Origin of the sequence: Paraclostridium sordellii (assembly GCF_000953675.1) — a bacterium.
GTDB lineage: Bacteria > Bacillota > Clostridia > Peptostreptococcales > Peptostreptococcaceae > Paraclostridium > Paraclostridium sordellii.
Genome location: NZ_LN679998.1, coordinates 2,588,788 through 2,646,458, shown reverse-complemented (window position 1 = coordinate 2,646,458; position 57,671 = coordinate 2,588,788). Strand labels below are relative to the sequence as shown.

The following is a 57,671-nucleotide window of genomic DNA, read 5'->3' as shown; positions in this document are numbered from 1 at the left end:
TAAATGCTGATGTAAATATTTTTTGCCCAGACTGAACTAAAAATCCAACTAAAAAGTCTGCTCCACTTCCACTTAGTCCTCCAAATAATAAAACTGAAATAGGTGTTCCTATTAAAGGGCAAACCACAGATAATAATAAACCTGTAAGAATAGCTTCTCTATATCCAAAACCTTTTTTACAAGCAACAAAACCAACAATAAGACCAAGGACTATATTAACTAAAGCAAAAGGTATATTAGTAGGTCCTGATATAATTCCTAAAACTAAATTTGTACATCCCCCAATAAGTGCTCCCCAAAATGGACCTAAAACAACTGCTCCAAGAACGGTTCCAACGGTATCTAAGAATAGAAAAGGTATATTTAACATGGTTACAAACATACCAAATACTATATTTACTACTATACACATTGCACTAAAAGTTATTTTTTTAGTATTCATAATTTTTAATCCCCCTGTTTAAATTAGTTCAAGTTTTATATTAATACAAAATTCAAAATAATTAAAATAGAAAATACATATATATAACTTGTTTAAAATAGTAAATATCTATAACAGAAAAATAATCATTATGATACTATATATACATTAATGAGGGAAAGGGGATTAATATGGAGAGAAATAGAAAATTAGTAGTAGTTTGTCATTGTATATTAAATTGTAACTCAAAAGTCGAAGGGCTTTCTACTTTTGAAGGAACTAATAATATAGTAAGTAAGTTAATAGAAGAGGGATATGGCATTATTCAACTACCTTGTCCTGAAATGATAATGTATGGGATAAAAAGATGGGGACATACAAAAGAACAATTTGATAACTTATTTTATAGAAATCAATGTAGATTAATGTTAGAACCATATATAAAACAATTTGAAAATTATATTAAAAACAATTATAAGATAAAAGGGATAATAGCTATAGATGGAAGTCCAAGTTGTGGATACAATAAAACTTGTAGTTCTAATGAATGGTTTGGAGAAATAAGTGGATGTGAAAACTTAAATGAGAAGATAAATGATATTAAAATGATTGATGGGAAAGGAGTATTTATAGAAGAACTAGAAAAATTACTAATAAAAAATGAATTAGAAGTTGAAATATTAGGACTAGATGAAAGCATTAAAGACATTTCTGAATTGATTGAAAAACTAAAATAGATTTAGAATCTAGAAATATAATTGTGAATTTTTCATATAAAATCAGAATATAAAGTTATAATTAATTCTAATTTATAGAGGTTATGATTATGAAATCATAGCCTTTTTTAGTTAAGTAGTTCTTTGATTTTGTATGTAAATCTACTATGTTTTGTATAAAACAATAATATTGAAGTATTGAAATTTAGGCCGATATATAATATTAGAACTATAAAATTTAAAAGGAGGTTTGTCTATATAATATATTTTAAAGAGACAAAGTTTATTAAAAATGAATAAAAAACTTATATCATTAGTTGTATCTTCTCTTCTTGTTTTTACAAATGTATCATATATACACAATGTATATGCTGAAGAGAATACAAAATCAAATCAGGCTAAAAATAGTCAAAGTAAAAATAGCAAGAGTATAGTGTATCTATCTAATGGAGAAGGTAGTTTAAACTTAGGAGATGGAACTCAACAAAGCCCATATCAGAATATACGTACTGCACTAAATAATATATCTGATGGAGGAACATTAAAACTTCTAGGAAGTGTTAAATACACTAAATATGATCCTCATACTGATGGATCGGCTCTACCATTATTTATTAATAAGAATATTACTATTGAAAGTGGAAATAATACATATCCAGTATCTTCTAATGCAGATGAACTTTCACTGAGAACTCCAATACAATTAGGTGCAAACGTAACTTTTAAAAATATTAATTTAAAAATGATTCCAGAAGTTGTTCTAGGAAAAGAATCTAATATACCTAATACTAAAATATTAGGAGTAAAGAACCCTAAATCAGCAACTATTTTTACAGCAGGAAATAAACTAACTTTAGATAATGTTAATACTAAAATAGGATATTCCCAAGATGAAGACAGACCATATATAAGTGGTGGAAGCTTTAAAAATCAAGGTAAAATTGGAGCAAAATCTATAATTAATGTAATAAATCCAAACTCAGAAACAAAATTATCTGGAATATACGCAGGTGATTATTGGGAAGAAAGAAATTTAGATGTGGAAATTAATCTTAGTGGTAATGTTCTTGAAAAAACAATTCATACAGGTGGATTATTAAAGCCATTAAATGGTAGAGTAGACATAAGTCTAGGATCTAAAGGCACTATAAATAGTTTTGATAAAACAAACCATAATGGTAGTATAAATTTAAATTTAGAAAAAGATCGTTATACTGAAAATTTAAATCTTGGTGGAATAAATAATTTATCATTAGAAGATAATGCTAAACTTATATTACAAAAAGGATCAAAGTTTAATGTAAATAATATTACATTAAAAAATAATTCTGTAGTTGATTTTAGATTCATGAGTGAAAACCCAGTGGTAAATGGTAGCTTCCAAGGAGAAGATACTACAACTAGTACTGTTCAAGGTGGATGTATTCTTCTAAAAGATAATCGGACTTTGGATGTTAAAGGAGAGGTACTTGGGACAACTAGATTAAATTATAATGGAACCGCATTATATGTAGAACCATTAAAAGAAAATCATGAATATATTAGAGCAAAAGTAAACTCTAGAGGAGATTTCACAATAAAACAAGATTTATCTAAACGATTTATACTAAAGAAAAATTTAAACAATAATAATAAAACAACTTGGATATACACTATTAATAATGGAGATAGTTCAACTCCTATAAAAAATGAAAAGCCAGTAATAACTGCCAATAATGTAACTATAAAAGCACGTAAACCAATAGATCTATTAGATGATAATAGAATAGGTTTAAAGGCAACAGATAAAGAAGATGGAAATATAAAAGGTAGAGTGATTGTAAAAAATACAGGAGGGTTAAATTCAAGTAACCCATTAAAAGGGGTTTACACAGTAGTTTATACGGTAAAAGACAACCATGGAAATATAGTATATAAATCTATACAAGTAAACGTCTTATCCAATGATGCTCCTGTAATAAATGGACTAAAAGATAAAATTATACATTTAAAAGAAGTAGATGAATTTAATAAAACAGGAAAGTTAGATGGAGTTACAGTTATTGATGATCATGACAAAATTAGTCCATCATCAATAACTGTAAAAGGAGTAGTTGGAAAACCAGGTCCTGGAAATAATCAAACGTATAATATTACTTATACAGTAAACGATAGTGATGGAAATGTTACAACTAAAGTAATAAAATTTACGGTAACAAACCAAATTCCAACAATAGAAGGTATTAGTGAGCTAACAATAAAATTGGGAGATAAATTTAACCCGCTAAGTCTAGTAAGTTCAAATGATAAAGAAGATGGGAATATAACTCCAAAAGTGATAGTGAAAGAAAATACCGTGGATACAAAAAAATCTGGAGTATATAAAGTGGTATATTCTATAACAGATAGTGACAAAAATACAGTTATAAAAGAAATTAAAGTAATAGTAAAAAGTAATATAAATATAATTGATATAAAAGGTCATTGGGCTGAAAGTCAAATAAATAGTTTTGTATCAAGTGGACATATAAATGGATATGGTGATGGAACATTTAAACCTGATAATTCAATAACAAGAGCAGAATTTATAAAAATATTTAATAAGTATTTTGGATTATCTAAAACAAGTGGAAAAGTATTTAATGATACAAAAACACATTGGGCTAAAATAGAAATAGATATAGCCGTAACTAATGGAGTAGCTAATGGGGTTTCATTAACAGAATTCCAACCTGATGAACCAATTACAAGGGAACAAGCTGCTAAGATGATATCTAATTATAAGAAACTAGATGATACTAATCATGATAAAGTAGCAAAATATAAAGATATGAATCAAGTATCTAATTGGGCATTAAACTCTGTAGAAGGAATAATAGAAGTAGGATATATGAATGGATATGAAGATAAAACATTTAGACCTAAAAATAATATAACTAGAGCAGAAGTTGTTGTCACTTTAAGCAGAATTAAGTAATCTATTTATATTAAAATTATTATTTATTGAAATTTTATTTTTGTTTAATATAAAAAGTATTATTATCACTACTTTTGAAAGAATACAAAAACTTATATTATAAAAATAGGTTTAGCCTAAAGGCTAAACCTATTTTTATAATATAAAGTCAGTTATAACTTTGGCAACACCATGATTATTATTAGTCTCAGTAACATGATTTGCAATTTCTTTTATACTATCTCTAGCATTACCCATTGCGACACCAAGGCCTGCAAACTCTATCATATGTCTATCATTTTCTTCATCTCCAACAGCTATAACCTCTGATGGATCAATACCTAATTTATCACATAAAGCTTGAAGCCCTGAACCTTTATTAACTTTCTTATTTAAAAACTCTAAGAAAAATGGAGCAGAACGAACTATTGTATATTTATCATGAAACTCTTTTGGAATTTTTGGTATTATATCTTCTATAACTTCTGGTTCATCAACAAGCATAATTTTACAGAAAGTTATATCAGAGTTTATTTCAGATTCATCCATAGAGATTACTGGTATATTATTAAGTTTAGATTCATGAACACTATACTTAGGGATTTCAGTATAAGGAACAACCAAAGAATCTGGAGTATTTATATGAATTTTTATATTGTGTTTTTTAGCTAATTCATTATATATATAATCAAAATCTTCATGGCTCATTTCTATATTAGAAATAACATCTTGAGAACTAATTTCTTGAACAAGACCTCCATTAAAAGTAACTACATAATTTTCTTCATTATTTAATTTTAATTCTTTTAATAAAGATTGAACTCCAGGAAGAGGTCTCCCTGTAGATAAAACAACCTTAACACCTTTTTCTTTAGCTTTTTGTATTGCATTAAATACTTCATCAGTAACTTTTTTATCACTATTAAGTAAAGTACCGTCTATGTCTAAAGCGATTAGTTTATACATTAAATTCCTCCCAATATACTATTTTGATTTGCTAAATACAGTTTATATTATATAGAAAATTATATCAATAGTTAGAAAAAGGTATATCAATAAATTAAGGCTTATAGCTCAATTGACTTTGAATTACTACTATAGTAAAGTAGGGATTGAAAGATATAATAGAAAAAATCTACAATAATGAAGCTATTATTTTATTAAAAATTACATAAGATAATAATTATTAATATATTCAATTAATTTTAAAGATAGGAGTGATAAAATGAAGTTTAGTGAATTTAAATATGAAAGACCTGATTATAGCAGGATAAGGATACAGTTTGAAGATTTAGTAAAATCAATGGAAGATAGTAAAAGCTATGAAGAATTAAAGAAAAATATTGATGAAATAAATAAATTAAGAAATCATATAGAAAGTATGGCTACTTTAGTATCTATAAGATACAGTATAAATACATCAGATGAATTTTATGAAAAAGAAAAAGAATATTGGGATGAAAATGGTCCTCACTATGAAGAATTAAATTCTTTATTTTATAAACAGATAGTAAATTCTAAATTTAAAGAAGAACTTACTAAAGATTTAGGTAAGCAATTTATGTCAATAGCAGATTATTCTCTACAAGCATTTTCAAAAGAAATAATAAGTGAGTTGCAAGAAGAAAATAAGCTTGCATCTGAATACACTAAACTTTTAGCATCAGCTAAGATTCCTTTTGATGGAGAAGAAAGAAATCTTTCAGGACTTGGACCATATATGACATCTCCATTTAGAGATGAAAGAGAAAAAGCATCTAAAGCATATTATGGATATTTTGAAGAAAATGAAGAAAAGTTTGATGAAATATTTGATAAATTAGTTAAGTTAAGACATAAGATGGCTAAAAAGTTAGGCTTTGATAACTTTGTACAATTAGGTTATATAAGAATGTTAAGAACTGATTATAATTCTGAAATGGTAGCTAAGTTTAGAAAACAAGTAAGTGAGTACATAGTACCTGTTGCATCTAAGTTATATGATAGACAAAAACAAAGGTTAGGACTTCAAAAGCTTAGATATTTTGATGAGAACTTTGAGTTTAACAGTGGAAATGCAAAACCTAAGGGAGATTCTCAGTTTATAATGAATAATGGAAGATTAATGTATTCTGAGTTATCAAAAGAAACTGATGAGTTCTTTAAGTATATGCTTGAACATGAATTAATGGATTTAGAAACTAAAAAAGGTAAGGGTGCTGGAGGATATTGTACTTATATACCAGATTATAAAGCGCCATTTATATTTTCAAACTTTAACTCAACAGCAGATGATATAGATGTTTTAACTCATGAAGCTGGACATGCTTTTCAAGTGTATATGTCTAGATGGATAGAAATACCTGATATAAACTTCCCTACATATGAAAGTTGTGAAATACATTCTATGAGTATGGAATTTATAACTTGGCCTTGGATGGAACTATTCTTTAAAGAAGATACTGATAAATATAAATTTACTCACTTAGGTAGTGCTATTAAATTTATACCTTATGGAGTTTTAGTTGATGAATTCCAACATATAATATATGAAAATCCAAATCTTACTAAAGAAGAAAGAAAACTTGTTTGGAGAGATCTTGAGAAAAAATATCAACCTCACAAAGACTATGAAGGCAATGATTTCTTAGAAAAAGGTGGATGGTGGTTTAAGCAAGGCCACATATTTAAAAATCCTTTCTATTATATAGATTATACTTTAGCTCAAATTTGTGCACTTCAATTTTGGAATAAAATGCAAGTTGATAGAGTTAAAGGGTGGCAAGATTATTTAAATATTTGTAAAATTGGTGGAACTAAGTCTTTCTTAGATATTGTTAGTTGTGCTAATTTAATATCTCCTTTTGAAGAAGGTTGTGTAAGTAGCGTAATTGAAAGTATTAACTCTTACTTACAATCAGTTAATGATAAAAATATGTAATATTTATATAAGATAAAAAAGAGATTAAAAATTCTATTTGGATTTTTAATCTCTTTTTATTTAGTACAAAATCAAAGTCAATTTTAAAAGGCTAATATTTATAAAAATAGAATGAAAATTATTTTTTAAAATATTATTTTGTATAAGGATTATTAGGATAAAAAAGGTCAAAAAAATTTAAAAATAAAAAGAGGAATATTTAAGAAAATTTAGAATAAATATAAAGCGTAGGAATAGTTAGTATTGTATACAAAAGACCTTAGAAAACGATTATTTCAAAGAATATAGCAATAGCAATGGTTTGACAAAAAATAGACAATTATTACAAAAAAACTTAAAAAAATATTAAAAAAACTATTGTATATATTTAACATGGTGGATATAATGTAATTAAGAAATACAAGAAACACAAGCAACAAAAGGGATAGTCAAAACTAAAAATTAAACCGTTTGAAGGTTGAGGGAGACGACTTCTAATGTGGGGACATTAGAAGGGACCGAAGGGACAAACTTAAAACCATCCCAAAAGGATTTAAGTGAAATTCTCAGGTAAAAGGACTTTAGCTGGACGGATCTCTGAAGATGTATTTGACAGGGAACTAAGCGGGGACTTAGTTTCCTGTTTTTTAGTTTAAGAAAAGAAATTTTGAAAGTGAGTGTAGACCTATGTTAATAATCACTAACAATCCTATTGTTGAGGAAAACGTTAAAAATATTGAAATTAAAACGTTAGATACAGACTATATAGGAACACTAAAATATTGTAGAGATTTAGTTCATGAGGGGTATGAACTACTATCACATCCGCTTTATGGGAGCGTAAAACCCAATGAGACACCATATCGTACAGTCATAATTAAAAAGGGGAAATCTTTAGACACAAATTCACTAAATTTAATTGAAGATGCAATAGAAACAGCAGAAAAATTTAAAAACAACAAAGCAACTCCTTTATGGACTGAAAGAGTTTTAGACGATTTCAGAGTAATAGATTTTGATATAATTAGAAATACAATTCAAAGAATGCAGTATGCATAAACTTTGATGTATATATATTAAATTAGAAACAGGGGGTCGTAGGTAATGGAAAATTTATATGACATAGTCATAATAGGTTGTGGACCTGCAGGTCTTGCAGCTGGTCTTTACGGTGCAAGAGCTAAAATGAAGACTTTAATACTTGAAAAAGGAAAAACAGGTGGACAAATAGTTATAACTCATGAAGTTGCAAACTATCCAGGATCTATTGAAAATGCTACTGGACCTAGTCTAATAGCAAGAATGGTAGAACAATGTAAAGAGTTTGGAGCTGAAATAGTTAGAGATGCTATAGTTGATACTGAGTTAGATGGAAAAATAAAAGTATTAAAAGGTGAAAAAGGTGAGTACAGAGCTAAGACTGTTATAATAGCTACTGGAGCTACTCCTAAAAAATTAGGATGCCCTGGAGAAAAAGAATTAACAGGTAAAGGTGTTTCTTACTGTGCTACATGTGATGCAGACTTCTTTGAAGACTTTGAAGTATTCGTAGTTGGAGGAGGAGATAGTGCAATAGAAGAAGCATTATACTTAACTAAGTTTGCTAGAAAAGTTACTATAGTTCATAGAAGACAAGGTCTTAGATGTGCTAGATCTATAGAAGATAAAGCTAGAGCTAATGATAAGATAGAATTCTTATTAGATACAGTAATAGAAGAGATAAAAGGTGATGGATTAGTTGAATCTGTAGTATTTAAAAATACTCAAACAGGTGAAACTAATGAATATTTCGCTGATGAAGAAGATGGAACAATGGGAATATTCATCTTCGTAGGATTTGATTCTCAAACTGAGTTATTTAAGGATAAAGTAGACATGGATGAACGTGGATACATAAAAACTGATGATAATATGCTTACAAATATACCAGGTGTATTTGCAGCAGGGGATTGTAGAGTGAAATCTTTAAGACAAGTTGTTACAGCTACTGCTGATGGAGCTATAGCTGCTGTTACAGCTGAAAAATATGTAGAAGCAAACTTCGAAGAAGAAGCTACTAACTGCTAAGGTACGTTTACTAAGGTTATCGGGGGATGATGTTTAGGCAAAGCCTAGACATTACTTAGAACGGTACTTTAAAAATTATAATAGCTAATAATATATTAAAAATATATTAAATATATAAAAATCCAATAAGGGGGATTTAGAAATGATAGCATTAGAAAAAAACACATTCGATCCAGAAGTATTAGAAGCTGAAGGGATAGTTTTAGTTGATTTCTGGAGTCAAGGTTGTGAACCTTGTAAAGCATTACTTCCTGATATAGAAAGATTTGCAGAAATGTATGGGGAAAATATAAAGTTCTGTAAGTTTGATACTACTAAAGCTAGAAGAGTTGCTATAAGAGAGAAGGTTTTAGGTCTTCCAACTATAGCTATATACAAAGATGGAGCTAAAATAGACGAAGTAACTAAGGATGATGCAACAGTTGCTAACATAGAAGCTATGATAAAGAAGTACTTATAAGAAATTAATGGGGGATAAACTTCCCCGTTAAAATAAATTAAGTTCAAAAAAATAGGGGGTGCCAATATGCGTCTTGAGTTAGGGAAAATCTTTATAAAAGATGTACAATTTGGAGCAGTAACAGAAGTTAAAGATTCAGTATTATACATCAACAAAGAAGAGATGTTAAATGTAATTGGTGGAGATGAGCATATAAAATCAATAGATTTAGATATAGTTCGTCCTGGAGAAAGTGTTAGAATAATACCAGTTAAAGACGTTATAGAACCGAGAGTCAAAGTTGAAGGTAAGGGTGGAATATTCCCAGGTGTTATATCTAAAGTTGATACTGTTGGAGAAGGTAGAACTCATGCACTTAAGAATGTGGGAGTTGTTACAACTGGTAAAATAGTTGGTTTCCAAGAAGGTATAATAGATATGACTGGACCTGGAGCTGAGTACACTCCATTTTCTAAGTTAAACAACGTAGTTGTTATAGCTGAACCAATAGATGGATTAAAGCAACATGAACATGAAAAGGCTGTTAGAATGATAGGATTTAAAGCTGCTACTTATTTAGGACAATTAGCTAAAGATTTAACTCCAGATGAAGTAGTAACTTACGAAACTAAGCCATTACTTGAATCAATAGCTGAATATCCAGAACTTCCAAAAGTAGGATATGTATACATGCTTCAAACTCAAGGATTATTACATGATACATACGTATATGGAGTTGACGCTAAGCAAATAGTACCAACTTTATTATACCCAACTGAATTAATGGATGGAGCTATAGTAAGTGGTAACTGTGTTTCTGCTTGTGACAAAAACCCAAGTTATGTACACATGAACAACTCAGTAGTTGAAGATTTATATGCTCAACATGGAAAAGAAATAAACTTTGTAGGTGTTATCATAACTAATGAAAACGTATACTTAGCAGATAAAGAAAGATCTTCTAACTGGACTGCTAAATTATGTAAGCAATTAGGATTAGATGCTGTTATAGTATCTCAAGAAGGTTTCGGGAACCCAGATACTGACCTTATAATGAACTGCAAGAAAATTGAAGGTCAAGGTGTAAAAACTGTTATAGTTACTGATGAGTATGCTGGTAGAGATGGTGCTTCTCAATCATTAGCTGATGCAGATGCTAAGGCAGATGCTGTTGTAACAGGAGGAAATGCTAACCAAGTTGTTATATTACCTAAGATGGATAGAGTAATAGGACATGTTGAGGTTGCTGATGTAATAGCTGGTGGATCTTCTGGATCTTTAAGAGAAGATGGATCTATAGAAGCTGAGATACAAGTTATAACTGGAGCTACTAATGAAACAGGATTTGGATTCTTAACAGCTAAAGGATATTAATATAGAAACAACTTTAAAATTAAAGTTAAATATAAAATAAAAAATATAAGGGAAAAGGAGAATTATTATGAGCGCATTAAGTAATAAAAAAATCATAATAATAGGTGACCGTGATGGAATTCCGGGACCTGCTATAGAAGAGTGTGTAAACACTGTAGAAAATACTGAAATAGTTTTTGCTTCAACAGAATGTTTTGTCTGAACTGCTGCTGGGGCTATGGACTTAGAAAACCAAAACAGAGTTAAAGAAGCTACTGAAAAATTCGGTGCTGAAAATGTTGTGGTTTTACTAGGTGCTGCTGAAGCCGAAGCTGCAGGTCTTGCAGCTGAAACAGTAACTGCTGGAGATCCAACTTTCGCTGGACCGCTTGCTGGTGTTGAGTTAGGATTAGCTGTTTATCATGTTGTTGAACCAGAAGTAAAAGAATTATTCGATGATTCAGTTTATGAAGATCAAATAAGTATGATGGAAATGGTTCTTGAAGTTGATGAAATAGTTGAAGAAATGAACAGTATAAGAGATCAATTCTGTAAATATAATGCCTAATCAAATCAAAAGGGGTTGAGATAAGATGGAAAAGATAAGAGTAGTTCACTACGTAAACCAATTCTTCGCAGGAATTGGTGGAGAAGAAAAAGCTGATACTAAGCCACATATAGCTGAAAGCTTACCTCCAATAAGTGCACAATTAAACAAGTTATTAGGGGATGAAATCGAAATAGTTGGAACTGTAGTTTGTGGGGATAGCTACTTTGGAGAAAATATGGAGTCTGCTAGCCAAGAAGTTTTAGAAATGGTTAAAAGCTTCAATCCACAATTATTTATAGCTGGTCCAGCGTTCAATGCAGGTAGATACGGGGTTGCTGCAGGAACAATAACTAAGTTTGTAAAAGACGAGTTAGGTATACCAGCTTTAACAGGAATGTACGTTGAAAACCCAGGAGCAGATATGTTCAAAAAAGAACTTTATATAATAGAGACTGCTGACTCTGCTGCTGGTATGAGAAAGGCTCTTCCAAAAATAGCAGCTTTCGCTAAAAAGTTAGCTAAAGGTGAAGAGATAGGATCTCCAGCTGAAGAAGGTTATATAGAAAGAGGAATAAGAGTTAACTACTTCGCTAAAGAAAGAGGTTCTAAGAGAGCTGTAGATATGTTACTAAAGAAAATAAAAGGCGAAGAGTTCAAAACTGAATATCCAATGCCAAACTTTGATAGAGTAGATCCAAACCCAGCTATAAAAGATTTAGCTCACGCTAAGATAGCTTTAGTTACTTCTGGTGGTATAGTTCCTAAAGGAAACCCAGACAGAATAGAGTCATCTTCTGCTTCTAAGTACGGTGAGTACAGTATAGCAGGTGTTATGGACTTAACTGAAGACACTTATGAAACTGCTCATGGTGGATTCGACCCAGTTTATTGTAATCTAGATGCGGATAGAGTTTTACCAGTAGATGTTTTAAGAGACTTAGAAGCTGAAGGAGCTATAGGATCTTTACATGAGTTATTCTACTCAACTACAGGTAACGGAACTGCTGTTGCAAGTTCTAAGAAGTTTGCTGCTGAGTTTGCTCAAAAACTAAAAGATGCAGGCGTAGATGCAGTAATCTTAACTTCTACTTGAGGTACTTGTACTCGTTGCGGTGCAACGATGGTAAAAGAGATAGAAAGAGCAGGACTTCCTGTTGTTCATATCTGTACAGTAGTACCTATATCTTTAACAGTTGGAGCTAATAGAATAGTTCCTGCTATAGCTATACCTCATCCTCTTGGAAATCCTAAGTTAGATCCAGCTGAGGAAAAAGCTTTAAGAAGAAAAATAGTTGAAAAGGCTTTAGTTGCTTTAACTACTGAAGTTGACGGTCAAACAGTATTTGAAGAAGATATAACTTTAAAAGATATATCTGCAAAAGCTTAATTTAAGCTTAGTATATAAGTAAATAAAAAATTAAATAGATGGGTATTTTTACCCATCTATTTTTTAGATATTATAAGTAAAATTAATAATAAAATGAATCTAATATTGTAGGTTTTAGCAACGAGGCTATTATTTGGTCCGTTGAAAAAAATAATACATATATACATTGGGGGTAAATAATATGACATTTCCAGTTTTAAAAGGGGCAAGCTACATCTTAGTTCACACACCAGATATGATAGTTCAAAATGGTACTACTTGTGCTGTTGAAAGAGAAACACATCCAGATTCAGAATTTTTAAAAGAAGTAAAAAACCATATAAGAGGATATGAAGAAGTTGTAAACTACATACCAAACCAAGTTTATATAGGAAACAATAGACCTGAAGAATTAAGAGAGATAGCTCTTCCTTGGTGCGAACATAAAATGGAAGGTACTAGACAAGGAAAACTTGGGGAAATAATGCCTCAAGATGAATTCTTATTAATGATGCAAATATGTGATGCTTTTGACTTAGTTAAGTTAAAAGAAGATTTTGTAAATAATATAAAACCTGATTTTGAAAATAATTACCCAGAACTAGCTCCATTCTTTGGAAAAGTTAAGGGAGATAATATAGATGATGCAAAAGAATTAATAGCTGATCACCATGCTGAAGGATTATACCATGATGGTGAATTAGTTGGATATGTAAAAAGAGCTCATGATGTTGATGTTAACTTAAATGCTCATACAATGTTTGAAAACTTAGTTGTTAAGGCTTCAGGAGTTGTTGCAGCTATACAATTAATTAGAAAAAATAATATAAATCCATTAGATATAGATTATGTTATAGAGTGTTCAGAAGAGGCTTGTGGAGATATGAACCAAAGAGGTGGAGGTAACTTTGCTAAGTCTATAGCTGAAATGGCTGGACTTCAAAATGCTTCTGGTTCTGATACAAGAGGATTCTGTGCTGGACCTACTCATGCTTTAATAAATGCTGCTGCACTTGTTAAATCAGGAGTTTATAAAAATGTTATGGTAGTTGCAGGTGGAGCTAGTGCTAAGCTTGGAATGAATGCTAAAGACCATGTTAAAAAAGGTCTTCCAGTTTTAGAAGATGTTGTTGGAGGATTCGCTATACTAGTTTCTGAAAATGATGGTGTAAATCCAATAATAAGAACTGACTTAACAGGAAAACATACTGTTGGAACAGGATCTTCTCCACAAGCTGTTATGACTGCTTTAATAACTACAGGTCTTGATAGAGCTAACTTAAAAATAACTGATGTTGATGTTTACTCAGTTGAAATGCAAAACCCAGATATAACTAAGCCAGCTGGAGCTGGAGATGTTCCAGAAGCTAACTACAAAATGATAGGTGCTCTTGCTGTTAAACGTGGGGACTTAGAGAAAAAAGAATTAAAGAACTTTGTAAGTGAAAGAGGAATACCAGGATGGGCTCCAACTCAAGGACATATACCATCAGGAGTTCCATATATAGGATTCTGTATAGATGATTTAACTAATGGTGATAAAAATAGAGCTATGATAGTTGGTAAAGGAAGTTTATTCTTAGGTAGAATGACTAACTTATTCGATGGTGTTTCTTTCATAGTAGAAAGAAATCAAGGTGTAGAAGAAGAAGCTGCTGCTGTTTCTAAGGAAGAAATAAAGAAAATAATAGCAGAATCAATGAGAAAATTAGCTCAAGATATGTTAATAGAAGAATAATAAATTTGACTGAGTATAGATAAAAAGTAGAGTATATCGCTTGCAAGGTGTGGGTTTGGTAATATAGACTTAAAATTTAAAGAACTGCAGGCTTTAAAATAAAGTTAATATGACTAAAGCTAATCCTTACAAGCGATAAGGCCCTACGGTGAAAAATTTATTTATGCTATCAGTTAATAATACTTCTTCTTTATTAAATTAGATTTATTGGTAGAGTAGAGAAAAAGAATAAGACGGATATAATTTTAAAAAATTCACTTTGAGAGGGGAATTGTTATGCCTAAGAAGATTATTGCTGATACTTTTCTTGATATAGCTAATGCTATTGAGAGCGGCGAATTTGGTAAAAAAGTAAGAGTTGGTTTGACTACTTTAGGTAGTGAACATGGAACTGAAAACTTAGTAAAAGGTGCTCATCTAGCTAAGTCAAACCTATTTGATATAGTGTTAATAGGGCCTAAGGTTGATACTGATTTAGAGGTTGTTGAAGTTAATGATGAAAGTGAAATGCATTCTAAAATGGAAGAGTTATTAGACTCAGGTTACATTGATGCTTGTGTAACTATGCATTATAACTTCCCAATAGGAGTATCAACTGTTGGTAGAGTTATAACTCCAGGTAGGGGTAAGGAAATGATTCTTGCTACTACTACGGGTACTAGTGCTACTCACAGAATAGAAGCTATGGTTAGAAATGCAGTTTATGGAATATCTACTGCTAAATCTATAGGAATAAAAAATCCTACTGTAGGTATATTAAATGTTGACGGTGCTAGACAAGTTGAAAAGGCTCTAAAAGATTTACAATCTAATGGATATGATATAAGTTTTGCTGAATCAGTTAGAGCTGACGGTGGTTGTGTAATGAGAGGTAACGATTTATTATGTGGCGCTCCGGATGTAATGGTTACTGATACTTTAAGCGGAAATATATTTATGAAAGTATTCTCTTCATTTACTACTGGTGGAGATTATGAAGCTAATGGATTTGGATATGGTCCTGGTGTAGGTGAAGACTACGATAGAAAGATATTAATATTATCAAGAGCATCTGGTTCTCCAGTTGTTGCTAATGCACTTAGATATGCTTATGATGTTGTTAAAGGTGACGTTACTAAAGTATCTAAGGAAGAATTTAAAGCAGCTAAAAATGCAAAATATGATGATATAATAGCTGCTTTAACTAAAAAAGAAGTTAAAAAAGATGATGAGGAAGAAGTGAAAATGCCTGAAAAAGAGGTAGTTACTCATCAAATATCTGGTATAGATATAATGGACTTAGAAGATGCTGTTAAAGTTTTATGGAAAAACGGTATATATGCAGAAAGCGGTATGGGATGTACTGGTCCTATAGTACTTGTTGCTGAAGGTAAAGGTGAAGTGTGCGTTAAGTTACTTTTAGATTCAGGATATACTGCAAAATAATTTGAAATAAAAAATTAATCCTTGCCATGGTGATATAAAGACTAAATTGATATGAGGTTTTGCCTCTTATTGATTTAGTCTTTTTTTATGTTAACAAAATAGCAAATAATACTAAAGTAGTAGACTTATTACACTAATATATGACAAAAAGACTAGACTTATGGCGAATACTTTATTTTTGTGTATTCATATAAAATTAAATGTGAAAATAGATTTTTAGTATTTTAAGGGGGATATTATTATGCCTAAGTCGGTTAAGAAATTTAGACAAACTAAGAAAGTTGCAGCAGCAGCTATAGTAACTGGAATTATATTAAGTGGATCAAATGTTTATGCAAATGAAGTTGAAACAGAATTAAACAATGATGTAGTAGATAAAATAGAAGAACCTGCTTCAAAAGAAGAGGTTAAAGAGGAAGTACAAGAAGAAACAAAGGAAGAAGTTAAAGAAGATCAAAAGGAAAATAAGAAAGAAGAAAATGATAAAGCTCAAAAGGTTGAAAAAGAAGAAGCTCCTACTGTAAACGAGGAAAAAGAAGAAGTAAAAGAGGAGTCTAAAGAAGAAAAAAAGGAAGAGAATAAAAAAGAAGCTTCACAAAAAGATAGAGAGCAATTAGCTTATGCTATAGAAGAAATGAGAATAGCTATAAATTTATTAGATACAGCAGATCTTACTAACGATAGTAACTATGAAAGATTAAATGTATTTTATAAAACAGCAGTTGAAAGAATACAAGGGATAGAGGTATCTAAAGATGAGCAAGCTCATATAGATTGGATAAAAGAAGCTGCTAATGAAATAGAAAGCAAAATGTATTACATAAATAGGGTTAGACATGAAGTTAATAGAGTTAATACAGTATTTGAAACTTCTAGGAAAGATACTTTAAAAAACAAGCAAATAGTATTAGATGCTTTAGGTGATTCAGTAGAAGTTGGAAGAAATTATGTAAACTCTACTACTTTAAATAAAGCTATGAATATGTATCATGAACTATATGCAAATTGGGATAATGAGCTAGAAAAAGCTCTAGAGCAATTAAATTATGCAATAGAAGAAACAAGAGAAGCTGTTAATGTAATGGAAAACAAAGATTTAACAGTAAAAGAAAACTACGATAGAATGGTTGCTTTTATGCAAGCAGCGCTAGATAGATTAGAAGGACTATATGTACTTGAAGGATTAGAAAACTACAGTGAGCATATGAATAACTTAAAAGCTAACTTAGAAAATGTTAAAGAAACAGCTAAATTAGCTAAAGAAATAAGAGAAGCTATGGACAAGGTTATAAATGCTTTTGATAATAACTTAAGTAGAGATGAAAAGATAGAAGCTTTAGATGCTTTAGGAACATTAGTAGATGAAAATAAATACAAGATAAATACGTGGACTTCATATACAGCTATGGAATTATATCATAAGTATTATGCATTATTAGAAAATGATCCAGTAGAGCCAGAAGAACCAAATAAACCAGAGGGACCAGGAGAGCCAGATGATGACAATACAGTAGAGCCAGAAGAACCGAATGAGCCAGCGCTACCAGGGGAACCAGATGATGACAATACAGAAGAACCAGAATTACCAGATGATGATACGGTAAATCCAGAAAATCCGAATGAGCCAGTATTACCAGGGAAGCCAGATGACAACAATACAGAAAATCCGGAAAACCCAAATAAACCACCAGTACCAGTAAGTCCAAATAAACCAGCAACACCAGGAAACTCAAATGTTAATAATACAGCAAAACCAGGATTTAATAAACCAAGTAACAATACAACGACAAATAATACTACAAACAATAAATCAAGTAATGGTAATAATCCTAAAACGGGAGATATGTCTATGTTAGGATACATAGGGCTTGGATTATCTTCAATAGTAGGACTTACAATAAATAGAAAAAGAAAATAATAGGGGGAACCAGGGATGATAAAAAATAAAATGGCTAAATTAGTTGGAACAGCAATGGCAGCTACACTAATGTTATCAGTAACTACTCCAGTTGTTGCAAACGCAAATGAGAAAGAAGAAGCTCCAAAATCTACACAAAGTCAGGAGTACAATGAACAATTATCAATAGCTATAGAAGAAATAAGAACAGTTGCGGACTACTTAGATAATAAGGACTTAACTAATAGAGATAACAGAGAATATGCACTAGCATTTGCATCAGCAGCAGTTGAAAGAGTAAGAGGAATGGAAAGTTCAGAGAATGTAGATTTTATAAATGGAACGGCTAACCAATTACGTAAAGCTATAGATATAGCAGATAGATTATATACAGAAATGAATAATATAAAATCAGCTTTTGATGAAGATTTATCAAGAGAACACAAAGAAACAGTACTTGGATATTTAAACGAATCATTAAGTGAAATAGTACATTCTTCATTAAAAAATAATATAAATAAAGCAAGCTTAAATGCAGCTAACAGCTTTTTACATGAATATGCAAATAAATTAACTGGAGAAACAGTTAAATCTGAAGAAACTAACAAAGAAAATAATGAGCAACTAGCAATAGCTATAGAAGAAATAAGAATAGTTGCAGATTACTTAGATAATAAAGATTTAACTAACAGAGATAACAGAGAATATGCATTAGCATTTGCATCAGCAGCAGTTGAAAGAGTAAGAGGAATGGAAAGTTCAGAAAATGTAGACTTTATAAATGGGACAGCTAACCAATTACGTAAAGCTATAGATATAGCAGATAGATTAAATGTAGAAATGAATAATATAAAATCAGCTTTTGATGAAGATTTATCAAGAGAGCATAAAGAAACAGTACTTGGGTACTTAAACGGATCATTAAGTGAAATAGTACACTCTTCATTAAAAAATGATATAAATAAATCAAGTTTAAATGCAGCTAATAACTTTTTACATGAATATGCAAATAAATTAGCTAGCGAAATGTAATAAAAACTGGGGAACTTTAAATGTTCCTCAGTTTTTTTATGCAAAAAATCTATAAATGGAATTATGAATAGATTTTATACTCAATACATATAATGACATATATTGGAAATACAGTAAAACGATTATATTTTACAAGCTCAAAAATATAAACTGAAAATAAAGAACATTTTAAAATGAAATAAATTTTATATATTAAATTAAAAAAACGTAGTATAATTAAATCGGCATTTAAAATTAATAATGGAGGAGAATTATGAGTACATTTAAAAAGATAGTTATTGGATTAATTATTTTTGTAATAGCAGTACCTATGATAGCTTTTGGGTATTTTTACTTTAAACTAAACTCAATGTATGATAAAGATACTGCTAAAGATATAAAATCAAAAATCCAAAAAGTAGAAGATAAAAACGGAATAACTAATATTTTATTAGCAGGAGTAGATGGAAATAATTTAGATAAAGGAAATAGATCTGACTCTATGATGATTCTTACTATAGATGATAAAAATAACGATATAAGAATAACATCATTAGCTAGAGATACATATGTAGATATTCCAGGGTATGGAGAACAAAAATTAACTCATGCATATGCCTATGGAGGGCCTGCGCTTTTACTTGAAACTATAGATAAAAACTTTGGAATAAAAATTGACAAATATGCAGCTGTTAGTTTCGATTCTTTTGAAAAGATAATAGATACTATAGGTGGAGTAGAAATAGATGTATTACCTAAAGAGGTAAGTCATATACCTGGAGTTGATGGACCAGGAAAACAGAATTTAGATGGGAAAGAAGCCCTAGCTTATAGTAGAATAAGATATGCAGATGATGCTTATCACAGAGATAATAGACAAAGAACTGTACTTCAGGCAGCTTATAATAAATTATCTAATACTTCTAGTGGAGATTTAATAGAATTAGGAAATACTATAATTGGATATACTAAAACTAATATCCCACCAATGGAGATATTTAACTTAGCAACTAAAGTATTAAAAATGCATACAAGTAATTTTGCACAACTTGAATTCCCACTTGATGGGCATAGAGATGGAAAAATCTTAAATCAAGAAAAAGGTTGGGTAATTCTTTGGGATAAAGAGTATAACAATAAACAATTACATAAATATATTTACGATTATAAAAATTTTAAAGAATAATAAGATGGTATAAAATGGAATGTCAAAAACATTCCATTTTTTTGTTTTTTTGCTAAATATCTAAGACTTTTATCCGTATAATAAAATGATAATCAAAAGTATAAAAAGTTTGAGATTAAAAAACTAAGATTCAAAAGTAAAAATAAAAATAATCGGTATTTTTTGATTATTTTCGACAAAATTATATAAAAAATGTTATATTATAGATAATAAGTAAAAATGTGGGAGGAGCTTTAGGTGAAAATTAAAAATAAAAGAGAAAGTAAAGTTATAATAATAGCTTGCATTTGTACAGTTATTATTGTACTAGGATTTTCATTAATGCAAGGTAGTATTAAATCTAAAAAAAGTGAATATGTAGAAGTAAAGTCAGAAATTAAGAATATAGAGCTAACTAAGGATGACTATGAATTAATAAGAATAGATGAAAAAGACAATGAAAATATATTTATTGTATTAGAAAAAAGAAACTTAACTCCTAAAGAATTAGCATACTTAGTAAATGAATTAGGGAAAAAATCATCTGGAAAGTTTAAAGTTTATTTATTTACTGATAAAGAAAAATCTAATGATTTTGAATATAGAATAGATCAAATTCAAACTGTTGCAAAGCCTATTGATTCTAACAAAATTGAAATAAGAAAATATTATAAAGTAGACAAAGAAGTTAAAGATAAACCTAAACACTATACTATAAAAGATATAAAAGAAAAGGATGGAAATACGTTTATTGAAATTAATTTAAACAGTATTACAAATCCAGAAAAAGCAATAGGGCAGATTAAATTTCTAGGAGATAACATAAGAAGTTTAAATCATAATAAGGATTTAGGTACTCTTTATATAAAAGCTTATTTTGATGAAAAAGCTAGTCTAAGTTGGAATTACACATCTGAAAATAAAAATCTAATAATACATAATCAAATTATAGATGCATAAGAAATTAAAAAAGTAAGAGTGGGGGGATTTCATTGAAAAGTAGTATGATTTTAGGATTAGCCATAATAGGTATAGTTTGTACAAGTATTATATCTTTTGCAAGTGATATTAAAATTTTGAGCAAAAATAAAGTTGATTATATACCAGTTAAAAATATAATACAAAAACTTGGTGGAAAAGTTGATATATCGGGAAATAATGCAAAAATAATTATTGATGGTAAAAGTATTGTTATAGATAAAAATTTATCTTTTGCAAAAGTTGATGATGAGTACTATCCTCTTAATACTAAAAAAATTAATGGTATTGAAGTTCCAGTAGATACAGATCCGATATTTGAAAAAGATGAAGTATACATAGAAAAAGATTTTTTAAAAAACTATAAAATAATAAATTACACAATAAAAGAGGGCAATATAAAAGTTGTTTTAGATAAAGAGAAAAGTAATGAACAAAATTTAGAAAAAGATAGAAATGAGAAAAAAGAAAAAAATGAAGCAAAAGATGTAGTAAATGTTGATAAAAAAAATGATGATTCAAAACAATTAAATGAAGTAGCTGAGTCAAAATCAGTGACAAAAGTGCAACGACCATCAAGACAAACAAATCTTGAAAAAATACAGGTACAAAGTAAACCTGATATAAATAGTAGTAGTAATACCAACAATAAGTTAGAAAATGACAAAAAAGATATAGTAAAAACAACAGAAGATATGAAGCCTGAAGATACAAAAGAAGAAAATCAACAAACTGATACATCAAAACCAGAAGCCTCTAATGATCAACAAATACAAGGTCAAGGAGAGGAAAAAATTAATTAGATAACAATTTTATATTGTGAAATAAATTTAGATAGAATTAATAAAAGTGGAGGATAGAAATGGAAGAGACTATTGACTTAAGAGAATATTTTCACATCATAAAAAAGAGGGCTTGGATAATAGCACTTATAACAATATTGGCAATGGTAACTAGTGGAATTATAAGTTTTTTCGTATTAAGTCCAGTATATGAAGCAAACACAACATTAATAGTAAACACAGAACAAAACAAATCAACAAATAATATGATAACAGGAGATCAACTTGCGGTTACTCAAAAATTAACACTAACTTATGGAGAAATAATAAAATCTAGATCTGTATTAAATTCAGTAATAAAAAAACTTGACTTAAATATGGACTATGAAGATTTAGAGAAAAGTATTAAAGTATCTCAAGTTAAAGATACTCAAATAATGTCTATAACTGTTCAAAGCACAAATCCAAAGATAGCCAGAGATATAGCAAATTCGATACCAACTGTATTTTCTAAAGAGGTTAAAAGAATAACAAAGGCAAATAGTGTTGAGGTAATAGATAAAGCTATAACTCCTGAAAATCCAGTTAAACCAAATAAGACTATAAATATTGCTATTTCAGCAATATTAGGGTTTATAGTAGGAGTATTTATAGTATTTGTTCTTGAATATATGGATAACAAGATAAAATCACCACAAGATATAGAAAAATATATAGACTTACCAATTTTAGGAGTAATTCCTAATGAAAATATGGATAAGAAAGGTGGTAGAAAGTAATGTTAGGAAGACTAATAACAAGGAGAGACCCTAAGTCACCTATATCAGAAGCATATAGAACTATTAGAACAAACATAGAATTTTCTAATTTAGATAAAGAAATAAAGACTATAGTAGTTACAAGTTCTCAACAAAATGAAGGTAAGAGTACTGTAATAGCAAACTTAGCAGTAAGTTTTGCGGGAATGGAAGATAAAAAGGTTTTAGTTGTAGAAGGCGACTTAAGAAATCCTACAGTACATAGGATGTTTAATGTAAGTAATACTCACGGTATTACAGAAATACTAACAGGGCAAAGATCTTTTCAAGAATGTGTTTATAGAACGGAAGTTCAAGGGTTAGATGTTATAACTTGCGGGAAAATACCGCCAAATCCATCTGAGATGTTAGCATCTAAAAAAATGAAAGCTTTCATAGAATCTTTAAAAGATTACTATGATTATATATTTATAGATGCACCGCCAATTGGAATTATAACAGATGCTGGAATAGTTTCAACATATACTGATGGAACTATGCTTGTAGTTGGGTCTAAAGAAGTTGATATAGATATGGTTAAAATAGCTAAGTCAAGATTAGAAAAAGTTAATGCTAACATATTAGGTTTAGTACTTAATAAGTTTGAGGAATCTAATGGTTCTTATGGTTATTACAACTATTACTATGAAGAATCTTCAAGCGATAAGAGATCTAAAAAGAAAAAGAGAAAATAATAATTATATACAAAAACAATGTGGAGGGAAATGGTTTTAATGGAAATTAAAATGAACACTCCTAAAGATAAAAATGCATTAGAAAATATTTTAGGTAAGTATAGAACTAGACAGTTAATTCTAGTAGCGATTGATATTATATGTATACTAGTTTCATTTTTAGCATCTGCATGGCTAGTACATAAAATGAATTTCGAAATCCAAAATAATAAATTTATACTGCTTATACTAGTTTATATAGTTATGAATATAATATTTTTAAATATATTTAAATGCTATAGAAGTTTATGGAGGTATGCAGGAGAAGAGGAATTAATATCAATTGTTTCAGCATGTTTATTAACTGTTATACCTGCATTTATAATACATAAGGCTTTAGGTGGAAATTTATCAATAATTTTTTATTTATTAAATGGAGTTTTAGTGATTTCATTAACAGGAGGAACTAGACTTTTATATAGAATAGGACGTAGAGTAATTTCAAGATGTAGGATAAAAGACAAAATGAAAAAAGTTTTAATCGTAGGTGCTGGTGATGCAGGAGATATGGTTATACAAGAACTGAAAAATAACCCTCAACTTCACAAAAAACCAGTAGGGATTGTTGATGATGATATAAATAAAAAAGGCAGACGAATACATAATGTACCTATAATTGGAACTATTAAAGATATAGAAAATATAGTGATAATCAATGATATAGATGAAATTATAATCGCTATCGCTAATATAAGTAAATCTGAAAAAAGAGAAATTATAAATATATGCAAAAATACTAAATGCAAGCTAAAAACAATTCCAGGTATTTATGAAATTATAGATGGAAAAGTAGATATAAAAAAAATTAGAGATGTACAAATTGAAGATCTATTAGGAAGAGAAACTATAAAAGTAAATCTAAATGAAATGAGTGAGTATATACATAATAAAATTATCTTAGTAACTGGAGGAGGCGGAAGTATAGGAAGTGAGCTATGTAGACAAATAGCAACTTTTGAGCCAAATCAACTTATAATACTTGATAACTATGAAAATAATGCATACTCAATTCAACAAGAACTAATAAGAAAATATGGAGATAAGCTAAACTTAGAAACAGTTATAGCTTCTATTAGAGAAATAAAGAGATTGGATGAAATTTTTAGTGAATACAGACCAGATGTAGTATTTCATGCAGCAGCACACAAACATGTTCCACTTATGGAAAACAGCCCAAGTGAGGCTATAAAAAATAATATATTTGGAACAAAAAACGTAGCTATTATGGCAGATAAATATAAGGTTAAAAAGTTTGTGCTTATATCTACAGATAAAGCAGTAAATCCAACTAATATAATGGGAGCTACAAAAAGAGCGGCAGAAATGATTATACAAACTATGAATGAAGAAAGTGAAACAGAGTTTGTAGCTGTAAGATTTGGAAACGTACTTGGAAGTAACGGAAGTGTTATTCCTTTATTTAAAAGGCAAATTGAAGAAGGTGGACCAGTAACTATAACTCATCCTGAGATTATTAGATACTTTATGACAATACCTGAAGCTGTCCAACTTGTTATACAGGCAGGGGCTATGGCAAGAGGTGGAGAGATATTTGTGCTTGATATGGGAGATCCAGTAAAAATTGTTGATTTAGCATATAACCTTATAACATTAAGTGGATTTGAACCTAATGTGGATATTGAAGTTAAATTTACAGGGTTAAGACCAGGTGAAAAGTTATACGAAGAGCTTTTAATGAGTGAAGAAGGTCTAACCAACACAGATCATAAAAAAATATTTATTGGGAAACCAATGGAATTTGATATGAAAAAAAATACAAAGTTACTTAGCGAGTTAAAAGAAATAGTAATGAATGAAAAGGTAGAACTAATAGATTCTAAAATGAGGGAGTTAGTTTCTACTTATATTAGGCCAGAAGAAGCAAATAAGAAAACTAGCAAGGGAGCGTAAGAGAATGAATATACCTTTTTCACCACCGGATATAACTGAAGTTGAAATAAACAATGTTGTAGAAGTTTTAAAATCAGGATGGATTACAACAGGACCTAAAACTAAAGAGTTTGAAAAGAAAATAGCCAATTATTGTAATACAAATAAAGCTATATGTTTAAACTCAGCTACAGCTGGAATGGAAATGACTTTAAGATTTTTAGGAATAGGACCTGGAGATGAAGTTATAACAAGTGCCTATACATATACTGCATCAGCAAGTGTTATACATCATGTTGGAGCAAAGATTGTATTAGTTGATACAGCTAAAGATTCATATCAAATGGATTATGACAAACTAGCAGAGGCTATAACAGAAAAAACTAAAGCTGTTATATGTGTTGATTTAGCTGGAGTACCATGTGATTATGACAAAATATTTGAAATAGTCAACAGTAAAAAAGAATTATTTAACCCAAATAATGAGATACAAAAGTCTATAGGAAGAGTTACTGTAGTTGCTGATGGTGCGCACTCATTTGGAGCTAGCTATAAGGGTAAAATGAGTGGAAGCATAGCAGACTTTACAAGTTTTTCTTTCCATGCTGTTAAAAATCTTACTACAGCTGAAGGTGGAGCAGTTACTTGGAAAAGTATAGATGGAATTGATGATGAAGATATATACAAAAGATATAACTGTTTATCACTTCATGGACAAACAAAAGACGCACTTGCTAAAACTAAGATAGGTTCTTGGGAATACGACATAATAGAGCCTGCCTATAAGTGTAATATGACTGATATAATGGCAGCTATAGGATTAGGACAATTAAGCAGATACGAAGACTTACTAAACTATAGAAAAGAAATTATAAATAGATATGATGAACTTTTAAAAGAAATTGAAGGTGTGGATACACTTAAGCATTTTACTGAAGAGTATACATCTAGCGGACATTTATATTTAATTAGGTTAATAGGGAAAGACTCTGAATTTAGAAATAAAGTTATAGTTAAAATGGCAGAAAAAGGGATAGCTACGAATGTTCATTATAAGCCATTACCATTATTAACAGCATATAAAAATTTAGGATTTGATATAAACGATTACCCTAATGCATTTAATATGTATAAAAATGAGATTACACTTCCTTTAAATACATGTATAGACAAAAATGATGTAGAGTATATAGTTGGAAATTTAAGTGAAATATTATGTAAATAAATTTTTTATTAGGGAGGAAAAATGCAATCAAGTAGAGAGCTTATAGATATAAAAAAAGAATTAGAAAAAAGAAAATTAAGTTTAATCATAAAAAGAATATTTGATATAGCAGTTTCTTCTATAGGTTTAATAGTTTTACTACCTATATTAATAGTAATTGCAATACTTATAAAGTTAGATTCAAAAGGGCCTGTATTCTTTAAACAAAAAAGAGTTGGCAAAAATAAAAAGATATTTGAAATTTATAAATTTAGAACTATGGTTACAGATGCAGAAAAGTTAGGAAAACAGATAACTGTAGGAGCAGATAATCGTATAACTAAAGTAGGGAGATTTATAAGAAAATATAAGTTAGATGAGTTTCCGCAGCTTATAAACGTTTTAAAAGGGGAGATGAGTTTAGTAGGGCCTAGACCTGAAGTTCCTAAGTATGTTGAACTATATGATATATATCAAGAACAAATTTTATTAGTACAACCAGGTATTACTGACTATGCATCTATAAAATTTAAAAATGAAAGTGAATTATTAGGATGCAGCAACAACCCTGAGAAAAGTTATGTAGAAGATATTATGCCTCAAAAAATAAATTTAAATATGAAATATATAAAAAATATATCTTTATTTGAAGATATAAAACTAGTTTTAAGTACAATATTAGAAATTTTGAAATAATCAAATTGAAGTGAGGTGAACGGATGTTAGTTTCATTTATTGTAGTTGCATATAATGAAGAAAATACACTACCAAAAGTATTTGAAGATTTAAAAAACCAAGATTATCCACATGAATTAATAGAGGTAATTCTAGTTGATGGACAATCAACGGACAATACAGTTAATATTATGAAACAATTTTCAGATGAGCAAAATGATTTTCATAGAATATGTATAAAAAACAATCTAAATAAGACATTACCTTGCGGATGGAATATAGCTCTAAAAGAATCTACGGGAGATATAATATTAAGAATTGATGCACATGCAACGATTCCAGATAATTTTATATCAAAAAATGTAGAGTGTATTAAAAGTGGAGAAAAGATATGTGGAGGACATAGACCTAACATAATTGATGATGAAACTAATTGGAAAAAGACTCTGCTATTAGCTGAAACATCGATGTTTGGTAGTAGTATTGCTCCATATAGAAGAAATGGGGGCAAAAGATATGTAAGTTCTGTTTTTCACGGTGCATACTCAAAAGAAGTATTTGAAAAAGTAGGATACTATAATGAGTTACTTGCTAGAACGGAAGATAATGAGATGCACTATCGAATCAGAAAAGCAGGGTATAATATATGCTTTGATCCGGATATTAAATCATATCAACATACGAGAAATACCTTATCAAAAATGTTAAAGCAAAAATATTTAAATGGATTTTGGATAGGACAAACATTAAGTATATGTCCAGGTTGTTTTTCTATATATCACTTTGTACCACTTGGATTTGTTTTAGGTATAATTGTAACAACAATACTAGCTATATTTAAATTCCCAATATTAGCTATAGTTATGTGGAGTGCATATATATTATGTAACTTAATAGTAACAATAGTATCTATTAAAAATGAGAAATTTAGTTGGACAAACTTATTATTACCTATTTTATTTTTACTATTACATATTAGTTATGGGATTGGTACATTAAAGGGAATTTTAAATATTCCATTTTTTTATAAATACATTAAGGATATGAGTAAAAAGATAGAAAAGGAGAATATTTAATGAAGCCAATAAGAATATTACACTTTGTTTCTGATGTAAATATAACAGGTGGTGTAATGGGAATTATTATGAACTTATATAGAAATATTGATAAAGAAAAAGTTCAATTTGATTTTATGTATTTTGATAAAGATGAAAATAACAGAACATATGAAGAAGAAATTAAAGATTTGGGAGGTAATATTTTTTATATTACTAGCCCTGTAAATGTATTTAAATTTTCTGGCGAGTTCGACCATTTTCTAAAGAAGAATGGTCATAAATATAGTGCAATACATTTACACGAGGTATATTTAAATTCTGTAATTGGAATTATTGCGAAAAAAAATAAAATAAAAAATGTTATTTCACATAGTCATGCAACAAAATATTCAGATAAAAAAATAAATTCTATAAGAAATAAAATTTTATGTTTACCACTGAAGAGTTTTGCAAATATATACTTTGCATGTTCAAAAGCAGCGGGTTCATTTCTATATGGGGAAAAATTTGTGAAAGATGGTAAGGTAAAGATTATAAACAATGCCGTTGACTGTAAAAAGTTTAGATATAATAAAGAAATTAGAAAATCTATAAGAACAGAATTAAATATAGAAGATAAATTGGTTGTAGGACATGTTGGTAGATTTTCAAACCAAAAAAATCATGATTTTCTAATTGACATATTTAAGTCAATAAACCAATTGGATAAAAAAAGTGTACTACTACTAGTAGGACAAGGTGAACTTTACAATAAAATACAAAGTAAAGTGAAAACTTTGGGATTAGAAAAAAATGTTATATTTTTAGGACAAAGAAACGATGTAGAAAAAATTCTTCAAGGAATGGATATATTTTTACTACCTTCACTTTACGAGGGACTACCTGTTATAGGCGTAGAAGCTCAAGCGTCAGGACTGCCTTGTTTTATGGCAAATACAGTAACAGATGAAGTTGATATAACGGATGTTCAATATTTCGCACTAGATGATAATCCTAAAATTATAGCTAAAGATATTATTAAATATTATGAAAATTTTTCTAGGGAAGACACAATTGAAGATATTAGAAGATTAGGTTTTGATATATCTACAGAGGCTAAAAAATTAGAAAAGTTCTATCTGGAACTGTAGTTATATTAAAGAAAGTTTAAACTAAAAATATATCAATTACATTAATAAATTGAGGATGAATTAAATATGAGTAACTATGAAGAAAATACAAATATTGTTATAGGAAAAGAGCGTATATCTATTACAACTTTAATTTTAGGTATATTTATATGCTCAGTATTTTTATGTAACGATAGATATTTAGGTATAACAGAGTATTATTATATACCTATTATTTTAATAATGTTTTTATCTCTTTATTACTTAAGACATAAAATAGTTGTTAGAATAGAGCACGTATTTTGTATATTATTGATATTTTATATGTGTATAAATTTAATTAGATATAACTATTCACTAGACAAAGGTGTTTATATATCTTATATAGCATATTTAATAATGTTTTTATTATTAACAATGAAAAATATAAATGCAAGAGAAATTAAGTTTTTATTAAACTGTTATATATTTGCATCTTGTATATTTTCACTATATATAATTATATTTAGACGAGAATTAGATGGATGGATAGGTACTTATAGATATACAGTACAACTACTTAATGGAGTTTATATAGATCCAAATTTTGTAGGAGCATTTATAAATATATCAGCTGTAATTACATTTAATAGAATTTTAGCTCAGAAAAAAAAGGGGTTAAATGCTGTACTAACAGCAATAACTGCTTATGCTACATTTTTAACGGGATCTAGAGGAGCTATGATAGCATTATTAATGGGCTGTGGAATAGCTTTTGCAAGCTACAATAAACTTAAGATAAAGCGTATTATGATAGGAATTTTATTCATTTTAATAATAGGATTTCTTCTATACATGGTTATGCCAGAAGGAACGTTTGAAAGAATGTTTATAGATTCATATTATGATGGTAGTAATATTACCAGATTTACTAACTGGGCATTAGGTATTAAAAGTTTTTTTATGAAACCTATTTTCGGTTATGGTTTTGTAAACTCCGTAGATATACTTATAAATAGTTTTGGTTATGGACATGCAATTCATAATACATATATTGTTACACTAAGCCAGTTTGGGATAATAGGATCTATTCCTATTGTATTAATTTTAGTAAATTTAATTATACAAATAAAAAAATTAAATATATGTGTTCTATATAGTATTTTAGTACCTAGTTTATTTACAGCTATAATTATAGAACAAAATTTAGCTATTAATTTTTGGTTTATATTAACAATTTTATACTTGATAAAAATATTTATAGAAAGAAATAAAAATGTAGATATAAATCAAATAATTTAAAATCATATAATATAGAGTTGAGAGGAAATGGTATGGTTAAGATTAGTATTATAGTTCCTGTATACAATGTTGAAGAATATGTTAGAAAATGCATTGAAAGTATTTTGAATCAAGAATATAGAAGGTTAGAATTAGTAATTGTAGATGATGGGTCAAAAGATAAATCTGGGGAGATTTGTGATTCTTATAAAGAAAAAGATAATAGAGTTAAAGTAGTACACACAATAAATAGAGGGTTATCTGCAGCTAGAAATGAAGGTATTAGACATGCTACAGGAGATTATATCATGTTTTTAGATGGAGATGACTTTATAGCAAAAGATTGTATAGATGAGATAGCAAACTTAATTGAGACTAAAGGAGAAGCCGATATTATTACTGGTAGATTAGTTGAATATTATGATGAATCTAGAAGTAATTCATATGGATTTGAACTTGATGAAAGTAGTTTTGAAGATAAGTCTGGGGCATATGTTCTTGACTACCTTTTTAAAAATGCTCCATATAGTCCATGGTCTGCATGCGTAACTATATATAATAAAAATTATATTGTAGAAAATGAATTTTATTTTACAGAAGGAGTTACATCTGAAGACTTAGATTTACTTCCAAGGATTTATATGAAAGCTAATAAGGTAATACCATATAATAGAGCATTTTATTATTATAGACAGTTAAGACCAAATTCAATTATAAATACTGTAAATAGTAAAAGGTTTTATGATATTGTAAATATTTTAAAAAGATATATAAGTTTATTTGAAAAAATAGACTATAATAATGAATTTAAAGAAGTTTTTTTAAGTCAACTAGCTAATGTATACGCTAGTTATGTAGCGATTTTAGGATATATACCTAAAAGTGAAAGACAAGATGTTGTTAAAAATATGAAAGAAATTAAGTGGATACTTAAATATACAAATAGTGCAAAGTGGAATTGTGTATCATGGTCAATTAAATTATTTGGATTTGGTATTACTTATTCAATGTATAAAGCATTAAAAGAAATAAATTTATTTATAAAAAATATTTAAGAAAAGGAACGAATTTATGAAAAATTTATTTATAGTTCATACACCATACCACTTAATTTTAGCTACGGGAATTCAATGCAAAGATAAAAGTTGTGAGTCAGATATAATAATATATAAAGATTTTGACTTAAGTAATACTAACTTAGAATCATTAGCGGGTATATTTAAAAATATATACATATATGATAAAGAAGATTATAAAAAATTTAATATTCCAGTGGTTAAAAGTATCATAATGTTTAAATCTAAAATAGAAAATATAAAAAGATTATTGGGAAATAAAAGATATGATAAAATATTTGTTTTTAATGAAGCATTTGTAGAAACACAATATATTATAAATAAAAATAAAATTTCGGATGATTCAAAAGTAATATACGTAGAAGATGGAGCTAATGCATATATGAGCTTAGGCTTTAAGGAAAAAGAAAGTCAATTAATAGTAAAAATAAAAAGCCTGATTACAGGAATTAAATATGAAGATATATCGTTTGAATGTGGAACACATAGTAAAATAAAACAGAGAATGGTTACATGGCCTCAAATTCTAAAAAAAGAGTTAGTTGAAGATGGAAAAGAAATAATTGAAATAGAGTCAGAAATAATACATAATGGACTGACCGTTTTATATAAAAAATTTATTGATAATATAGATGAAAAAGAGGATAAAATCTTAATATTATTAGAGCATAAAGAATTCTTTGATATGTATAAAGAAGCAGATTTAAAAGTATACATAGATACAATTCAATTGATACTATCAAATTTAGAATCTGCAAATGTATATGTAAAATATCATCCAAGAGATGAGTCAGATTATTTAAATGATATATTTAAAAATTTTAAAAATATAACTTTCATGAATAAAAATGTACCAGCAGAAGCATATTGCCTAAGTGAACAATCATATGTAATATCAGTTTTCTCAACTACATTACTTACTGTAGCAAAGTTAATATCTCCTAAAAATGCTATTTCAATATCAGATATAATGAATATGGAATTAAACACTTTGAGAGAAAATTTTGTCAAACTAGGGATAACTATTCCTGCTGATAAAGAAGACTTAAGAAATATTTTAAATAAAAGTTTAAAATTATAAAAAATAGAGAGAGCAAAATAAATTAATATAGAACAAATAATAATAAATATTAGGAGTTTAAAAAATGAACTGTAAAAATATATTAGCTATAGTACCTGCAAGAGCAGGAAGCAAGGGAATAAAAGATAAGAACATCACAGATTTAAACGGAAAACCTCTTATAGCCTATTCTATAGAAGCTGGGTTAAAATCAAAATACATAAACAAAGTTGTTGTGACTACTGATGGAGAGGAAATAGCTAAAGTTGCTAAAGAATATGGTGCAGACGTTCCATTTTTAAGACCAAAACACTTAGCAACAGACACTTCTAAAACCATAGATGCTGTAACTCATTGTATAGATGAATTAAAAAATCAAGGGCAGAAATATGACTATGTAGTACTATTACAACCTACACAACCATTAAGACAAGCATGGCATATAGATGAAGCTATTGAACTTATAATTGAAAAGGATGAAGATGCGTTAGTTAGTGTTTCAAAAGTAAAAGACCATCCAATTTTAATGAGAACAATAGATGAAAGTGGACATGCTGTAAATTTACTAGAGGGATCTAGTACAAAGAGAAGACAAGACTTTCCGGACTTTTATAAGGTAAATGGAGCTATATATATAAATAAAATAAATGATAACCTAAACAATGATACAAGTTTAAATGATAATAAGTTAGTTTATATAATGGATGAAAAGTATGATGTAGATATAGATGAAATGTTAGATTTGCAAATAGCGAGGTTAATAATAGATAAGCTATAAACTTTTATTTTTATAAGCATTATAGAACTAAATGTTATACATTTTAGGGTTTGTATAACAAAGGAGAACAATACATAATGAGATGTTTCACGACAATAGATATGATAGTATTAGTTGCATATTTAGTAATAGTACTATTTGCAGGATTAGCTTTTTCTAAAAAAGATATGAAAGAAAAAGAATATTTTAAAGGTGATGGAACCATACCTTGGTGGGTTACATCAGTTTCGATATTTGCGACTTTATTAAGTCCTATATCTTTTTTATCAATAGTAGGTAATTCCTATAAAGGCACTTGGATACTATGGTTTGCACAGCTAGGTATATTTATAGCGGTTCCAATTACAATAAAATTCTTTTTACCTATATATAGCCGATTAGAAATAGATACGGCATATCACTACCTAGAAGTTAGATATAATGATAAAGGACTTAGAGTTTTAGGAGCTGTTATGTTTATAATATATCAAATAGGAAGAATGTCTATAATAATGTATTTACCTTCCATGGTATTAGCACAACTTACAGGAATAAATGTAAATATCTTAATCGCTGTTATGGGAGTTATAGCTATTATATATTCATATAGTGGAGGAATAAAATCAGTATTATGGACTGATTTTATACAAGGACTAGTATTAATATCAGGATTAGTATTTGCTTTAATATTTTTAATATTTTCAATAGATGGAAGTACTGGAGAAGTATTTAAAGCTTTAGCAAATGAAAAGTTTTTGTCGAAAAATGAAGTCGTATTTGATATGAATATACTAAATAATAGCGTATTTATAATATTAGTAGGAGCGGGTATAAATACTTTTTCATCTTATATATCAAGTCAAGATATAGTACAAAGATTTTCAACTACAACAGATATAAAACAATTAAAGAAAATGACATACGGAAATGGAATATTATCAATAGTAACGGCAACAATTTTATATTTACTAGGAACAGCATTGTTTGTATTTTATGAACAAAATCCACATTTATTACAAATAGTAAAACAAGACCAAATATTTGCTTCATATATTGGATATCAATTACCAGTAGGAATATCAGGACTTGTTTTAGCAGCTATATATGCAGCAGCACAATCTACTTTATCTACTGGACTTAACTCAGTTGCAACAAGTTGGGCACTAGATATACAAAGTGTTATACACAAAGGAATATCTATAGAAAAGCAAACTAAAAATGCAAAAATTATATCAGTAGTTGTAGGAATAGTTGGAATAATAGTTTCAATGATAATGGCTAATGGAGAAATAAAATCTGCATATGAATGGTTTAATGGATTTATAGGACTAGTATTAGGAGTTTTAGCTGGTATATTTGTACTAGGTGCATTTACAAAAAAAGCAACAAATTTTGGTGCATATGTAGGATTTATAGTATCAGCAATAGTTGTTATAAGTTTAAAATACTATCATCCTGGAGTAAGTCCTTGGTCGTATTCTATAGTAACCATAACTACTTCATGTATAGTTGGATATATAGTTAGTTTAATTCATACAAAACTAGGAAGAGGTTTAAAAGATAATAATATAACTGAAGCTACTATTTATCATACTGATATAGCTTAAATTCATCTAAGTAAAAGAGGAGGAAATATAATGAATAAAAATTATATGGAAATTGGAAATAGAAAAATAGGAGAAGATTATGCTCCATTAGTTATAGTTGAAATAGGAATAAACCATGAAGGATCTTTAAAAACTGCTTTTGAAATGGTGGATGCAGCTTATGAAGCTGGAGCAGAAGTTATAAAACATCAAACTCACGTTGTAGAAGATGAGATGTCAAAAGCAGCTAAAAAAGTAATACCAGGAAATACAGATGTATCTATATATGATGTAATGGAAAGATGTGCTTTAAATGAAGAAGATGAAACTAAATTAAAAGAATATGTAGAGTCTAAAGGAATGATATTTATAAGTACACCTTTCTCAAGAGCAGCAGCAGATAGATTAGAAAGAATGGGTGTTAAAGCATATAAAATAGGATCAGGAGAATGTAATAACTATCCTCTAATAGATCATATAGCATCTTTTGGAAAACCTATAATATTATCTACAGGTATGAATGATATAGAAAGTATAAGAAAATCAGTTGAAATAATGGAAAAACACGGGGTTAAATATTCATTACTTCACTGTACAAATCTATATCCAACTCCAGCTAATTTAGTTAGATTAGGTGGTATGGCAGAATTACAAAAAGAATTTCCAAATGCAATAGTAGGATTATCTGATCACACAGTAAACAATAATGCTTGTTTAGCAGCAGCGGCACTAGGAGCTTCAGTACTTGAAAGACACTTTACAGATAGTAAAGACAGACCAGGACCAGATATAGTTTGTTCTATGGACCCAAAAGAATTAAATGAATTAATTGAAGGTAGTAAAGAAATACAACAAATGAGAGGTGGAAAAAAAGTAGCAGCTAAAGAAGAACAAGTTACTATAGATTTTGCATTTGCCACAGTTGTAACTACTAAAAATTTAAAAAAAGGGGACATATTAACTAAAGAAAATATATGGGTTAAAAGACCTGGAACTGGAGAAATCAAAGCAGAGCATTATGACTCTTTAATAGGAAAAGTAGTTAATAAAGATATTGAAAATGATGAACATTTATCTTGGGCAGATATAGAGGAGTAATAGATATGAAAAAAATTGTTTTTTTAACAGGCACACGCGCTGATTATGGAAAACTAAAATCTTTAATGAAAAAAGTTGAAGAAAGCAAAGACTTTGAACTGCATGTATTTGTAACAGGAATGCATATGCTTAAAAAATATGGATCTACATATCATGAAGTAGAAAAAGATGGATTTAAAAATATATATAAATATATAAATCAAAAATCTAGCTCAAGTCATCAAATGGATATGGCTTTAAGTAATACAATTGTAGGATTAAGTAATTACTGTGATGAAATAAATCCTGATATGATAGTAGTTCATGGAGATAGATTAGAAGCATTAGCAGGAGCAATAGTAGGAGCTTTTAACAATATAAAAGTGATGCACATAGAAGGTGGAGAAGTTTCAGGAACAATTGATGAATCTATAAGACACTCAATAACAAAAATGTCACATTTTCACCTTGTTGCAAATGAAGAAGCGAAAAAAAGAATTATTCAATTAGGTGAAAAAGAAGAATCTATATTTGTATTTGGATCACCGGATATAGATATAATGTATTCAAGTTTACTACCAAGTATAGAAGAAGTTAAAGAAAAGTATGAAATAAAATTTGAAAATTATTCAATACTTATGTATCATCCAGTAACAACAGAAGTTGATAAACTAGAAGCCAACATAAAACAAGTAGTAGATGCTGTTATTAATTCAGGAAAAAATTATGTAGTAATATATCCTAACAATGACAGTGGAAGTGATGTAATTTTAAAAGAGTATGAAAGATTTAGAGAAAATGACAGATTTGAAATATATCCATCAATGAGATTTGAATATTTCTTAACACTTTTAAAAGAATGTGAATTCATCATTGGAAACTCTAGTTCTGGAATAAGAGAAGCTTGTGTATATGGAAAAATATCAATTGATATAGGAAACAGACAAAAAGGAAGATATGATGAAAATATAGAGAACATAATTAATACTTATGAAAATATAGATGAAATAACAAATGCTATAAAGAAAGTAGAAACTATTAAAGTAGAGCCTATGTCTCACTTTGGAAGTGGAAATAGTGATGAGCAATTTTTAAAAATTATATCTTCAGATGAAATTTGGAAAGAAAATATACAAAAGAAATTCATTGATGTAGATTTTTAAATAAATAATTTATCAAGAGGTGTAAAATTGAAAAAGGCAGTAAGAAAAGCAATAATACCAGCAGCTGGACTGGGAACAAGATTTTTACCAGCAACAAAATCTCAACCAAAGGAAATGTTACCTATAGTTGATAAACCAACATTACAATATATAATAGAAGAAGCTGTAAACTCAGGTATAGAAGAAATACTAATAGTAACAGGAAGAAACAAAAAATCTATAGAAGACCACTTTGATCGTAGTGTAGAACTTGAACTTGAACTTGAGCAAAAAAATAAAAAGGAAATGTTAGAACTAGTAAGAAAAATATCTAACATGGTTGATATATATTTTATACGTCAAAAAGAACCAAAAGGATTAGGACATGCAATACACTGTGCTAAAAGTTTTGTTGGGGATGAACCTTTTGCAGTACTTTTAGGTGATGATATAGTGGACAATAATGAACCTTGCTTAAAGCAATTACTAGGAGCATATAACGAATACAACACATCTATACTAGGTGTTCAAGAAGTAGCAAAAGAAGACACTAGTAAATATGGAATACTAGATGTTAAACCTATAGAAGATAGAGTATACAAAGTAAAAGACATGGTTGAAAAACCAAAAGTTGAAGAAGCTCCATCAAACATGGCTATACTTGGAAGATATATAATAACTCCAGCTATATTTGATATACTTGAAAATCAAGAACCTGGTAAAGGTGGAGAAATCCAACTAACAGATGCACTTAAAACACTAGGGCAACAAGAAGCAATATATGCATATAATTTTGAAGGTAGAAGATACGATGTAGGTGATAAACTAGGATTTTTAGAGGCTACAGTAGATTTTGCCCTAAAAAGAGACGAATTAAAAGATGAATTTATGAAGTTTTTAGAACAAAAAGTTAAAAATAATAAATAATACCAAAATTTTTATTCAAAATAAAATAAATTATATAAAATTTTGTAAACTATAAACGATAAAAATATGTTTTAAAAATTATATATAAAATAATTTCATACATAAAAATTTTATTAGAAACAGTAAAAATATTAATTACTATATATCAAAAAAAATTGTTCACAGATGAAAATCTGTGAATTTTTTTTGAAAAATATTAAGAAAAAAATAACTAATATTGAAAAAATTTCGACAAATTAATTTAATTTCGACAAGGTATTTTGTCGAAAAAGAATAAAAAATAAAACAAAAAGAAATAAAATGAAAAAATATAGAGAACGAATTATTTTGAAGATATTAAAACTTTTTACTATAATAGTCATGGATAAAACAGGAAACTACAAAAAAACAAAGTAATAGCTAGTAAATCACTATGAATTAAGTTGAAAATAGCTATGAAATTCTAAAAAAGGACAAAATCAAAGAAAATGGAGGAAAAAATGGAGGAAACTATTGACTTAAAAGAATATTTTCTAATCATCAAGAAAAAAGCCTGGATAATAGCATTAATAACATCCATGGCAATGCTTGCAAGTGGGATAATAAGCTTTTTTGTACTAAGCCCAGTTTATCAAACAAAAACGACTTTAATAGTTAACAGCGACAAAGCCCCAGGGACTGATGTAATAACAGGAGATCAGATAAGTGTATCCCAAAAACTTGCAGTAACTTATGGTGAAATAATCAAATCAAAAACCGTACTTGATGAAGTAGCAAATCAGCTAAAAATAAAAGGTGGATACTCAAATATTGAAAAAAAACTAACCGTATCACCAGTAGCAGATACCCAAATACTAGAAATTTCTGTTGAGGATACTAACCCACAAAGGGCAGCAGACATAGCAAATACAATCCCAGCAGCATTTACAAAAGAAGTAAAAAGAATAACAAAAGCCAATAACGTAGAAGTAATAGATAAAGCAATAGTACCAAAGAGCCCTATAAAGCCCAATAAAATTATGAACATAATGATATCAGCCGTTTTAGGAATTATGGCTTCACTATTTGTAATATTTTTACTTGAATATATGGACAATAAAATCAAATCGCCACAAGACATAGAAAAACACTTAGGTCTTCCACTACTTGGAGTAATTCCAAATGAAAGAAAAGTAAGGAAAGGTGGAAAGAGAAGATGAACATAGTAGCATTTAAAGAACCAAAATCACCTATTTCAGAAGCTTATAGAAGTATAAGAACTAATATACAATTTTCAAACATAGACAAAAACATACAAACAATACTTTTTACAAGCAGTAAGCAAGATGAAGGAAAAACAACTGTTGTAGCAAATATGGGAGTAAGTTTTGCAGCATTAGAAGGAAAAAAAGTACTAATAATTGATGCAGATCTTCGAAATCCTAGTATTCACAGAAAGTTTAATTTAACTAATACTTATGGACTAACAGAGGTACTAAGTGGACAAAAGGATTTAAAAAAAGCAATACAAAACACAGAAGTAAACAACTTACAGATACTAACAACTGGTAAGATGCCGCCAAATCCATCAGAAATGTTAGAATCTAAAAAAATGAAAGAATTTGCAAGAGAATTAGAAGAAAGTTATGACTATATATTTATAGACTCGCCACCTATAGGAGTTATAACTGATGCAGGATCTATAGCCAATTATTCAGATGCAACAGTATTGGTTGTTGGAAGTGGAGAAACGGATATAGAGATGGCAAAAATAACAAAGTTAAGACTAGAAAAAGTAAAAGCTAATATCATAGGAGTTGTATTAAATAAATACGTAGGAGAAGATGGTGCTTATGGATATTATAGTTACTGCTATGAACAAAATGATGGAAGCAGAAGAGCTAGACATAAAAAGAAAAATAAAAAATAAAAAGCCTATGTACTAAAAACCGCCAAATCCTTAGTACATAAGCTGAGTTCATATATATACAGACATCGCCAAACACCATGTATATATATCCTTGAGATTAATGGAAATTATTCTCGTTTCTATTATACGAGAAAATCCATTAAAACTTAAGAGAAAAAACGAAATTTTAACAAACTTTACAAAATTGTGATTTTTTAAGGGGAGAGTTTTTAATGGATACACAAATTAGAGCCCCAAAACAAACAAATAAATTTAAATCAAGGACTAAAAAGTACAGAATAAAAAGACACGGGAAAATTAACTGTATTTAAATACTATTGAATTAAATTTGTATGTGTATGGGGGGAAAGATATGGAAAACAACGGCTCTGTTCTTCAAATGGATGAGCAAAGCATAAAAGAGAACTTGACAGAGTTAAGTAATAACGTAAGTATAATTTACCTAGTATTAAAAAGATTACTTGATATAGGTGGAGCTTTAGCTGGAATTATATTATTATCGCCATTATTTGTAATAGTAGCAATACTTATAAAGCTAGAAGATCCAAAGGGAAATGTGTTTTTTAGGCAAGAAAGATGTGGACAATATCCTAGAAAATTTAAAATGTTAAAATTTAGATCTATGGTTCACAATGCAGAAGACTTATTAGAAGAATTGCAACACTTAAATGAGCAAACAGGACCAGTATTTAAAATAAAAGAAGATCCAAGAATAACTAGGGTTGGTAAATTTATAAGAAAAACAAGTATAGATGAACTGCCACAGTTATTTAACATACTAAAAGGAGATATGAGTTTAGTTGGACCAAGACCTCCAATTCCAAGAGAAGTAGAAGAATATGATGAATATCAAATGCAAAGATTAGCTGTAAAACCAGGACTAACATGTTATTGGCAAGTGGGTGGAAGAAACAGTATTGACTTTGATGAATGGGTAGAATTAGATGTTAATTATATAAAAGATAGAAGTATTTTGCTAGATATTAAACTTATATTTAAAACATTTTTTGTACTATTTGGAGACGATAATGCATCTTAGGGGGAGATAAAAATGAAATATATAAATCTTTACCAAGAATGGTTAAAAGATTCTTATTTTGATGAAGAAACGAAACAAGAACTTATAAATATAAAGGAAAATGAAAAAGAAATTGAAGATAGATTCTATAAAAATTTAGAATTTGGAACAGGTGGACTAAGAGGGGTTATAGGAGCTGGGACTAATAGAATAAACAAATATACTGTAAGAAGAGCTACATTTGGACTTGCGAATTACATAATTCAAAAAAGCAATGAAGAAGGAAAACAAAAAGGCGTAGTTATAGCATATGATAGCAGATATAAAAGTGAAGAGTTTTGCATAGAAGCTGCAAAAACACTAGCTGCTTGTGGAATAAAAGCATATATATTTGATAGTCTAAGACCAACACCACAGCTTTCATTTGCAGTAAGACACTTAGGTTGTATAGCAGGTATAGTCATAACAGCTAGTCACAATCCACCAGAATATAACGGATACAAAGTATATTGGTCTGATGGTGGTCAAATTTGTCCTAAAATAGGAGAAGAAATAATAACTGAAATTAATAAAATAGAAGAATATAGCAAAATGCCTATAACTAATGAAGATAATGAATTAATAGTAACATTAGATGAAAGTATAGATATAGCATTCATAGATGCAGTAAAAGAACAAGTTATAAACCAAAAGTTAATAGATAAAGTTGGAAAAGACATAAAAATAATATTCACACCAATACATGGAACAGGAAATAAACCTATAAGAAATGTATTAGATGAAGTGGGATTTAAGAATGTTCAAGTTGTAAAAGAACAAGAAATGCCTGATCCAAACTTTTCAACAGTTAAATATCCTAATCCAGAAGAAAAAGCTGTATTTGATATAGCTATAGAAATGGCAAAAAAGGATGGAGCAGACTTAATAATAGGAACTGACCCAGATTGTGATAGAGTTGGAGTTGTTGTAAAAAACAATGAAGGTGAATATGTAGTTTTAAATGGAAATCAAGTTGGATCATTACTTGTAGATTATGTATTAACTAATAAAGAAGAATTAAAAAATATGAAAAACCCTATGATAATTAAAACAATAGTAACTTCAGAACTAGGAGCTAAAATTGCGAAATCATATGGAGTAGGATGTATAGATACTTTAACAGGATTTAAGTTTATAGGTGAGAAAATACATGAATATGAAGAAAATAAAGAAGCTGCATTTATAATGGGATACGAAGAAAGCTATGGATATTTAATAGGAACACATGCTAGGGACAAAGATGGGGTTGTATCATCATTATTAATATCTGAAATGGCAGCTTATTACTATGATAAAGGAATGACTTTATACCAAGGACTTTGTGAAATATACAAAAAATATGGATACTTTAAAGAAGAACTAAAGTCAATCACACTAAAAGGTATAGATGGAATGGAACAAATAAAGTCTATAATGAATCATTTTAGAAATTCTGATATAGCCGAGATAGCAGGTATAAAAGTAGAATGCTTAAACGATTATGAAGATGGAATAGATAACCTACCAAAATCAGATGTACTTAAATTTATATTAGAAGATGAAAGTTGGATAGCTGTTAGACCATCTGGAACAGAGCCTAAGATAAAGTTTTATTTTGGGGTTAGTGGAGATAACAAAGTTAATGTAGATAATAAATTAGAAAAAATCATGGAAGATATAACAACTATGATAGAAAGTACAAACACATAAAGGGGTGTAGGATTATGCTATGTGCTTTAATAATGGCTGGGGGAAAAGGTACTAGATTCTGGCCTCTTTCAACAGAAGAAAAACCAAAACAGTTTTTAAATTTAATAGGTGAAGAGACTATGATACAAATGACTATTAATAGAATTAAACCTATTATACCAATCGAGCAAATATTTGTATGTACTGGAGAAAGGTATATTGATTTAGTAAGAGAGCAACTACCAGAACTACCAGATAGAAACATAATAGTTGAACCTGAAGGAAGAAATACAGCTCCGTGTATAGCATTATCAGCTTTTGTTATAAAAAAATACTATTATAATGCAAATATGGTAGTACTTCCATCAGACCATTTAATAAAAAATGAAGATGAATTTAGAAAAGTTATACAAAGTGCTAATAAGTTTGTCAATGAAAATGAAAATTCAATAATTACATTAGGGATGGAACCTACAAGACCTGAAGTAGGATATGGATATATAAGATATAGTTTAGATGAAAGAGTTATAAATGAGAATGAAGTTATAAAAGTAGAGGCTTTTGTTGAAAAACCTAATAAAGAAAATGCTAAAGAATATCTAATGAATGGGAATTATCTATGGAACGGTGGAATGTTTTTATGGAGTGTAGATAATGTATTAAATCAAATAAAAGTACACTCAAGTGAAACTTACAGAGCATTAGAAAAAATAGAAGAGATACCAAATGAGCATTTGCAAAGCTTTATAAACGAAAACTATGAATACACTGAAGCTATATCAATAGATTATGCATTACTTGAAAAATCAGATGATGTATATGTAATACCAAGTAGTTTTGGATGGGATGACGTAGGAAGTTGGGAAGCATTAGACAGATATAGGGAGAAAGATTCGTCAGGAAATGTCTTAGTAGGAAGTGCAAAGGTAGTCAATAGTGGAAGTAATTTAGTTATATCATCAAATCACAATATAGTTGTAGAAGGATTAGATGATATATATGTAATTGAAAGTGATGGGAAAATATTGATAGGACCTAAGTCAAATGTAGCAAATGTAAAAGAACTGAAAGAGATTATATAAACATAGCTTGAAATGGAGGATTTAATATGAAAAAAAGAAAGGTAGCATTAATAACAGGAATAACAGGACAAGACGGCTCTTATTTAGCAGAACTATTATTAGAAAAGGGATATGAAGTACACGGAATAATAAGAAGAGCCAGTACTTTTAATACAAAAAGAATAGATCATTTATATCAAGATCCACATGAAGGAGATGTAAGTCTATTTTTACATTATGGAGATATAACAGATTCGAGTAACTTAAATAGATTAATAGAAAAAATACAGCCAGATGAAATATATAATTTAGCAGCACAATCTCATGTTGGAGTATCTTTTAACTCTCCAGAGTATACTGCTGAAGCAACAGGAGTAAGTACACTTAGAATATTAGATGCAATAAGAGAAACTGGTGTTAAGACTAAGTTTTATCAAGCCTCAACAAGTGAATTATTTGGAGGATTACCAGATACTGCACCACAAAGTGAAAAAACTCCATTTTATCCTAAAAGTCCATATGGAGTTGCAAAACTTTACTCTTACTGGATAACTGTAAACTATAGAGAGTCTTATGATATATTTGCTTGTAATGGAATTTTATTTAATCACGAATCTCCAAGAAGAGGGGAAACGTTTGTTACTAGAAAGATAACTAGAGCAGTAGCTGCTATACACTTGGGAAAACAAGACAAGTTGTATTTAGGAAATTTAGATGCAAAAAGAGACTGGGGTCATGCCAAGGACTATGTAGAAGGTATGTGGAGGATTTTACAACAGGATAAGCCACAAGATTATGTACTAGCAATGAATGAAACTCATACTGTTAGAGAGTTCGTTGAGCTGGCTTTCTCTGAATTAGGATATCAAATAGAGTGGCAAGGAAGCGGTGTTGATGAAAAAGGTATAGATAAGAATAGTGGAAGAGTTTTAGTTAAGGTAGACCCAAGATATTTTAGACCAGCTGAGGTTGAATTATTATGGGGAGATAGTACTAAGGCTAGAACAGAACTTGGTTGGGAGCCTAAGTATTCTTTTATAGATTTAGTTAAAGAAATGGTTGCTTCTGATTTAGAAGAGTTAAAAAGCGGTGGTGGATATAAGTCTAGGTTTGAGAATTAGTATATTAAAACTTAGAGGAAAAGAAGGACAGAAACTACTTTAAACGAGGTGGAGAAATTGAATAAAGATTCAAAAATATATGTTGCTGGTCATAGAGGATTAGTTGGTTCAGCTATAGTTAGAAATTTACAAGATAAAGGGTTTACAAATATTATACATAGAACTCATGAAGAATTAGATTTAACTAATCAAAAATCTGTTAGAACTTTCTTTGAAACTGAAAGACCAGATTATGTATTTTTAGCTGCTGCTAAGGTGGGTGGGATACATGCTAATAATACTTATCCAGCAGATTTTATATATGATAATTTAATGATACAAAACAATATAATAAAAGCTTCTCATGATTTTGGAGTTAAAAAATTATTATTCTTAGGAAGTACTTGTATATATCCTAAGATGGCTCCTCAACCAATAAAGGAAGAGTACCTTTTAACTGGAGCTTTAGAAGAAACAAATGAAGCTTATGCTGTGGCAAAAATTGCTGGACTAGAGATGTGTAAGTTTTTTAAAAAACAATATGGAGACAACTTTATAAGTTGTATGCCTACAAACTTATATGGACCTAATGATAATTTTGATTTGAAAAACTCTCATGTATTACCAGCACTTATAAGAAAGTTTCATGAAGCTAAGATGAACAATGGTGATGTTGTTGAGGTTTGGGGAACAGGTACTCCACTTAGAGAGTTTTTATATGTTGATGATATGGCAGATGCTTGTGTGTTCTTAATGGAAAATTATGATGGAGAACAACATGTAAATATAGGTACTGGAGAAGAAGTATCTATAAGACAGTTAGCTGAGACTGTTAAGGAAGTAGTAGGATTTGAAGGTGAGTTAGTATTTAATACTGATATGCCAGATGGTACTCCAAGAAAGTTAACTACTGTAGATAAGCTAAATGGATTAGGATGGAAACACAAGGTGAGTTTAAATGAAGGAATTAAGTTAGCTTACCATTGGTTCTTAGAAAATTATAAATAAGATAATTTGGATAAATAGTTTATAAATTAACATTAATTATCCAACTACAATTAGGGAGATTCAAGTAAACATGAAGAAGAAAAGAATATTAATGATATTAAATTATTTTTATCCTGATGTAGCTTCAACTGGGCAGTTAATGACAGAATTATGTGAAGAACTACAAGATGATTTTGATATAACTGTTATAGCTGGATTTCCAAACTATACAGGTAATATACCACAACAATATAACGGGAAAAGAATAGTAAAAGAAAAGTATAAAGATATAGATATCTTAAGAGTTAGAGTCCCAGAGTTTGATAAAACAAATAAATCAAGTAGGATTAAATACATATTGGCTTATTTCTTTAACTCAATATTAGCAATAATGAAATCAGGAAAACAAGATATAGTTTATAGTATATCTCAACCTCCTATATTAGGTGGGATACTAGGTGTAATAGGCAAAGCCTCTAAAAGAGCTAAATTAATATATAATATACAAGATTTTAACCCTGAACAAATTGAAGCGGTGGGATATTCAAAAAATAAATTTATAATTGAAGCTGCACGAAGCTTAGATAAATTTAGTTGTAGATTATCTAATAAGGTATTGGTTGTTGGTAGAGATATGCAAAAAACTCTTAAAAATAGATTTAATGATAAGAATGTACCAGATAGTATGGTTATAAATAACTGGACTAATGAAAAATCAATATATCCTTTAGAAAAAGATCATCCTAGAGTACAAGAATTTATGAAAAAATATAATTTACAGGATAAATTTGTATTTATGTATTCTGGAAATATAGGATTATACTATGATCTTGAAAATATTATCAAAGTTATAGGTCAATTTAAAGATAACAAAGATGTTGTATTTGCATTTGTTGGTGAAGGAGCAGTTAAACAACAGTTAGTTGATTACAGCAATGATAATAAGGTAAGAAACATTAGATTTATACCATATCAAGATAAAGAGGATCTTATATATTCTTTAAATGCAGCAGATGCTCACATAGTAACCAATGCAAAAGGAATAAAAGGAGTATCCGTTCCAAGCAAAGTATATGGAGTAATGGCTACAGGTAAGTCTATATGGGCTGTACTTGAAGAAGAAAGTGAGGCAAGAACTCTTATAGAGGAGTGTGGTTGTGGAGTTACCTGTGCACCAGAAGAATATGATGAAATGAAAAAAATGATAGATAAACTTATATCGCTAGATAAAGATGAATTAAAAGCTATGGGTATGAGAGGGAGAAAACATATAGAGCAAGGCTATACGAAAGAAGCATCAACAAATAAGTATAAAGAATTATTAAAATCAATTTAATAAATAAGAAAAATAAGAGGTTATTATGTTTAAGAGCAATTACTTTAAATTATTTATGAAGTTTAATAAAGTAAACTTTGGCAAAAACTTAAATCTTTATGGAACTCCAATAATATTTAAGAAAAAAAGATCTAAATTAAATATAGGTGAAAACTGCACAATAAGAAGTAGTTTTCTTTCTAATTTAGTTGGATTAAGTCAAAGAACAATAATAGTTACGAGAACAGAGGAAGCTAATATTAATATAGGTAATAACGTAGGAATTTCAGGAGCTACTATATACGCTAGAAAAGGAATAACTATAGGTGATAATACATTAGTAGGTGGAAATACAAAGATACTAGATAATGACTTTCATCCAATTGAAGTAGAAGCTAGAAATAGAGATGATAAATATGCAATTAGAAGTAAAGAAGTAACTATAGGGAAAAATTGTTTTATAGGGTGTAACTCATTAATATTAAAAGGAACCAAAATTGGAGAGGGATGTGTAGTAGGTGCAGGAAGTGTTGTTAGTGGAGAATTTTCTAGTAATGTAGTTATAGCTGGAAATCCGGCTAAGGTTATAAAAATGCTATAGGAGGAAGTAATGATGGTAGATTTAACTGTAGTTATACTAACAAAAAATGAAGAGAATAACTTACGAAAATGTATAGAATCATTTAAAGGTATAGTAAAGAGATTTGTCATAGTTGATAGTTATAGTGATGATGGGACAAGAGCTTTATGTGAAGAGTTAAGTAAAACTGTAAATATTGATTTTTATGAGAATAAATTTATAGATTATGCAACACAACTTAACTGGGCATTGGCTAATACAAATATCGTTACGAAATGGTCTATGAGAATGGATGCAGATGAAGAATTAACTCCTGAATTAGTAGAGGAAATAAAAGTAAAACTACCATCTATAGAAGAAAATATAAAAGGAATAGTTTTAAAAAGACGAGTATATTTCATGGGAAGATGGATAAAGCATGGGGGAAAATATCCAGAATTATTACTAAGAATATTTAGAACAGGTTATGGAACTTGTGAGCAAAAACTTATGGATGAGCATATGATTTTGACAGAAGGAGATACCAGTACATTTAAATATGATATTATCGATAATAATAATAAATGCTTAGAGTGGTGGACTCATAAACATAACTGGTATTCTAATCGAGAAGTATTAGACTATCAACAAAAAGTTCTAAATGAAAACGAAAGTGATGATTTAATAAATAATAATTCTAATAAGGGACAAGCTGCAAGAAAGAGATTTATAAAAAATAATGGATATTATAAGTTACCTTTATTTTTTAGATCACATTTATATTTTATATATAGATATTATTTTAGATTTGGATTTTTAGATGGAAAAGAAGGAAAAGTATATCACTTTTTACAAGCATATTGGTATAGATTCTTAGTTGATGCTAAGATTTATGAGTGTGAAAAATTTAATATAAGAATAGAATGTCAGGGTGACTTGAAATAAAAATAAAGTTGTATAAATCTATACTGAAGGAGTGGTTGAATATGGCGAATGGTAAAAAAAACATATTGATTATAATGGGTCGTTATTTGCCTGGCTATAAAGATGGCGGACCTGTGCGATCAATTAAGAATTTAGTTGATTACCTTGGAGACGAGTATAATTTCATGATTCTTACTTGCGATAGAGATCATGGAGATATAGAACCATATCCTAATATTAAGGTTAATGATTGGAATGAAATTGGCAAAGCAAAAGTTTATTATGTTCCACCAAAGGGATTTAAATTTTCTATAATTAAGAAATTATCAAAACAGGTAGATATCATATATTGTTGTGGTTGTTTTAACGATTATGCAATTAACACACTACTACTTAATAGGATAGGACTAATAAAGCCTCCTTTAGTAGTAGCATCAATGGGACTATTTTCACCATTAGAATTTAGTCTTAAATATAAAAAGAAAAAAATATTTACTACAATATTTAATAAACTAGGTATGTTCAAAGACATATATTGGTCAGCTACATCAGAAATAGAGATTAATCATATCAAACAACAAATTAAAACAAATAATAACTTTTTTATCGCTGAAGATTTACCAAGAAAAATATATTCTGCAAATATATTTAAGAAGAAAGAAAGTGGGGAGTTAAAAGTTGTTTGGATATCTAGGATAGCTCATAAAAAAAATTTAAAGGGTGCAATAAAAATTATTAAAAAATTAAAATGTAATGTTGAATTCAGTATATATGGTCCCAAACATATTCAAGAATACTGGAATGAGTGTGAGTCCGAACTAAGAACTCTTCCAAACAATATAAGATGGAGTTGGAAAGGCAGTGTTGAAACAGAAGAGGTTGTAAATGTACTTAAACAGCACCATGTATTTTTATTCCCTACATTTGGAGAAAACTATGGGCATGTAATTCAAGAAGCTTTATCTGCTGGATGTCCTGTCATTTTATCAGATCAAACTCCATGGCAAGATTTAGAGAAAAATGGAGCTGGATATGTATTTCCTATAGATGATGATGAGAAGTTTGTATTGGCTTTAGAAAAATATGCATATATGGGTGATATAGAATTTAAGTCTCATGTAGATAAAGCATTAAATTATATTATCACGAACAATAAAGATAAGGTAAAAAATACTGGATATAGAGATATATTCAAATAAGTTAACATAAAGACGTAAAGAACGGAAAATTAAGGGAGAAGGATAATGAAAATTATGAAAGTGTTAAAAAAGATTAAAAAAGTAATCTCAAGATTTTGTATTAAACAAATAGCTCATTTAGACTCTAATTTGTATACAAAGAAATATACACAACATTTAAAAAAATATGGAATGAATATACAAGGTATACCTAGATATATAGCAACTACAGCTACGTTTGATGGAAATGATTACTCAATTATACACCTAGGAAATGACTGTGTTATATCGAGTGAAGTACAATTTTTAACTCATGACTATTCTATTGCACGAGGTCTTCAGGCTATAGGTAAAAATAATCCGATACCAAATAAAGATGAATTGTTTTTGAAAGGAATTTATGTAGGAGAAAATAGTTTTATTGGAACTAGAAGTACCTTACTTCCAGGAACACATATTGGCAAAAATGTTATAGTTGGAGCATGTTCAGTAGTTAAAGGTACTATTCCTGACAATAGTATTGTAATTGGAAATCCATCTAAAATAATACTGAATACAAAAGAATGGGCAGAAAAAAAGTATATTGAAAATGAATATTTTATAGAGAAATAAAACTTAGGATATAGTGATGGCAAAGATCAAAAAAATAAAATTATTAACTTTTTTAATCTGCAGTTTACCAATGTGTTTTCAATTAACCTCAATAACAGGCAATTCAAATTTATATAGAATTGTATATGTGAGCACTGTTATTTTATATTTTATAGGAAGAAAAAAAATATTAATAAATGAAAAAGTTTTTAAATTTATATTAGTAGTTTCCATTGTTTACTTTTTTTGTCCAATATCAAGCTTTAATATTGAAACAGATACTGTACTATACTATGTATTTACTATATGCTTCATAATCGTTTCATATATTGGTGGAACTATTTTAAATGAAGATAAAAACAAGACAATTAATTATATGATTATCTCCAATAGTATTCCGCTATTATATCAAATAGTTGTAAATATAGATCAAATTAATATTAATACGGTTATGAGTGTTTTTACGGGAGATAGAATTAACAGAGCTACATTTGGATATAGCCATGCTAATTTTACAGCTATGTTTATTGTACTAGAAATATTATTAATGTATTTTAGAATAAAAAAAGTAAAAAAATCTAAATTAATGAACTTACTTATGATTTTTTTATTAGGTCCATTACTTTCAACAGGATCTAGATCAGGGGTGTATGCATTAATTGTATTTTTGATATCTGAAGCATTTTTTATCTTTTCAAGTAAATTTAATAAGTATAAAAATTTAGTATACAGTACATTAATTATAAGTTTAAGTATTTTTTTTGTTCTTAACTTTGGCGAAAGTCTTGTTTTGAATAGTAGCGGAAGAGATGAAATATTAGTTAACAACTTTCGAGTATTGAAAGATAATGGGTATTTAATATTTGGAGCAGGAGGAGGAAGTACTTCTAATATCAATAGTATTGAAGGGATAAGATTTTCTGATAACTGGTATATGACAAATATAATTAATAGTGGGATAATAGGCTTAACTTTAATGCTTTTGTTTATTACATTTATTTTTATTAGGATATTTAAAAATAAAATTAATGATACTATTGGAATTTCTTTCTTTATAATGATGTATGTATACAGTTTAAGTGAAAATATGTTATTTGTTCCTGGAGTTGCACTATCATGGTTTCTATGGACATATGTAATGTATGCTTTTCAAACAATAGAAGTTAATCGGTTATCAAAAATATGTTTAAGAGGTAATTAAGTATGAATAAAAAAATATGTTATTTTACAATATGGAGAGAAGATTCAGAAACAGTTGGAATCAATATGAAAATAAAGAATCAAGTAAAAGCTTTTGCTAAGTTAGGTTTAGAAAGTTACTTTTGCACATCGTCAAATAATTACGTTAGACTATATAGATTTGATAATATTAGTAATGAACTTAAATTGGTAAGAGAGAAAGTGTTAAGTGAAAAGGCTAAGTATTGTACAGAAAAATCAACAATAAACAGAAAGATATCAAGTTCATATAGGTTAAATGAGTGTTTAAACTTTCTTGAGGAAATGACGGAAAATTATGGATTTAATATGATTTATATAAGAAGAATAATGCCTATTACAAGAAAATTAGCATATTTAATTAAAGAGTTTTCAAATAAAGAAATTAAAGTGGTATGGGAAATACCAACCTGGGGTTCGAATCCTAAAACACCTTACTGGATGCTGTTACATTTACAAGAAGAATATATGTATAAAAGACTTAGGAGAAGTATATCCAAGATAGTTGCCATATGTTCAGATAATATAGAAAAAGATAATATCTTATTTATTAATAATGGAGTTGATAATGAATCAATACCTAAGCGTAAACCTGCAACACATGAATCTATAAATTTAGTTTGTTTAGCTACATTCTCTTATTGGCATGGATATGATAGATTACTTAAAGGTTTAAAAGAATATTATGATCGTAATAAAAAATTTTTTACAACGGTTAACATATATATGGTCGGAAATGGAAATACACAAGAATTAATAGATTTAGCAAAAGAATATAATATTGAAAAATACGTATTTTTTAAAGGTGTAGTAGTAGGCAATGAATTAAATGAATTATTTAATAATATGGACATTGCAATTGGGAATTTAGGTTTTTTTAGACAAGGTGTTTATTCAGATACTTCTATAAAAATAAGAGAATATTGTTCAAGAGGTATACCATTTGTAACAGCTTTAAATGTAAATGATTTCCCGAAAGATTTCCCATATATATTAAAAGTACCAATGGATGAATCTTCAATTGATATCACTAAAATTATAGAATTTTACAAGAATTTATCTAATGAAAGTGTATTAAAAGATATGAGGGAATATGCATTACAAAATTTAAGTTGGGAAACTCAATTAAAGAAAGTTTTAGATAGTATTTCAATGTAAATAAAATAAAAATTTAGATAGATTACTTTTGTTAAAGACAAATAGATAGATTTAAGTTAAATAGCTACATCATAAAGGATAAATGTAAATTTCTAATAGAGTTAGGAGTAAATTAAAAAAATATATAAAAAATTATACTTATTAGAATGAATATCGACTATTTTTATACTAAATATTTGAATCTAAATTTAATATATATCTATTAGACTAATGAATATATTACTATAAAAACAATAAGTAGTATATTCATATGGAAAGTAAAATATTAAAAATTTACTTATGTAAATAGAAGTATTATAAAAACTGAAAGTAATATTAGGAGGACTATAATTGTGAAAATTGCAATAGCTGGGACTGGTTATGTTGGCTTATCTAATGCGATACTACTATCTCAAAATAATGAAGTAGTAGCAGTAGACATAATACAAGAAAAAGTTGACTTTATAAATAATAAAAAATCTCCAATAGTAGATAAGGAGATTGAAGAATATCTATATACTAAAGAACTGAACTTAATGGCTACTACTGATATTTATAAAGCATATCAAGGAGCAGATTATGTAGTAATATCTACGCCTACAGATTATGATCCAGAAAAAAACTATTTTAACACTAGAAGTGTTGAAGCTGTCATAGCTAATGTCTTAGCTATAAACCCGGATGCGACAATGATAATAAAATCAACTGTGCCAGTGGGATATACAGAAAAAGTAAAAGCGATGTTTGATACTGATAATATAATATTTTCCCCCGAGTTCTTAAGAGAGGGAAAAGCATTACATGATAATTTATATCCTTCAAGAATAATAGTAGGAGAACAATCAGAAAGAGCACAAAAATTTGCAGACCTTTTATTAGAAGGTGCAATCAAAAAAGATGTACCAGTTTTATTAACTAATTCCACTGAAGCAGAAGCTGTAAAGCTATTTTCTAACACATATCTTGCATTAAGAGTAGCATATTTTAATGAACTAGATACATATGCAGAGCTTAGGGGATTAAATACAAAACAAATAATAGAAGGTGTTGGATTAGATCCAAGAATTGGGACTCACTATAATAATCCTTCATTTGGGTATGGGGGGTATTGTTTACCAAAGGATACAAAACAATTAAGAGCAAATTATGAAGATGTTCCTAATAATATAATAGGTGCAATAGTAGATGCTAATAGAACAAGAAAAGATCATGTTGCAGATATGATAGTAAAGAAAAATCCAAAAGTAGTAGGAATATATAGATTAACTATGAAAACCGATTCAGATAACTTTAGAGCATCTTCTGTTCAGGGAATAATGAAAAGAATCAAATCTAGAGGGATTGAAGTTGTTGTATACGAACCTGTTTTAAAAGAGGATAATTTCTTCAACTCTAAAGTAATAAGAGATTTAGATGAATTTAAGTTAATGTGTGATGTTGTAGTATCTAATAGATTATCAAAAGAGTTATTTGATATTGAGGAAAAAGTTTATACAAGGGACTTATTTAATAGAGACTAGTATATTAATTTAAAGGGAGATGTAGAAGTGAAAAAGAGTGTAAAAAAAGCAATTATACCTGCTGCTGGGCTTGGAACAAGATTTTTACCAGCAACAAAGTCTCAACCAAAAGAGATGTTACCTATAGTGGACAAACCAACTTTACAATACATAATAGAAGAAGCTGTTAATTCAGGGATAGAAGAAATATTAATAGTTACTGGAAGAAATAAAAAATCAATAGAAGATCATTTTGACCGTAGTATTGAACTTGAGCTTGAGCTGGAACAAAAAGGAAAAGTTGAAATGTTGGAAATGGTTAAAGATATATCTAACATGGTAGATATTCATTTCATAAGACAAAAAGAGCCTAAAGGACTTGGACATGCTATAAATTGTGCCAAAAGTTTTGTGGGAAATGAACCATTTGCAGTATTATTAGGTGATGATATAGTTGACAACGACACTCCTTGTTTAGCTCAACTTATAAATACATACAATGAATACAAAACATCAATAATAGGGGTACAAGAAGTTAAAAAAGAAAATACTGATAAGTATGGTATATTAGATGTTAAATGTATAGAAGATAGAGTATATAAAGTAAAGGATATGGTTGAAAAACCAAAGGTAGAAGATGCTCCATCAAATATTGCGATACTAGGAAGATATATAATAACGCCTACTATATTTGAGATACTTGAAAATCAAAAGCCAGGTAAAGGTGGAGAAATACAACTAACAGATGCTTTGAAAACGTTATCAGGACAAGAAGCAATATATGCATATAACTTTGAGGGAAAAAGATACGATGTAGGAGATAAACTAGGTTTCTTACAAGCAACTGTAGATTTTGCATTAAAAAAAGAATGCATTGGAAAAGAGTTTATGGATTTTTTAAAAATGACAGTTGATCAGAATAAAGAGTATAATAGTGAAATATTTGATGAATTTGAAATTGTAAATAAAGTAGCTACAACAATAGATTAAATTTATATTATTTGTTGGGGGAAGTATGAATAAGTCTAAAAAAATGATATGGGGGATATTTATATCTATATTAGTTTTGGTATTGGGTATATTTGGATATATATATACAAAATTAGATTCGATATATGTTAAAGATGAAGTAAAAGGTTCACAATCTAAAAAAGAAGAACGTGACGGGAAAATGGTAGAGGGTATAACTAATATACTTTTAGTAGGGATAGATGGAACCAATATAGACAAAGGGAATCGATCAGACTCAGTTATGTTATGCACTATAGATGGAATAAATAAAAAATTAAAGATAACTTCTATTGCAAGAGATACATATGTAGAGATACCGAATTATGGATACGAAAAATTAACTCATGCATATGCTTATGGAGGAATTGATTTATTAAAAGAAGTATTTAAAATAAACTTTGACTTAGAGATAGATAGATATGTAGCTGTAAACTTTGTTTCATTTATAGATATTATAGATGAGATAGGTGGAGTAGAAGTTGATGTAAAAGAAAAAGATAAAAACGAGGTTAATAAATACATAGATGCATGTTATGAATATTATGGTAATCGAGAAGATAAAGATCCTAAAGAATATATAAATGAATCGGGGGTCCAAAGATTGAACGGATATCAAGCATTAGCATTTAGTAGAATTAGATATACTGATAGTGCATATGCAAGAGATAATAGACACAGGGAGATAGCTCAAAGTGTTTATAATGAGTTTTTAAAACAAGGTCCTATGACTTATAAAAGAGCTTCTGATATTTTATTACAAAATACTAAAACAAATATAAGCCCAGTAGAAATGATGGATTTAGGATATACAGTATATAATATAAAAGACAAGAATCTAGATCAATTAGAATTTCCATTAAAAGAACATAGGACTGGACGTATAGTAAGCCAGGAAAAAGGTTGGGTAATAGAGTGGGATAAAAGCGAAAATTTAAATGTATTACATGAATTTATATTTGGAAAAAATTATGAAGGATGATTCAAGGTTTATTAAGGGTGAGTAATTTATGAAGAATATATTAAAGCTGGAACCTTTTTATAACAAAAAAATATGGGGGTATGAAAAGTGGAATTTATCTACTCATAATAATGGACATAGTACTATAACTAATAGTAAAAATACTTTGCTAAAAAAGTTAGGGAAAGAACTACCTATAATGATTAAAGTAATTAAAGCAGAGGATACTTTATCTGTTCAAGTACATCCAGATGATGAGTATGCAAAAATAAATGAAAATGATAGTGGAAAAACAGAATGTTGGTATATATTAGAGGCGAAAGAAGGAGCAACACTTATATGTGGACTAAAGGAAGGTTTAAATAAGTCAGAATTTTCGAAAATAATTGATTCAGGAGATGTTGAAAATTATTTAGAAAGAATAAATGTAAGAAAAGGTGATATGATATATATACCATCAGGAACAGTGCATGCTATAGAGGACGGAGTAAAATTAATAGAAGTCCAACAAAGTAGTGATATAACTTATAGGATGTATGATTGGGGAAGGGATAGAGAATTACATATAAACAAATCATTAGATGTAATAGACTTTAATGGTAAAAATAACGGGGGAAAAATAGAAAATTTCACTAAATTAGAAACACCATATTTCAATATTGAAAAGGTATCTGTAGATAGTATTTATGAAGATGTTGTAGAGTCTGACTTTCACTCATATACTGTAATAGGGGGAAGCGGATTTATATATAGTAATGGAGAAAAAATAGATTTAAAAAATGAAGAAACTATATATATACCTAATAGAATAAGTTACAAGATACATGGAGATATAGAATTAATAAAGGCATATATATAAATAGAAAACAAAAAGCTCATAGATTAAACTCTATGAGTTTTTTGTTTTCTATTTATATAATTTACAAATTTTATAGCTAATAAAACTCCTATATATCCTCTTAAAAAGTTTAGAATTATATCATCTATATCAGTTAAACGACCAGGTAATATTAGTTGAATTATTTCTACAAATATAGTTGAGTATAGATACAATATTATTGATTTTAATTTTGTACCTTTAAATTAAATATATTAAAAAATCCTAATAGTTATAAACACGTGTTACAATTATGATATAATGAAAAGCATTGATAAAAAACAAAATTAAGAGGGTATTTTATGAAAAAATTTAAAAATATATGGGTAGGATTAACAATAATATGGATGGGACTTATCTACTATATGTCAAACCAACCAGCATCAATATCATCATCTCAATCTGGTGGTTTTATAAATATGTTAAGCAACCTTCCTATTATAGGTAATACAATAAAAGAACTAATGAAAATAGGAATAGCAGAATTTTTAATTCGTAAATCTGCACACATGTTTCTATACTTTATGCTAGCAATATTAATATATATGG

53 protein-coding genes and 1 riboswitch (2 of these 54 only partly in view) are annotated in these 57,671 nt (G+C 28.6%); of the genes, 50 read left to right on the top strand and 3 right to left on the bottom strand.

The genetic code is table 11. The annotated features are described in order from the left end of the window. On the bottom strand, window positions 1-442 hold the 5' portion of the coding sequence (locus ATCC9714_RS12770) for a CD3073 family putative ECF transporter S component (protein ID WP_055330268.1). The gene continues 125 nt to the left of window position 1, outside the view; only the first 442 of its 567 coding nucleotides appear in the window; the start codon lies at window positions 440-442; its stop codon lies off the left edge, out of view. 170 nt (window positions 443-612) lie between these two features. Between ATCC9714_RS12770 and ATCC9714_RS12765 the strand changes: the two genes are divergently transcribed. Together ATCC9714_RS12765 and ATCC9714_RS12760 are read left to right on the top strand one after the other, a co-directional pair. Next, entirely contained in the window at window positions 613-1,158 is a 546-nt protein-coding gene (locus tag ATCC9714_RS12765; RefSeq protein WP_021122748.1) for a CD3072 family TudS-related putative desulfidase, read from the top strand. A 271-nt stretch (window positions 1,159-1,429) separates the two neighbouring features. Further along, window positions 1,430-4,093, top strand: a complete 2,664-nt coding sequence (locus tag ATCC9714_RS12760) for an S-layer homology domain-containing protein (RefSeq protein ID WP_057545486.1) — start codon at window positions 1,430-1,432, stop codon at window positions 4,091-4,093. A 135-nt stretch (window positions 4,094-4,228) separates the two neighbouring features. Here the strand turns inward: ATCC9714_RS12760 and yidA are convergent, their stop codons facing one another. Further along, entirely contained in the window at window positions 4,229-5,038 is an 810-nt protein-coding gene (yidA, locus tag ATCC9714_RS12755) for a sugar-phosphatase (RefSeq protein ID WP_057545487.1), read from the bottom strand. Window positions 5,039-5,297: 259 nt separating this feature from the next. On the opposite strand from yidA, the gene ATCC9714_RS12750 reads away from it, so the two are divergent. The 47 genes from ATCC9714_RS12750 (at window position 5,298) to ATCC9714_RS12520 (ending at window position 57,104) form a co-directional block, all read left to right on the top strand. Then, window positions 5,298-6,992, top strand: coding sequence for a M3 family oligoendopeptidase (locus ATCC9714_RS12750; protein ID WP_057545488.1), 1,695 nt, complete (start codon window positions 5,298-5,300; stop codon window positions 6,990-6,992). 450 nt (window positions 6,993-7,442) lie between these two features. Next, window positions 7,443-7,563, top strand: a riboswitch (glycine riboswitch). 95 nt (window positions 7,564-7,658) lie between these two features. Continuing rightward, window positions 7,659-8,030 (top strand): GrdX family protein, encoded by a 372-nt coding sequence (locus tag ATCC9714_RS12745; RefSeq protein ID WP_021122738.1) that lies wholly within the window; start codon window positions 7,659-7,661, stop codon window positions 8,028-8,030. A 45-nt stretch (window positions 8,031-8,075) separates the two neighbouring features. Further along, window positions 8,076-9,038, top strand: coding sequence for a thioredoxin-disulfide reductase (gene trxB, locus ATCC9714_RS12740; RefSeq protein ID WP_021127860.1), 963 nt, complete (start codon window positions 8,076-8,078; stop codon window positions 9,036-9,038). A 142-nt stretch (window positions 9,039-9,180) separates the two neighbouring features. After that, entirely contained in the window at window positions 9,181-9,498 is a 318-nt protein-coding gene (gene trxA / locus ATCC9714_RS12735) for a thioredoxin TrxA (RefSeq protein WP_021127861.1), read from the top strand. Between the two features lie 66 nt (window positions 9,499-9,564). Next, on the top strand, window positions 9,565-10,851 hold the full coding sequence (locus ATCC9714_RS12730) for a glycine/sarcosine/betaine reductase component B subunit (RefSeq protein ID WP_021127862.1): 1,287 nt from the start codon (window positions 9,565-9,567) through the stop codon (window positions 10,849-10,851). A 67-nt stretch (window positions 10,852-10,918) separates the two neighbouring features. After that, window positions 10,919-11,398, top strand: coding sequence for a glycine/sarcosine/betaine reductase complex selenoprotein A (gene grdA / locus ATCC9714_RS12725; protein ID WP_080653438.1), 480 nt, complete (start codon window positions 10,919-10,921; stop codon window positions 11,396-11,398). 25 nt (window positions 11,399-11,423) lie between these two features. Then, window positions 11,424-12,767: a glycine reductase complex selenoprotein B gene (gene grdB / locus ATCC9714_RS12720; protein WP_080653439.1), complete on the top strand. Its 1,344-nt coding sequence runs from the start codon at window positions 11,424-11,426 to the stop codon at window positions 12,765-12,767. A 181-nt stretch (window positions 12,768-12,948) separates the two neighbouring features. After that, complete coding sequence (grdC, locus tag ATCC9714_RS12715) at window positions 12,949-14,484, top strand: glycine/sarcosine/betaine reductase complex component C subunit beta (RefSeq protein WP_055340367.1); 1,536 nt, start codon at window positions 12,949-12,951, stop codon at window positions 14,482-14,484. Between the two features lie 276 nt (window positions 14,485-14,760). Further along, window positions 14,761-15,909 (top strand): glycine/sarcosine/betaine reductase complex component C subunit alpha, encoded by a 1,149-nt coding sequence (gene grdD, locus ATCC9714_RS12710; protein ID WP_021127866.1) that lies wholly within the window; start codon window positions 14,761-14,763, stop codon window positions 15,907-15,909. Window positions 15,910-16,150: 241 nt separating this feature from the next. Then, window positions 16,151-17,827, top strand: a complete 1,677-nt coding sequence (locus tag ATCC9714_RS12705) for a hypothetical protein (protein ID WP_057545489.1) — start codon at window positions 16,151-16,153, stop codon at window positions 17,825-17,827. 15 nt (window positions 17,828-17,842) lie between these two features. Continuing rightward, window positions 17,843-18,838, top strand: a complete 996-nt coding sequence (locus ATCC9714_RS12700; RefSeq protein WP_057545490.1) for a hypothetical protein — start codon at window positions 17,843-17,845, stop codon at window positions 18,836-18,838. 253 nt (window positions 18,839-19,091) lie between these two features. After that, complete coding sequence (locus ATCC9714_RS12695; RefSeq protein ID WP_057545491.1) at window positions 19,092-20,003, top strand: LCP family protein; 912 nt, start codon at window positions 19,092-19,094, stop codon at window positions 20,001-20,003. Window positions 20,004-20,240: 237 nt separating this feature from the next. Beyond that, window positions 20,241-20,942 carry a hypothetical protein gene (locus ATCC9714_RS12690; RefSeq protein ID WP_054630195.1) on the top strand — a complete coding sequence of 234 codons (702 nt, stop codon included), beginning with the start codon at window positions 20,241-20,243 and terminating at the stop codon, window positions 20,940-20,942. Window positions 20,943-20,974: 32 nt separating this feature from the next. Further along, entirely contained in the window at window positions 20,975-21,763 is a 789-nt protein-coding gene (locus ATCC9714_RS12685; protein WP_054630196.1) for a stalk domain-containing protein, read from the top strand. A gap of 59 nt (window positions 21,764-21,822) precedes the next feature. Continuing rightward, window positions 21,823-22,521: a YveK family protein gene (locus ATCC9714_RS12680; RefSeq protein ID WP_054630197.1), complete on the top strand. Its 699-nt coding sequence runs from the start codon at window positions 21,823-21,825 to the stop codon at window positions 22,519-22,521. Further along, on the top strand, window positions 22,521-23,234 hold the full coding sequence (locus ATCC9714_RS12675; protein ID WP_054630198.1) for a CpsD/CapB family tyrosine-protein kinase: 714 nt from the start codon (window positions 22,521-22,523) through the stop codon (window positions 23,232-23,234). The genes ATCC9714_RS12680 and ATCC9714_RS12675 overlap by 1 nt, the downstream gene beginning before the upstream one ends. Before the next feature lie 39 nt (window positions 23,235-23,273). Continuing rightward, the gene (locus ATCC9714_RS12670) at window positions 23,274-25,184 is read left to right on the top strand and encodes a polysaccharide biosynthesis protein (RefSeq protein ID WP_057545544.1); all 1,911 of its coding nucleotides are present in this window, start codon (window positions 23,274-23,276) and stop codon (window positions 25,182-25,184) included. A 4-nt stretch (window positions 25,185-25,188) separates the two neighbouring features. After that, a complete protein-coding gene (locus tag ATCC9714_RS12665; RefSeq protein ID WP_057545492.1) occupies window positions 25,189-26,388 on the top strand; it encodes a DegT/DnrJ/EryC1/StrS family aminotransferase in 1,200 nt (399 codons plus the stop codon). Window positions 26,389-26,409: 21 nt separating this feature from the next. Further along, entirely contained in the window at window positions 26,410-27,063 is a 654-nt protein-coding gene (locus tag ATCC9714_RS12660; protein ID WP_054630200.1) for a sugar transferase, read from the top strand. Between the two features lie 23 nt (window positions 27,064-27,086). Then, window positions 27,087-28,118, top strand: coding sequence for a glycosyltransferase family 2 protein (locus ATCC9714_RS12655; RefSeq protein WP_057545493.1), 1,032 nt, complete (start codon window positions 27,087-27,089; stop codon window positions 28,116-28,118). Beyond that, a complete protein-coding gene (locus ATCC9714_RS12650) occupies window positions 28,118-29,230 on the top strand; it encodes a glycosyltransferase family 1 protein (protein ID WP_057574338.1) in 1,113 nt (370 codons plus the stop codon). Before ATCC9714_RS12655 ends, ATCC9714_RS12650 begins: the two co-directional genes overlap by 1 nt. 66 nt (window positions 29,231-29,296) lie before the next feature. Continuing rightward, window positions 29,297-30,490, top strand: coding sequence for an O-antigen ligase family protein (locus tag ATCC9714_RS12645; RefSeq protein WP_057545495.1), 1,194 nt, complete (start codon window positions 29,297-29,299; stop codon window positions 30,488-30,490). Between the two features lie 32 nt (window positions 30,491-30,522). Continuing rightward, window positions 30,523-31,524, top strand: a complete 1,002-nt coding sequence (locus ATCC9714_RS12640) for a glycosyltransferase family 2 protein (RefSeq protein WP_057545496.1) — start codon at window positions 30,523-30,525, stop codon at window positions 31,522-31,524. Between the two features lie 16 nt (window positions 31,525-31,540). Continuing rightward, window positions 31,541-32,626: a hypothetical protein gene (locus ATCC9714_RS12635; protein ID WP_054630205.1), complete on the top strand. Its 1,086-nt coding sequence runs from the start codon at window positions 31,541-31,543 to the stop codon at window positions 32,624-32,626. Window positions 32,627-32,690: 64 nt separating this feature from the next. Continuing rightward, window positions 32,691-33,383 carry an acylneuraminate cytidylyltransferase family protein gene (locus tag ATCC9714_RS12630; RefSeq protein WP_054630206.1) on the top strand — a complete coding sequence of 231 codons (693 nt, stop codon included), beginning with the start codon at window positions 32,691-32,693 and terminating at the stop codon, window positions 33,381-33,383. A gap of 77 nt (window positions 33,384-33,460) precedes the next feature. Continuing rightward, window positions 33,461-34,969: a sodium:solute symporter family protein gene (locus ATCC9714_RS12625; RefSeq protein ID WP_054630207.1), complete on the top strand. Its 1,509-nt coding sequence runs from the start codon at window positions 33,461-33,463 to the stop codon at window positions 34,967-34,969. A gap of 30 nt (window positions 34,970-34,999) precedes the next feature. Next, entirely contained in the window at window positions 35,000-36,046 is a 1,047-nt protein-coding gene (neuB, locus tag ATCC9714_RS12620; RefSeq protein WP_081012093.1) for an N-acetylneuraminate synthase, read from the top strand. A 5-nt stretch (window positions 36,047-36,051) separates the two neighbouring features. Next, entirely contained in the window at window positions 36,052-37,188 is a 1,137-nt protein-coding gene (neuC, locus tag ATCC9714_RS12615) for a UDP-N-acetylglucosamine 2-epimerase (RefSeq protein ID WP_054630208.1), read from the top strand. A 27-nt stretch (window positions 37,189-37,215) separates the two neighbouring features. Beyond that, a complete protein-coding gene (gene galU, locus ATCC9714_RS12610) occupies window positions 37,216-38,094 on the top strand; it encodes a UTP--glucose-1-phosphate uridylyltransferase GalU (RefSeq protein ID WP_054630209.1) in 879 nt (292 codons plus the stop codon). A 479-nt stretch (window positions 38,095-38,573) separates the two neighbouring features. Continuing rightward, window positions 38,574-39,272, top strand: a complete 699-nt coding sequence (locus ATCC9714_RS12605; RefSeq protein ID WP_057545497.1) for a YveK family protein — start codon at window positions 38,574-38,576, stop codon at window positions 39,270-39,272. After that, on the top strand, window positions 39,269-39,982 hold the full coding sequence (locus ATCC9714_RS12600; RefSeq protein WP_057545498.1) for a CpsD/CapB family tyrosine-protein kinase: 714 nt from the start codon (window positions 39,269-39,271) through the stop codon (window positions 39,980-39,982). The genes ATCC9714_RS12605 and ATCC9714_RS12600 overlap by 4 nt, the downstream gene beginning before the upstream one ends. Window positions 39,983-40,334: 352 nt before the next feature. Then, window positions 40,335-41,021, top strand: coding sequence for a sugar transferase (locus tag ATCC9714_RS12595; protein WP_021122681.1), 687 nt, complete (start codon window positions 40,335-40,337; stop codon window positions 41,019-41,021). Between the two features lie 12 nt (window positions 41,022-41,033). Continuing rightward, window positions 41,034-42,728 carry a phospho-sugar mutase gene (locus ATCC9714_RS12590; RefSeq protein ID WP_057545499.1) on the top strand — a complete coding sequence of 565 codons (1,695 nt, stop codon included), beginning with the start codon at window positions 41,034-41,036 and terminating at the stop codon, window positions 42,726-42,728. Between the two features lie 14 nt (window positions 42,729-42,742). After that, window positions 42,743-43,789 carry a mannose-1-phosphate guanylyltransferase gene (locus tag ATCC9714_RS12585; protein ID WP_057545500.1) on the top strand — a complete coding sequence of 349 codons (1,047 nt, stop codon included), beginning with the start codon at window positions 42,743-42,745 and terminating at the stop codon, window positions 43,787-43,789. 26 nt (window positions 43,790-43,815) lie between these two features. Then, a complete protein-coding gene (gene gmd, locus ATCC9714_RS12580; protein ID WP_057545501.1) occupies window positions 43,816-44,889 on the top strand; it encodes a GDP-mannose 4,6-dehydratase in 1,074 nt (357 codons plus the stop codon). A gap of 57 nt (window positions 44,890-44,946) precedes the next feature. Next, complete coding sequence (gene fcl / locus ATCC9714_RS12575) at window positions 44,947-45,876, top strand: GDP-L-fucose synthase (RefSeq protein WP_057545502.1); 930 nt, start codon at window positions 44,947-44,949, stop codon at window positions 45,874-45,876. Between the two features lie 70 nt (window positions 45,877-45,946). Beyond that, a complete protein-coding gene (locus ATCC9714_RS12570) occupies window positions 45,947-47,191 on the top strand; it encodes a glycosyltransferase family 4 protein (RefSeq protein WP_057545503.1) in 1,245 nt (414 codons plus the stop codon). Window positions 47,192-47,216: 25 nt separating this feature from the next. Next, the gene (locus tag ATCC9714_RS12565) at window positions 47,217-47,771 is read left to right on the top strand and encodes an acyltransferase (RefSeq protein WP_057545504.1); all 555 of its coding nucleotides are present in this window, start codon (window positions 47,217-47,219) and stop codon (window positions 47,769-47,771) included. 9 nt (window positions 47,772-47,780) lie between these two features. After that, window positions 47,781-48,674, top strand: coding sequence for a glycosyltransferase family 2 protein (locus ATCC9714_RS12560; protein ID WP_243273357.1), 894 nt, complete (start codon window positions 47,781-47,783; stop codon window positions 48,672-48,674). Window positions 48,675-48,715: 41 nt separating this feature from the next. Next, entirely contained in the window at window positions 48,716-49,852 is a 1,137-nt protein-coding gene (locus ATCC9714_RS12555; RefSeq protein WP_057545506.1) for a glycosyltransferase family 4 protein, read from the top strand. 45 nt (window positions 49,853-49,897) lie between these two features. Then, window positions 49,898-50,443, top strand: coding sequence for an acyltransferase (locus tag ATCC9714_RS12550; RefSeq protein WP_021122664.1), 546 nt, complete (start codon window positions 49,898-49,900; stop codon window positions 50,441-50,443). A gap of 16 nt (window positions 50,444-50,459) precedes the next feature. Next, window positions 50,460-51,623, top strand: coding sequence for an O-antigen ligase family protein (locus tag ATCC9714_RS12545; protein WP_057545507.1), 1,164 nt, complete (start codon window positions 50,460-50,462; stop codon window positions 51,621-51,623). Window positions 51,624-51,625: 2 nt separating this feature from the next. Continuing rightward, window positions 51,626-52,798, top strand: coding sequence for a glycosyltransferase family protein (locus ATCC9714_RS12540; RefSeq protein WP_057545508.1), 1,173 nt, complete (start codon window positions 51,626-51,628; stop codon window positions 52,796-52,798). Between the two features lie 332 nt (window positions 52,799-53,130). Next, window positions 53,131-54,297 (top strand): nucleotide sugar dehydrogenase, encoded by a 1,167-nt coding sequence (locus tag ATCC9714_RS12535; RefSeq protein ID WP_057545509.1) that lies wholly within the window; start codon window positions 53,131-53,133, stop codon window positions 54,295-54,297. Window positions 54,298-54,324: 27 nt separating this feature from the next. Continuing rightward, window positions 54,325-55,266 carry a UTP--glucose-1-phosphate uridylyltransferase GalU gene (galU, locus tag ATCC9714_RS12530; RefSeq protein ID WP_081013646.1) on the top strand — a complete coding sequence of 314 codons (942 nt, stop codon included), beginning with the start codon at window positions 54,325-54,327 and terminating at the stop codon, window positions 55,264-55,266. A gap of 25 nt (window positions 55,267-55,291) precedes the next feature. Beyond that, on the top strand, window positions 55,292-56,266 hold the full coding sequence (locus tag ATCC9714_RS12525) for an LCP family protein (RefSeq protein WP_057574339.1): 975 nt from the start codon (window positions 55,292-55,294) through the stop codon (window positions 56,264-56,266). A 28-nt stretch (window positions 56,267-56,294) separates the two neighbouring features. Then, window positions 56,295-57,104: a type I phosphomannose isomerase catalytic subunit gene (locus tag ATCC9714_RS12520; RefSeq protein WP_057574340.1), complete on the top strand. Its 810-nt coding sequence runs from the start codon at window positions 56,295-56,297 to the stop codon at window positions 57,102-57,104. A gap of 23 nt (window positions 57,105-57,127) precedes the next feature. Here ATCC9714_RS12520 and ATCC9714_RS17955 read toward each other — a convergent pair whose 3' ends face one another. Further along, window positions 57,128-57,298, bottom strand: coding sequence for a VanZ family protein (locus ATCC9714_RS17955; protein ID WP_021122650.1), 171 nt, complete (start codon window positions 57,296-57,298; stop codon window positions 57,128-57,130). A 126-nt stretch (window positions 57,299-57,424) separates the two neighbouring features. On the opposite strand from ATCC9714_RS17955, the gene ATCC9714_RS12510 reads away from it, so the two are divergent. Beyond that, window positions 57,425-57,671, top strand: partial view of a VanZ family protein gene (locus tag ATCC9714_RS12510; RefSeq protein ID WP_057545512.1) — the 5' portion only. Its footprint extends 218 nt past the window's final position; 247 of the gene's 465 nt are visible here — the first part of the coding sequence; the start codon lies at window positions 57,425-57,427; the stop codon falls past the right edge of the window.

Bases quoted from the DNA above. Each gene is read 5' to 3' on its own strand.
- ATCC9714_RS12765 (WP_021122748.1), top strand. From the start codon at position 613: ATGGAGAGAAATAGAAAATTAGTAGTAGTTTGTCATTGTATATTAAAT.
- ATCC9714_RS12760 (WP_057545486.1), top strand. From the start codon at position 1,430: ATGAATAAAAAACTTATATCATTAGTTGTATCTTCTCTTCTTGTTTTT.
- yidA (WP_057545487.1), bottom strand. From the start codon at position 5,038: ATGTATAAACTAATCGCTTTAGACATAGACGGTACTTTACTTAATAGT.
- ATCC9714_RS12750 (WP_057545488.1), top strand. From the start codon at position 5,298: ATGAAGTTTAGTGAATTTAAATATGAAAGACCTGATTATAGCAGGATA.
- ATCC9714_RS12745 (WP_021122738.1), top strand. From the start codon at position 7,659: ATGTTAATAATCACTAACAATCCTATTGTTGAGGAAAACGTTAAAAAT.
- trxB (WP_021127860.1), top strand. From the start codon at position 8,076: ATGGAAAATTTATATGACATAGTCATAATAGGTTGTGGACCTGCAGGT.
- trxA (WP_021127861.1), top strand. From the start codon at position 9,181: ATGATAGCATTAGAAAAAAACACATTCGATCCAGAAGTATTAGAAGCT.
- ATCC9714_RS12730 (WP_021127862.1), top strand. From the start codon at position 9,565: ATGCGTCTTGAGTTAGGGAAAATCTTTATAAAAGATGTACAATTTGGA.
- grdC (WP_055340367.1), top strand. From the start codon at position 12,949: ATGACATTTCCAGTTTTAAAAGGGGCAAGCTACATCTTAGTTCACACA.
- grdD (WP_021127866.1), top strand. From the start codon at position 14,761: ATGCCTAAGAAGATTATTGCTGATACTTTTCTTGATATAGCTAATGCT.
- ATCC9714_RS12705 (WP_057545489.1), top strand. From the start codon at position 16,151: ATGCCTAAGTCGGTTAAGAAATTTAGACAAACTAAGAAAGTTGCAGCA.
- ATCC9714_RS12700 (WP_057545490.1), top strand. From the start codon at position 17,843: ATGATAAAAAATAAAATGGCTAAATTAGTTGGAACAGCAATGGCAGCT.
- ATCC9714_RS12695 (WP_057545491.1), top strand. From the start codon at position 19,092: ATGAGTACATTTAAAAAGATAGTTATTGGATTAATTATTTTTGTAATA.
- ATCC9714_RS12680 (WP_054630197.1), top strand. From the start codon at position 21,823: ATGGAAGAGACTATTGACTTAAGAGAATATTTTCACATCATAAAAAAG.
- ATCC9714_RS12675 (WP_054630198.1), top strand. From the start codon at position 22,521: ATGTTAGGAAGACTAATAACAAGGAGAGACCCTAAGTCACCTATATCA.
- ATCC9714_RS12670 (WP_057545544.1), top strand. From the start codon at position 23,274: ATGGAAATTAAAATGAACACTCCTAAAGATAAAAATGCATTAGAAAAT.
- ATCC9714_RS12665 (WP_057545492.1), top strand. From the start codon at position 25,189: ATGAATATACCTTTTTCACCACCGGATATAACTGAAGTTGAAATAAAC.
- ATCC9714_RS12660 (WP_054630200.1), top strand. From the start codon at position 26,410: ATGCAATCAAGTAGAGAGCTTATAGATATAAAAAAAGAATTAGAAAAA.
- ATCC9714_RS12655 (WP_057545493.1), top strand. From the start codon at position 27,087: ATGTTAGTTTCATTTATTGTAGTTGCATATAATGAAGAAAATACACTA.
- ATCC9714_RS12650 (WP_057574338.1), top strand. From the start codon at position 28,118: ATGAAGCCAATAAGAATATTACACTTTGTTTCTGATGTAAATATAACA.
- ATCC9714_RS12645 (WP_057545495.1), top strand. From the start codon at position 29,297: ATGAGTAACTATGAAGAAAATACAAATATTGTTATAGGAAAAGAGCGT.
- ATCC9714_RS12640 (WP_057545496.1), top strand. From the start codon at position 30,523: ATGGTTAAGATTAGTATTATAGTTCCTGTATACAATGTTGAAGAATAT.
- ATCC9714_RS12635 (WP_054630205.1), top strand. From the start codon at position 31,541: ATGAAAAATTTATTTATAGTTCATACACCATACCACTTAATTTTAGCT.
- ATCC9714_RS12630 (WP_054630206.1), top strand. From the start codon at position 32,691: ATGAACTGTAAAAATATATTAGCTATAGTACCTGCAAGAGCAGGAAGC.
- ATCC9714_RS12625 (WP_054630207.1), top strand. From the start codon at position 33,461: ATGAGATGTTTCACGACAATAGATATGATAGTATTAGTTGCATATTTA.
- neuB (WP_081012093.1), top strand. From the start codon at position 35,000: ATGAATAAAAATTATATGGAAATTGGAAATAGAAAAATAGGAGAAGAT.
- neuC (WP_054630208.1), top strand. From the start codon at position 36,052: ATGAAAAAAATTGTTTTTTTAACAGGCACACGCGCTGATTATGGAAAA.
- ATCC9714_RS12605 (WP_057545497.1), top strand. From the start codon at position 38,574: ATGGAGGAAACTATTGACTTAAAAGAATATTTTCTAATCATCAAGAAA.
- ATCC9714_RS12600 (WP_057545498.1), top strand. From the start codon at position 39,269: ATGAACATAGTAGCATTTAAAGAACCAAAATCACCTATTTCAGAAGCT.
- ATCC9714_RS12595 (WP_021122681.1), top strand. From the start codon at position 40,335: ATGGAAAACAACGGCTCTGTTCTTCAAATGGATGAGCAAAGCATAAAA.
- ATCC9714_RS12590 (WP_057545499.1), top strand. From the start codon at position 41,034: ATGAAATATATAAATCTTTACCAAGAATGGTTAAAAGATTCTTATTTT.
- ATCC9714_RS12585 (WP_057545500.1), top strand. From the start codon at position 42,743: ATGCTATGTGCTTTAATAATGGCTGGGGGAAAAGGTACTAGATTCTGG.
- gmd (WP_057545501.1), top strand. From the start codon at position 43,816: ATGAAAAAAAGAAAGGTAGCATTAATAACAGGAATAACAGGACAAGAC.
- ATCC9714_RS12570 (WP_057545503.1), top strand. From the start codon at position 45,947: ATGAAGAAGAAAAGAATATTAATGATATTAAATTATTTTTATCCTGAT.
- ATCC9714_RS12565 (WP_057545504.1), top strand. From the start codon at position 47,217: ATGTTTAAGAGCAATTACTTTAAATTATTTATGAAGTTTAATAAAGTA.
- ATCC9714_RS12560 (WP_243273357.1), top strand. From the start codon at position 47,781: ATGATGGTAGATTTAACTGTAGTTATACTAACAAAAAATGAAGAGAAT.
- ATCC9714_RS12555 (WP_057545506.1), top strand. From the start codon at position 48,716: ATGGCGAATGGTAAAAAAAACATATTGATTATAATGGGTCGTTATTTG.
- ATCC9714_RS12550 (WP_021122664.1), top strand. From the start codon at position 49,898: ATGAAAATTATGAAAGTGTTAAAAAAGATTAAAAAAGTAATCTCAAGA.
- ATCC9714_RS12545 (WP_057545507.1), top strand. From the start codon at position 50,460: ATGGCAAAGATCAAAAAAATAAAATTATTAACTTTTTTAATCTGCAGT.
- ATCC9714_RS12540 (WP_057545508.1), top strand. From the start codon at position 51,626: ATGAATAAAAAAATATGTTATTTTACAATATGGAGAGAAGATTCAGAA.
- ATCC9714_RS12525 (WP_057574339.1), top strand. From the start codon at position 55,292: ATGAATAAGTCTAAAAAAATGATATGGGGGATATTTATATCTATATTA.
- ATCC9714_RS12520 (WP_057574340.1), top strand. From the start codon at position 56,295: ATGAAGAATATATTAAAGCTGGAACCTTTTTATAACAAAAAAATATGG.